General features: G+C 71.9%; 31 protein-coding genes. 20 read left to right on the top strand and 11 right to left on the bottom strand.

Features of this window, described 5'->3' with window-relative positions; translation table 11 throughout:
* The 8 genes from ACFVYL_RS35845 to ACFVYL_RS35810 form a co-directional block, all read left to right on the top strand.
* A partial coding sequence (locus ACFVYL_RS35845) for an alpha-glucosidase C-terminal domain-containing protein (protein ID WP_389723821.1) occupies positions 1 to 333 on the top strand: 333 nt, incomplete at its 5' end.
* A 13-nt stretch (positions 334 to 346) separates the two neighbouring features.
* Positions 347 to 1687 carry a maltokinase gene (locus tag ACFVYL_RS35840; RefSeq protein WP_389723819.1) on the top strand — a complete coding sequence of 447 codons (1341 nt, stop codon included), beginning with the start codon at positions 347 to 349 and terminating at the stop codon, positions 1685 to 1687.
* A gap of 89 nt (positions 1688 to 1776) precedes the next feature.
* Complete coding sequence (gene glgB / locus ACFVYL_RS35835) at positions 1777 to 4089, top strand: 1,4-alpha-glucan branching enzyme (protein WP_389723817.1); 2313 nt, start codon at positions 1777 to 1779, stop codon at positions 4087 to 4089.
* A gap of 73 nt (positions 4090 to 4162) precedes the next feature.
* The gene (locus tag ACFVYL_RS35830) at positions 4163 to 4696 is read left to right on the top strand and encodes a GNAT family N-acetyltransferase (RefSeq protein ID WP_389723814.1); all 534 of its coding nucleotides are present in this window, start codon (positions 4163 to 4165) and stop codon (positions 4694 to 4696) included.
* Positions 4697 to 4808: 112 nt separating this feature from the next.
* Entirely contained in the window at positions 4809 to 5969 is a 1161-nt protein-coding gene (locus ACFVYL_RS35825) for a Vms1/Ankzf1 family peptidyl-tRNA hydrolase (RefSeq protein ID WP_389723811.1), read from the top strand.
* Between the two features lie 388 nt (positions 5970 to 6357).
* On the top strand, positions 6358 to 7824 hold the full coding sequence (locus ACFVYL_RS35820) for an aldehyde dehydrogenase family protein (protein WP_389723808.1): 1467 nt from the start codon (positions 6358 to 6360) through the stop codon (positions 7822 to 7824).
* Between the two features lie 29 nt (positions 7825 to 7853).
* A complete protein-coding gene (locus ACFVYL_RS35815; RefSeq protein WP_389723805.1) occupies positions 7854 to 9422 on the top strand; it encodes a GMC family oxidoreductase in 1569 nt (522 codons plus the stop codon).
* Positions 9419 to 10885, top strand: a complete 1467-nt coding sequence (locus ACFVYL_RS35810) for an APC family permease (RefSeq protein ID WP_389723802.1) — start codon at positions 9419 to 9421, stop codon at positions 10883 to 10885. Before ACFVYL_RS35815 ends, ACFVYL_RS35810 begins: the two co-directional genes overlap by 4 nt.
* Before the next feature lie 91 nt (positions 10886 to 10976).
* Here the strand turns inward: ACFVYL_RS35810 and ACFVYL_RS35805 are convergent, their stop codons facing one another.
* The gene (locus ACFVYL_RS35805) at positions 10977 to 12113 is read right to left on the bottom strand and encodes a PQQ-dependent sugar dehydrogenase (protein ID WP_389723799.1); all 1137 of its coding nucleotides are present in this window, start codon (positions 12111 to 12113) and stop codon (positions 10977 to 10979) included.
* A gap of 306 nt (positions 12114 to 12419) precedes the next feature.
* On the opposite strand from ACFVYL_RS35805, the gene ACFVYL_RS35800 reads away from it, so the two are divergent.
* Positions 12420 to 13541, top strand: coding sequence for a serine hydrolase domain-containing protein (locus tag ACFVYL_RS35800; protein WP_389723796.1), 1122 nt, complete (start codon positions 12420 to 12422; stop codon positions 13539 to 13541).
* Positions 13542 to 13690: 149 nt separating this feature from the next.
* Here ACFVYL_RS35800 and hemL read toward each other — a convergent pair whose 3' ends face one another.
* Positions 13691 to 15031, bottom strand: a complete 1341-nt coding sequence (gene hemL, locus ACFVYL_RS35795; RefSeq protein ID WP_389723793.1) for a glutamate-1-semialdehyde 2,1-aminomutase — start codon at positions 15029 to 15031, stop codon at positions 13691 to 13693.
* A gap of 576 nt (positions 15032 to 15607) precedes the next feature.
* Here hemL and ACFVYL_RS35790 point away from each other — a divergent pair.
* From ACFVYL_RS35790 to ACFVYL_RS35765, 6 genes are all read left to right on the top strand, one after another.
* A complete protein-coding gene (locus ACFVYL_RS35790; protein WP_389723791.1) occupies positions 15608 to 16633 on the top strand; it encodes a zinc-binding dehydrogenase in 1026 nt (341 codons plus the stop codon).
* Positions 16634 to 16827: 194 nt separating this feature from the next.
* On the top strand, positions 16828 to 20127 hold the full coding sequence (locus tag ACFVYL_RS35785) for a type I polyketide synthase (RefSeq protein ID WP_389723787.1): 3300 nt from the start codon (positions 16828 to 16830) through the stop codon (positions 20125 to 20127).
* 49 nt (positions 20128 to 20176) lie between these two features.
* The gene (locus ACFVYL_RS35780) at positions 20177 to 26755 is read left to right on the top strand and encodes a type I polyketide synthase (protein WP_389723784.1); all 6579 of its coding nucleotides are present in this window, start codon (positions 20177 to 20179) and stop codon (positions 26753 to 26755) included.
* Positions 26752 to 27186: a DUF3291 domain-containing protein gene (locus tag ACFVYL_RS35775; protein WP_389723781.1), complete on the top strand. Its 435-nt coding sequence runs from the start codon at positions 26752 to 26754 to the stop codon at positions 27184 to 27186. Before ACFVYL_RS35780 ends, ACFVYL_RS35775 begins: the two co-directional genes overlap by 4 nt.
* Positions 27187 to 27260: 74 nt before the next feature.
* Positions 27261 to 28406: an acyl-CoA dehydrogenase family protein gene (locus ACFVYL_RS35770; RefSeq protein WP_389723778.1), complete on the top strand. Its 1146-nt coding sequence runs from the start codon at positions 27261 to 27263 to the stop codon at positions 28404 to 28406.
* A gap of 10 nt (positions 28407 to 28416) precedes the next feature.
* Positions 28417 to 29193 (top strand): thioesterase II family protein, encoded by a 777-nt coding sequence (locus tag ACFVYL_RS35765; RefSeq protein WP_389723775.1) that lies wholly within the window; start codon positions 28417 to 28419, stop codon positions 29191 to 29193.
* A 4-nt stretch (positions 29194 to 29197) separates the two neighbouring features.
* On the opposite strand, the gene ACFVYL_RS35760 is transcribed toward ACFVYL_RS35765, so the two are convergent.
* Entirely contained in the window at positions 29198 to 30241 is a 1044-nt protein-coding gene (locus ACFVYL_RS35760) for a GlxA family transcriptional regulator (RefSeq protein WP_389723772.1), read from the bottom strand.
* 71 nt (positions 30242 to 30312) lie between these two features.
* On the opposite strand from ACFVYL_RS35760, the gene ACFVYL_RS35755 reads away from it, so the two are divergent.
* Positions 30313 to 31722 (top strand): MFS transporter, encoded by a 1410-nt coding sequence (locus ACFVYL_RS35755; RefSeq protein ID WP_389723769.1) that lies wholly within the window; start codon positions 30313 to 30315, stop codon positions 31720 to 31722.
* The gene (locus ACFVYL_RS35750) at positions 31719 to 32870 is read left to right on the top strand and encodes an epoxide hydrolase family protein (protein ID WP_389723766.1); all 1152 of its coding nucleotides are present in this window, start codon (positions 31719 to 31721) and stop codon (positions 32868 to 32870) included. Before ACFVYL_RS35755 ends, ACFVYL_RS35750 begins: the two co-directional genes overlap by 4 nt.
* A gap of 16 nt (positions 32871 to 32886) precedes the next feature.
* Here the strand turns inward: ACFVYL_RS35750 and ACFVYL_RS35745 are convergent, their stop codons facing one another.
* On the bottom strand, positions 32887 to 33327 hold the full coding sequence (locus ACFVYL_RS35745; protein ID WP_389723764.1) for a DUF2000 family protein: 441 nt from the start codon (positions 33325 to 33327) through the stop codon (positions 32887 to 32889).
* A gap of 49 nt (positions 33328 to 33376) precedes the next feature.
* Between ACFVYL_RS35745 and ACFVYL_RS35740 the strand changes: the two genes are divergently transcribed.
* Both ACFVYL_RS35740 and ACFVYL_RS35735 read left to right on the top strand, forming a co-directional pair.
* Complete coding sequence (locus tag ACFVYL_RS35740; RefSeq protein WP_389723761.1) at positions 33377 to 34240, top strand: AraC family transcriptional regulator; 864 nt, start codon at positions 33377 to 33379, stop codon at positions 34238 to 34240.
* Positions 34241 to 34528: 288 nt separating this feature from the next.
* Entirely contained in the window at positions 34529 to 34990 is a 462-nt protein-coding gene (locus ACFVYL_RS35735; protein WP_389723827.1) for an SPW repeat protein, read from the top strand.
* Positions 34991 to 35037: 47 nt separating this feature from the next.
* Here ACFVYL_RS35735 and ACFVYL_RS35730 read toward each other — a convergent pair whose 3' ends face one another.
* The 7 genes from ACFVYL_RS35730 to cseB form a co-directional block, all read right to left on the bottom strand.
* Positions 35038 to 36093: a sulfotransferase gene (locus ACFVYL_RS35730; RefSeq protein ID WP_389723758.1), complete on the bottom strand. Its 1056-nt coding sequence runs from the start codon at positions 36091 to 36093 to the stop codon at positions 35038 to 35040.
* 110 nt (positions 36094 to 36203) lie between these two features.
* The gene (locus ACFVYL_RS35725) at positions 36204 to 38591 is read right to left on the bottom strand and encodes a SpoIIE family protein phosphatase (protein WP_389723755.1); all 2388 of its coding nucleotides are present in this window, start codon (positions 38589 to 38591) and stop codon (positions 36204 to 36206) included.
* A 115-nt stretch (positions 38592 to 38706) separates the two neighbouring features.
* Positions 38707 to 39045, bottom strand: a complete 339-nt coding sequence (locus ACFVYL_RS35720) for a hypothetical protein (RefSeq protein ID WP_389723753.1) — start codon at positions 39043 to 39045, stop codon at positions 38707 to 38709.
* A 152-nt stretch (positions 39046 to 39197) separates the two neighbouring features.
* Positions 39198 to 41759: an ABC transporter permease gene (locus tag ACFVYL_RS35715; RefSeq protein WP_389723751.1), complete on the bottom strand. Its 2562-nt coding sequence runs from the start codon at positions 41757 to 41759 to the stop codon at positions 39198 to 39200.
* A 159-nt stretch (positions 41760 to 41918) separates the two neighbouring features.
* Positions 41919 to 42719 (bottom strand): ABC transporter ATP-binding protein, encoded by an 801-nt coding sequence (locus ACFVYL_RS35710; RefSeq protein WP_389723748.1) that lies wholly within the window; start codon positions 42717 to 42719, stop codon positions 41919 to 41921.
* A gap of 153 nt (positions 42720 to 42872) precedes the next feature.
* Positions 42873 to 44180, bottom strand: a complete 1308-nt coding sequence (locus ACFVYL_RS35705; RefSeq protein ID WP_389723745.1) for a sensor histidine kinase — start codon at positions 44178 to 44180, stop codon at positions 42873 to 42875.
* 5 nt (positions 44181 to 44185) lie between these two features.
* The gene (cseB, locus tag ACFVYL_RS35700; RefSeq protein ID WP_389723824.1) at positions 44186 to 44866 is read right to left on the bottom strand and encodes a two-component system response regulator CseB; all 681 of its coding nucleotides are present in this window, start codon (positions 44864 to 44866) and stop codon (positions 44186 to 44188) included.
* Between the two features lie 340 nt (positions 44867 to 45206).
* On the opposite strand from cseB, the gene ACFVYL_RS35695 reads away from it, so the two are divergent.
* On the top strand, positions 45207 to 45884 hold the full coding sequence (locus ACFVYL_RS35695; RefSeq protein WP_389723742.1) for a 1,4-alpha-glucan branching protein: 678 nt from the start codon (positions 45207 to 45209) through the stop codon (positions 45882 to 45884).
* Positions 45885 to 45978: the final 94 nt, after the last annotated feature.

The following is a 45978-nucleotide window of genomic DNA, read 5'->3' as shown; positions in this document are numbered from 1 at the left end:
CAGAACCCCGCCTTCGGCCTGGGCTCCTACACCGAACTCCCCTCCACCAACCCCGCCGTCCTCGCCTTCCTGCGCGAGGCCCCCGCGACGGAGGAGGACGGGGACGACCTCGTCCTCTGCGTCCACAACTTCTCCCGCTTCGCCCAGCCCACCGAACTCGACCTCCAGACCTTCAACGGACGCCACCCCGTGGAGCTGATCGGCGGCGTGCGCTTTCCGGCCATCGGGGAACTCCCCTACCTCCTCACCCTCGCGGGCCACGGCTTCTACTGGTTCCGCCTGCGCGACCACCTCCCCCCGCCCCGTCCGGTGGCTCCCGCCGTACGCCTCTGAAGGGATGTGCCGCATGCTCAAGACCGCACCGCTCTCGCACGACAGCCTCAGCCCACCCCTGGTGCTGAGGTCGCTGGCCGGACTGCTTCGGGAGTGGCTCCCGAAGCAGCGGTGGTTCGCGGCCAAGGGGTGGCCCATCACGGACCTCTCCGTCGTGTCGATGACCACGCTGCACCCGGGGTGCCTGCACCTGCTGATCAGCACCCGCCACGCCGGCACCTCGCCGCACTGCTACCAACTCGTGCTCGGCATCCGCGAGGAGCTGCCGCCGCGGCTCCACCACGCGGTCATCGGCAGGCCGACCGTGGGCCCTCTCGCGGGACTCAGCGTGTACGACGCCCTGCTGGACCCCCGGTCGGCGGGGCTGCTCCTGGAGCGGCTGCGGACTCCGGGCGAGGCGGGCCCCCTGCGCTTCGAGTGCGACGCGCGGACCGAGGTGCCCGCCGGGCTCACCCCCCGGCTGCTCGGCGGCGAGCAGTCCAACACCTCGCTGGTGTACGGCAACCGCTTCATCCTGAAGCTCTTCCGCCGCGTCCAGTACGGCACCAACCCGGACCTGGAAGTGCCGTGGGCGCTGTCCGGCGCGGGCTGCGCACGGGTGCCCGCGCCCGTGGCCTGGTTCGGCACCACGCAGCCGCGCAGGACCACGCTGGGCGTCCTGCAGCCCTTCCTGAGCGATGCGACGGACGGCTGGACGCTGGCGCTGCAGTCCCTCGCGGCGGGCCACGACTTCACCGCCGAGTCGTACGAACTCGGGCGTGCCACCGCCGAGGTGCACCTGGCACTCGCCCAGGTCTTCCCGCCCCAGGCACCCGACCGCCGCGCCGGCGCGGAGCTCGCCGCCGCGATGACCGAACGCCTGGAGGCCGCCGCGGGTCAGGTCCCCGCACTCGCTCCGTACGTGCCCAGGCTGCGCGCGGCCTACGACGCCGTCGCCGCGGACGGCCAGGAGCGGCCGGACCAGCGGATCCACGGCGATCTGCACCTGGGCCAGGTGCTGCGGGCCGGGCAGCGGTGGTTCGTCATCGACTTCGAGGGCGAACCGGCCAGGCCGCTCACCGAACGCCGACAGCCGCAGGCTCCGGTACGCGACATCGCGGGCATGCTCCGCTCGTTCGACTACGCGGCGCACTCCGAGCAGCCCTGGCAGCCGCAGTGGGCGCGGAGCTGCCGGGAGGCGTACTGCGCGGGCTATGCCGCCGCGGCGCCATGGGACCCGCGCGCGGAGCCCGCGCTGCTGCGCGCCCACGAGACGGACCGGGCGGTGTACGAAGCGTTGTACGAGGCCAGGCACCGCCCCGAGTGGCTGCCGGTGCCCATGGCGGCGCTCGCCCGGCTCGCGGAGGGCCCTTGACGCCCCGCCCTCGGCCGCCGCTGCTGAAACGTTCCTGCACGGTCTCACCCACCGATTCACCGATCCACTCTTCAGAGGAGAGTTCATCCGTGGCCAGCATCGACACATCCGCTCCCGACCCCGCGGCCGCCCTCCTCGAGCGCCCCCGCTCACGCCCCGCAACAGACAGCGGCCCGCCGCCCGAGGCGCCGCTCGACGCGGAGGACCGCCACCGGCTGCTTTCGGGCACGCACCACGATCCGCACGCCGTCCTCGGCGCCCATCCCGCGCCCGGCGGCATCGCCTTCGTGGTCCTGCGCCCGTACGCCGAAGCGGTGCGGGTCGTCGTCGACGGGCGGAGCGTACGGCTGAACGACGTGGGCGACGGCTTCCACTCCGGAGTCCTGCCCCTCGCCTCGGGCGCCTCCGTGCGCGAGACCTTGCCTGCGTACGAGCTGCGCGTGACGTACGAAGGCCGGGAGAGCGAGCTGCACGACCCCTACCGCTTTTTGCCCGCTCTCGGCGAACTCGACCTGCACCTCATCGGCGAGGGCCGGCACGAGCAGCTGTGGCAGGCGCTCGGGGCGCACCCGATGACCCACCAGGGCACGCGGGGCACCCGTTTCACGGTCTGGGCGCCGAACGCCAGGGGAGTGCGGGTGACCGGCGACTTCTGCCACTGGGACGGGACCGCCCACCCCATGCGCTCCCTCGGCTCGACCGGCGTGTGGGAGCTGTTCGTGCCCGGTCTCGACGAGGGCGCCCTCTACAAGTTCGACATCACGCGCCCCGACGGCACCCACACCGTGCGCGCGGACCCGATGGCCCGCCGTACCGAGGCGCCGCCCGCGACCGCCTCGGTCGTCGAGGTCTCGCGGCACGAGTGGCGGGACGAGGAGTGGATGCGGCGCCGCGGCGACGTACCCGTGCACGAGGCGCCGTTCTCGGTCTACGAGGTGCACCTCGCGTCCTGGCGGCCGGGGCTGACCTACCGTCAGCTCGCTGAGCAACTACCGGCGTACGTATCGGACCTGGGCTTCACCCATGTGGAGCTGATGCCGGTTGCCGAGCACCCCTTCGGCGGTTCCTGGGGCTATCAGGTCACCGGCTTCTACGCCCCGACCGCCCGCCTCGGCACCCCCGACGACTTCAAGCACCTCGTCGACGCGTTCCACCGGGCGGGCATCGGCGTCCTGATGGACTGGGTGCCCGCGCACTTCCCGCGCGACGACTGGGCGCTCGCCACGTTCGACGGGGAGCACCTCTACGAACCGGCGGACCCCCGCCGCGCGGAACACCCCGACTGGGGGACGCTCACCTTCGACTACGGCCGTGCGGAGGTCCGCAACTTCCTCGTCGCCAACGCCACGTACTGGTGCGAGGAGTTCCACGTCGACGGGCTCCGGGTGGACGCCGTCGCCTCGATGCTCTACCTCGACTACTCCCGCGAAGAGGGCCGGTGGGCGCCCAACGCCCACGGCGGGCGGGAGAACGAGGACGCCGTCGCCTTCCTCCAGGAGATGAACGCCACGGTCTACCGCCGCTGCCCCGGGGTGGTCACCATCGCGGAGGAGTCGACCGCGTGGGACGGCGTCACCCGGGCCACCCACGAGACCGGACCCGGCGCCCCCGACAGTCCGGCACGTGGCGGTCTGGGCTTCGGCCTGAAGTGGAACATGGGCTGGTCGCACGACTCCCTGGAGTACATGGGGCACGAGTCCGTGCACCGCCAGTACCACCACTCGGACCTGACCTTCGCCATGGTCTACGCGTACAGCGAGAACTATCTCCTGCCGGTCTCGCACGACGAGGTCGTGCACGGCAAGCGCTCGCTGGTGTCGAAGATGCCCGGCGACTGGTGGCAGCAGCGCGCCGACCACCGCGCCTACCTCGCCTACATGTGGGCCCACCCCGGCAAGCAACTCCTCTTCATGGGGCAGGAGTTCGCGCAGGGCGCCGAGTGGTCGCAGGAGCACGGGCTCGACTGGGGGCTGCTGGACGAGTCCTGGCCGGCGTGGCCCGACCACCACGGGGTGCGGGAGCTGGTGCGGGACCTGAACCACCGCTACCGGGCCACCCCCGCCCTGTGGGAGCAGGACACGACCCCGGCGGGGTTCTCGTGGGTCGTGGTGGACGCGGCGCAGGACAACGTCGTGGCGTTCCTGCGCTGGGCCAAGGACGGCGATCCGCTCCTCGCCGTGTGCAACTTCTCCCCGGTGGTCCGCCACGGCTACGCGTTGGCCGTGCCGGACTCGGTCGGCGCCTGGCAGGAGAGCCTCAACACCGACGCGGCCCGGTACGGCGGCGGTGGCGTCGGCAACCCGGGCCCTCTGAAGCCGGAGCCCGCACCGGACGGAGATGGCCCTTCCCGCCTGAGCGTGACGCTGCCGCCCCTGGCCACCCTGTGGCTGCGCCCGGCCTGACCGGAACGCGATGAGCGCAGGCCACCGCCGGTCTGATTACCACTGAGGCGCCCGCTTTCGGCAGGATGGGCACATGACCGAGATCCGCACGCCCCGCCTCCTCCTGCGTCGCTGGCACGACGACGACCTCACGCCGATGGCGGAGATCAACGCCGACCCGCGCGTCATGCACTGGATCGACGACGGCTCGGTGCACGACCTGGACCGGACGGCGGAGGAGATCGAGCGCTGGGAGGAGGAGTGGGACGACGAGGGCTTCGGCCTCTTCGCCGTCGAACTCCTGGCCTCCGGCGAGCTGGTCGGCTTCACGGGTCTGTCCGTGCCCGAGTTCCTGCCGGAGGTGGCGTCCGAGGTGGCGATCAGCTGGCGGCTCGGCTCCCAGTTCTGGGGCCAGGGGTACGCGTCCGAGGCGGCCCAGGCCACCCTGGAGTTCGCCCTCCAGGACCGCGGCCTCGACCGCGTCATCAGCATCGACCGGCTGGACAACCAGGCCTCCGAGAACGTCATCCGCAAGCTCGGCATGGCGCCGGAACGCGAGACGACGCACCCGGTGTACGGCTATGCGCTGCGCGTCCACGCCATCGACCTCACCGAGTACCAAGCCTGACCGCACACGGCGAAAGGCGGAATCCTCCTCGCGTGTTTGCCGACGGTCATTCGGGTACGCGCCCCTCGAACCGGGGTGAACCCGGATCAACTGGGATGAACGAGGAGGAAGCATGCAGCTGTCGTTCCTGGGACCACTCTTCGACCGTCCCGGCCCGTGGGCCACGGTCTACCTCGATCCTGGCCAGAACGACGAGGCGGGCGCCAAACGCCGCGAACTGTCCGTACGGGAAGTGTGCCGGACGCTGGCGGAGCAGGGCGCGGACACCGCCACCACGGAGGCGGTCGGCGACGTCCTGACCCGCACGCCCGCCGCGGAGTTCCCGGCCGGCCGCGTGGTCTTCGCCACCGCCGGCGAGGTGGTACTCGGCCACCGTCTCTCGCGGCCGCCGCGGGGCCAGATCGCGTCCTGGGCGCCGCTGCCCCACCTGGCGCCCCTGCTGGAGCTTGCGGGACAGGACCCCGCCTGTCTCGTGGCGTACATCGACCGCACCGGCGCGGACTTCGAGCTCCGGTGCGCGGCCGGGCCGCAGGACGCCGGGGGAGTGGAGGGCAGGCAGCGGCCGGTCCACCGCACCGCATCCGGGGACTGGTCCGAGCGGAGCTTCCAGCTCAAGGTGGAGAACACGTGGGAGCACAACGCGGGCGAGATCGCCGAAGCGCTGACCGCGGCGTACGAGAAGTCCGGTGCCGAGCTGGTGGTCCTCGTGGGCGACCCCCGCGAACGGCCCGCGGTGCACGCGAAGCTCCCTGACGCCGTCCGCGACGTGACCGTGGAGACCGAGCACGGCGGCCGGGCCGCCGGATCCGCCTCCCCGGCCCTGGAAGAGGCCATCGCGCGCGCCCGCCACCAGCACGCCGACCGCCGGGCCGAGGAGGCCCTCGCGCGGTTCCGCGCCGGTCGCGTGGGCACCGACAGGCCGACGGACGCGGTCGAGGGCGTCCCGGCCGTGGTGGCGGCCGCCCGCGAGCACCGCATCGACACGCTGCTGGTCCGGCCCGACGGGCCGGACCTGAACCGCGAGGTCTGGGTGGGCCCCGAGCCCGACCAGGCCGCGGTGCGCCGCAACGACGCGCAGACGCTCGGCGAGACCGACCCGGTATCCGTCCGCGCGGACGACGCGCTCCTGCGGTCGGCCGCGGTGACAGGAGCCGACGTACGGATCGTCCCGCGCCCCGGCGAGGCCGCGTCCGACGGCTCGGCCCGACACGAAGCGGCGGACACCGATCTCCCGGCAGGCGGCCTCGGCGCCCTGCTGCGCTGGACGTATTAAGGGGAATCGCTGGACGGTTGAGACCGCCCGCCCGCAGCAACCAGCCCTGTGCCAGGCGTCGTTGGACCGCGTCACGGCTGTTACCGCCCGCCGTGAGCGGTGAGAGAACGGGGAGCGCCGCGCCCGGAGGCGCGGCAGGCCCTGAGCACGTACTCGCCCCGACGGTTCTGTACGGACCGTCGGGGCGCGCGTGTGTGCGAGAACGGGCGCCCGCGGCTCTCGGGAAAGGGCCGGGTCCTAGCCCAACCAGGTCACATCTGCCCCCAACCCTCGCCCGGCCGGTGCGTCCCCATGGCCGGTGCGCGCGGATCGGACGATGTTGGTGCGCGGCGTACGTGCCGGTGGGTGACCTCGGCACCGGACAGGTACGAGAGCGAGGGAGCCCACGATGCCGGAACTGTTCGTCGACGGGGAGTGGACCGGAGCCGTCCGAGGCGCGCGACGGGACGTGATCAATCCGTACGACGCGTCCGTCGTCCAGCCGGTCGACGAGGCCGACGAGGCGGACGTCGACCTCGCCGTACAGGCCGCCCGGCGCGCCTTCGACCGTGGCGAGTGGCCGGGCGCACCCACTCGGGAGCGCGCGGACGTGCTGCTCAGAGTGGCGCGGTTCCTCCTGCGCGACCAGGAGGAGATCGCCCACGTCGAGTCCCTGGACACCGGCAAGACGCTCGCGGAGGCGCGGATCGACGTCGAGGACGTCTCGAACGCCTTCCGTTACTTCGGCGAGATCGCCGACAAGGACGGCGGCCGGGTCGTGGACGTCGGCCCCGACGTGCTCAGCCGGGTCACCTACCATCCCGTCGGGGTCTGCGCGCTCATCGCGCCGTGGAACTACCCGCTGCTGCAGGCCTCCTGGAAGGTCGCCCCGGCCCTGGCCGCGGGCAACACCTTCGTGCTCAAGCCCAGCGAGATCACCCCGCTCTCCACGATCCACATGATGCGGCTCATCGCCGAGGCGGGTGCCCCGGCCGGGGTCGCCAACCTCGTGCTCGGCCCGGGCGGCACGGTGGGCGCGGCCATGTCCGCCCACCCCGAGGTGGACCTGGTCTCCTTCACCGGCGGGCTGGCCACCGGGCGCCGGATCATGGAGGCGGGCGCACCGGGGGTGAAGAACCTCGCCCTGGAGCTCGGCGGCAAGAACCCCAACGTGGTCTTCGCCGACTGCGACTTCGACGCCGCCGTCGACCACGCCCTGGAGGCATCGTTCCTGCACTCGGGCCAGGTCTGCTCGGCGGGCTCCCGGCTCCTCGTCGAGGACTCCCTGCACGACCGGTTCGTGGAGCGCCTCGCCGCCCGCGCGAGCACCATCCGGCTCGGCAACGGGCTCGACGCGGCGACCGAGAGCGGTCCGCTCAGCTCCGCCGAGCACCGGGAGAAGGTCGAGAGCTACCTGGAGATCGCCGCCGAGGAGGGCGCCCGCCTCGTCTGCGGCGGTCGCCGCCCCGAGGACCCGGAACTGTCGCGCGGCTTCTTCCTGCTGCCCACCCTCTACGCCGACTGCGACCGCTCCATGCGCATCGTCCAGGAGGAGGTCTTCGGCCCGGTGGTCACGGTGGAACGTTTCCGTACCGAAGAAGAGGCCGTCGAGCTCGCCAACGACACGCGGTACGGCCTTGCCGGCGGCATCTGGACGAACGACGCGAGCCGCGCCCAGCGCGTCGCGGCCGCGCTGCGCCACGGCACGGTCTGGATCAACGACTTCCACCCCTACGTGCCGCAGGCGGAGTGGGGCGGCTTCGGCCGTTCCGGCTTCGGCCGGGAGCTCGGACCCACCGGCCTGCGCGAGTACCAGGAGGCCAAGCACATCTACCAGAACCTGAAGCCTGCCCCCTCCGGCTGGTTCAAGGGCTGAGCGGGCAGGGCGAGAGAGAGGGCGACGGCATGGCCGACGAGACGACGACCTACGACTATTTGATCATCGGCGGCGGTACGGCGGGCTCCGTACTGGCCGCCCGGCTGAGCGAGGACCCGGCCTGCCGGGTCTGCGTGGTGGAGGGCGGGCCCAGCGACGTCGGCGACGACCGCATCCTGCGCCTGCGCAACTGGATCAACCTGCTCGGCTCCGAATTCGACTACGGCTACACCACCGAGGAGCAGCCGCGCGGCAACTCCCACATCCTGCACTCCCGGGCCCGCGTGCTCGGCGGCTGCTCCTCGCACAACACCCTGATCAGCTTCCTGCCGTTCCCGCAGGACCTCGACGAGTGGGTGGCGAGCGGCTGCGAGGGCTGGGATCCCGAGACGATCCTGCCGTACCGGGCGCGGCTGCAGAACAACATCGTGCCCGTCGGCGCCGCCGACCGTAACGCCATCGCAGAGGACTTCGTGACGGCGGCGGCCACCTGCCTCGGCGTCCCGGTCGTCGAGGACTTCAACGCCCGCCCCTTCACCGACGGCGCCGGTTTCTTCTCCCTCGCGTACGACCCGGAGACCAACAAGCGGTCCTCCGCGTCGGTCGCCTATCTCCACCCCATCATGGACCGGCCCAACCTGACGCTGCGTCTGGAGACCTGGGCCTACCGGCTGTTGCCCGACAGCGAGGGCCGGTTCACCCGCGTGGAGGTCCGCAACCCCGACGGGTCGGTGTCGACGCTGGAGGCCGAGGCGGAGGTGCTGCTGTGCGCCGGGGCCATCGACACGCCGAGGCTGCTCCTGCTCTCCGGCATCGGGCCCGCCGAGCAGCTGCGCGACCTGGGCATCGAGGTCCGCGCCGATCTGCCCGGGGTCGGCGAGAACCTCCTCGACCACCCGGAGTCGGTGATCGTGTGGGAGACCGGCGGTCCGCTGCCGCCCAACTCCGCCATGGACTCCGACGCCGGTCTCTTCCTGCGCCGCGACGCGGCGGGCGGCCCGCGCCCCGACCTGATGTTCCACTTCTACCAAGTGCCGTTCACCGTCAACACGGAACGCCTCGGCTACCCGGTGCCCGAGCACGGCGTCTGCATGACCCCGAACGTGCCGCGCGCCCGCTCCGTCGGCCGCATGTGGCTGCGCAGCGCGGACCCGACCGTCAAACCCGCCCTGGACTTCCGCTACTTCACCGATCCGGAGGGCCACGACGAGCGCACGATCGTCGACGGCCTGCGCATCGCCCGTGAGGTGGCCGCCACCGCCCCGTTCAGCGACTGGCTGCTGCGCGAGGTGGCGCCGGGGCCGGACGTGCAGTCCGACGAGGACCTGTCGGAGTACGGCCGGCGCGCCGCGCACACCGTCTACCACCCGGCGGGCACCTGCCGGATGGGCGCGGAGGACGACCCGATGGCGGTGGTCGACCCGCAGCTGCGGCTGCGCGGCCACGACGGCCTGCGCATCGTGGACGCCTCCATCTTCCCCACCATGCCGTCCATCAACCCGATGGTCACGGTGCTGCTCGCCGCCGAGCGCGCGGCCGATCTCATCACCGCCCGGCCGGGCCCTGGCCCCGTGGGCACGGAAGGGGGCAACCAGTGACCGTTCCCGGCACACCGGACGGCGCCGCGGACACCGCGCCGGGAGAACAGGAATCGGAGTTCCGCAAGGACATGGGGCCCTGGGCGAACTTCGCCCTCGGGTTCACCTACCTCTCGCCGGTGGTGAGCACGTACACCCTCTTCGGCACGGCTCTCGCCGACGGCGGCCCCCCGATGATCTGGGCCTTCGTCATGGCGGGCTGCGGACAGTTCCTCGTCGCACTGGTCTTCGGCGAGGTCGTCGCGCAGTACCCGGTCGCGGGCGGTGTCTACCCGTGGGCCAGGCGGCTCTGGGGCAAGCGCTGGGCGTGGATGACGGGCTGGGTCTACATGTGGGCGCTGCTCGTCACGATCACGAGCGTCGCGTACGGGGCGGGGCCCTACATCGCGATCCTGCTCGGTTTCCGCCCCACCGTGCACACCACCGTGCTGTGCACGGTCGCGTTGATCGTCATCGCCGTGCTCATCAACTACGCGGGCACGAAGGCCCTTTCGTGGGCGGCCCTGATCGGCTTCGGCGCGGAGCTGCTCGGCGCGATCGTCGTCGGCATCATCCTGCTGACCACGCACCGCTTCCACGGCCTCGGCGTCCTCTTCGACGACTACGGCGCGGCCGGTGACAGCTCCTACCTGCCCGTCTTCCTCGGCGCGGCGATCATCGGCTTCTACCAGTACTACGGCTTCGAGGCCTGCGGAGACGTCGCCGAAGAGGTCAAGCACCCCGGCCAGGTGATCCCCAAGGCGATGCGCCGCACCATCTACGTCGGCGGGATCGCGGCGACGTTCACCTGTCTGACGCTGCTCCTCGCCGTCGTCGACTACAAGGCGGTCATCTCCGGCGAGGACGCCGACCCGGTGGTCAGGGTCCTCTTCGACGCCCTCGGCGAAGCGGGCGCGCGGACCGTGATGGCCGTCGTCCTCATCTCCTTCCTGTCCTGCACGATCAGCCTCCAGGCCGCCGCGGGCCGGCTGATCTACTCGTACGCCCGGGACGAGATGGTCATCGGGCACCGGATGCTGCGGAAGTTCTCCGAGGCTCGCGCGGTGCCGCCGTACGCACTCCTTGTCGCCGCGGTCCTGCCGACGCTGATCGCCTTCGGGTCGCTGATCTCGGCGGACGCCCTGACCAAAATCGTCTCCTTTGCGATCCTCGGCATCTACGCCGCCTTCCAGATGGTCGTCCTCGCCGCGCTGCGGGCCCGCCTCAAGGGGTGGAAGCCGAGCGGCGAGTACCGCCTCGGCCGGTGGGGCCTTACGGTCAACATCGGGGCGCTGGCCTACGGGATCTTCGCCATCGTCAACATCGCCTGGCCCCGCACCCCCGAAGCCCCCTGGTACGACAACTGGATCGTGCTGCTCAGCGGCGGCGTCGTGGTGGGCGCGGGCCTCGTGTACATGTTCACCACCCACCACTACGGGCGCGGCGACGCCCCTTCGGGGAACGCGGTGCCCGACGAGGGGTGACCGGGCTCGCCCCGGCGAACGGCCGCGGAGCGTCGTCCGCGGCCGCGATCGGCCAGAGAGAGGAAAACTGCCTCAGGGCATGGCGCAATCGTCACGCCGGGTCGATGCGGGAGACGGCGCCGCCGATGTCGAGCACGTACAGCTCACCGCCGCGGCCCTGCACGAACGAGACGACCTCGCCGCCGTTGACCCCGAGATCGCTCACACCGGTCACCTTGCCGTCCTTCATCCGCAGGGCGCGGACGGTGCCGTCGCAGTAGTCGCTGAACAGATACTGGCCCCTGAGGGCCGGGATCGCCTTGCCCCGGTAGACGTATCCGCCGGTGACCGAGCAGCCGAGGCCGGTGCGGTCGTACTCGTGCACCGGCGGCACGTGGTTCGCGGGCTCGGTGCCCTCGCGGAAGGGGTGGGTGCCCTCCATCCGGGACCAGCCGTAGTTCTCGCCGCCCCGGCTCTTCGCCGGTGCCCAGTCGATCTCCTCCCAGGCGCTCTGGCCGACGTCGCCGATCAGCAGGTCGCCCGTGCCCGCGTCGAAGGAGAACCGCCACGGGTTGCGCAGCCCGTACGCCCAGATCTCGCCCTTCGCCTTCGGGTCGCCCACGAACGGGTTGTCCTTCGGGATCGCGTACGGCTTGCCGCCCCGCGGGTCGATGCGCAGCAGCTTGCCGAGCAGGGTGTCGAGGTTCTGCCCGTTGCCGTGCGGGTCGCCGCCCGAGCCACCGTCGCCGAACGCGATGTAGAGGTAGCCGTCGGGGCCGAACTTGATGTCGCCGCCGTTGTGGTTGGGGTAGGGCTGCGTCTGGGTGAGGACGGTGCGCCGGGTCTTCGGCTGGATCTTGCCGCCCCGCACGGCGAACTCGTCGATGGTGCTGGTGCCTTCGAGGTTCGTGAACGAGATGTAGAAGTGCGCGTACTTCTTGTCGAACGCGATGCCCAGCAGGCCGCGTTCGCCGTCGGTGGTGGTCTCGCCGGATATGTCGAGCACGGGCTCGCTGAGCCCCTGCTTTCCCAACATCCGTACGGTTCCGGCCCGTTCGGCTATCCAGACCGTGCCGCCGGGACCCGTGGTCCCGGCGATCGGATTCTGGGCCATGGCCACCTGACTGAGCGTGACCTTCGGTGTCTGGCGTGGGCCTGCGGGCTCGTCGGCGGACGCCGTGGCCAGGGCGAGGGAGGCGATGAGGCAGATGGAGCCGATGATCGCCGAGCTGCTGGTGCGAAGTTTCACCGTGATCCTCCTGGAGGCGGCGAATGGGGGAGGTCACCCGGCTGCTGGGGGCCGTGGGAAGGGGTGTCGCCCGCGCCGGCGCGCAACCTGGGTGGGGGGATGTGTGCTACTGGCTGCGGATGAGAATACTGGGACAGGCCTGATTGGCGTAGACCAAGGGGCCATGGATCTGCCTCGGTTCAGCCTCGGGCCCGGCTTTCCGTACACTGCCTGGGTCAAATGATCATGTTTTACCGCTTGGGGGTTGGGAAACGCATGTCTTTTCGCGCATCCGGCAGAGAACGTAATGTGCTCCGGAGTCTTGCCGTGGCTCTCGGCGTCGCGGTGGCGCTGACGGGCGCCACCGGTACCGCAACCGCGGCCGAGGCGCCCGGCGGCCACGGCGCCACCCAGCGGGCCCTCGACGCGCTGGAGCGGTCCGGCATACCGGGCGTGGCCGCCGAGGTGAACGGACCGCAGGGCAAGTGGTTCGGATCCGCGGGCTACGCCGACACCGCGACCGGGCGCAAGCGGACCGCGGCGGACCATCTGCGCGCGGGCAGCAACACCAAGTCCCTTGTCTCCGTGGTGCTTCTGCAGCTGGAGGCCGAGAAGAAGCTCAGCCTCGACGACTCCGTCGAGCGCTGGCTGCCCGGCGTGCTGCAGGGGAACGGCTACGACGGCACGAAGGTGACGGTACGTCAACTCCTGAACCACACCAGCGGCGTGCACGACATGGTGTCCACGCCGGAATGGCGCGAGCACATGAACGGGCCGGGCTTCCTGGCCCACCGCTACGACGCCTGGACGCCGCGGCGGATCGTCGACCTGGCGCTCACGTACAAGCCCGACTTCGAGCCCGGCACCAGCTGGAACTACTCCAACACCAACTTCGTGCTCGCGGGCATGATCATCGAGAAGGTCACGGGCAACACCTACGCCCACGAGGCCGAGCGGCGCATCATCAAGCGGCTGAAACTGCGCGAGACCACCTTCCCCGGCACCGACCCGAAAATGCCCGCGCCCCACGCGATCGGCTACTCCAAGCTGTACGCGGCGAACCCCGGCCCCGAGATCTACGACGCCACGGAGTACAACCCGGCGTGGTCCGGCGCGACCGGCGAGGTCATCAGCACCACGGGGGACCTCAACCGCTACTACAGCGCCCTCCTGAAGGGGCAGCTCCTGCCGCCCGCCCAGCAGAAGGAACTCCTGGACACGGTCGAGACGGGGACCACCTTCGCCTACGGAGCCGGGTTGATCGTCCGCACGCTGTCGTGCGGAGTGCGGGTCTACGGTCACGACGGCATCGTCTGGGGCTCGCTGACCAGCACGGCGACCACGGCGGACGGCAAGCACAGCCTGACCTTCCACCTCAACGGCGACTGGCTGGAGGACGGGAAGCTCTACGACGACGTCTTCGAGGCGGAGTTCTGCGGCAAGGGCTGAGCCGCCGCCTGCCGTCGGGCCAGGCGTAGTGGGAGCACTGGCCCCGTCGGGCACACCAGCACCGCTGCACTCCGCCGCGGTGCTGGCTCAGCTCGCCTGCCTCGACGCGGGGGCCGGGTCTCCCGTCATCCCTGGTCCGGCTTCCGCGGTCAGTCCGGGCGAGCCTCGGCCGCGGCGCGGGCGGCGTACGGAAGGGCGTCCATGATCCTCGCCATGGCGCGGTCGTCGTGGGCGGCCGTGACGAACCACGCTTCGTAGACGCTGGGCGGCAGGGCGACGCCGTGTTCGAGCATGGCGTGGAAGAAGGGCGCGAACCGGTGGGTGTCCTGCGCCTGTACGGCTTCGTAGTCCCTGGCGGGCTTTGGGGCGAACAGGACGGAGAACAGGCTGCCGGCGGACTGGATGCGGTGGGCGACGCCGGCCTTCGTGAGGGCGTCGGACACCGCTGCCCGAAGGTCGCTGCTCACCCGGTCGAGTCGGGCGTAGACCGCCTGGTCCGCGAGCCGGAGTGTGGCGATGCCGGCCGCGACGGCGAGCGGGTTACCGGACAGGGTGCCGGCCTGGTACACGGGGCCGTTGGGCGAGAGGTGTCCCATGATGTCGCTCCTGCCGCCGACCGCGGCCACAGGCATGCCACCACCGATCACCTTGCCGAAAGTGACCAGGTCGACGTCGTAGGGCTGGGCCGAGCGCGTCTTCTCCAGCCCCCAGTATCCGTCCGGGGCGACCCTGAAGCCGGTGAGGACTTCGTCGAGGATCAGCAGCGCGTCGTTGTCGTGCGCGATCGAGGCGAGAGCGGCGTTGAACCCGGGATCGGGCGGCACGACCCCCATGTTCGCGGCCGCCGCCTCGACGATGACCGCCGCGATCCGCCCCGAATGGGCTGCGAAGGCGGCGCGCACCGCGTCGAGGTCGTTATAGGGCAGGACGACGGTCTGCGCGGTGATCGGCTCGGGGACACCGGCCGAGGCGGGCAGGCCGAAGGTGGCCACGCCCGAGCCCGCGGCGGCGAGCAGGCCGTCCGAGTGGCCGTGGTAGTGACCGGCGAACTTCACCACCAGCGGCTTGCCGGTGAAGCCGCGCGCGAGGCGGATCGCGGTCATGGTCGCCTCGGTGCCGGTCGATACGAGGCGCAGCTCGTCGATGAGGCCGCCCGCCGCGCGGGCGCCGCCGAGCCGTTCAACGACGAGCTCGGCCAGCTCCGTCTCGGCCGGCGTCGTGGCGCCGAACGAGAGGCCACGGGCCGCTGCGTCCTGAACCGCCGTGACGACGGCCGGGGGAGCGTGACCGAGGATCGCGGGGCCCCAGGAGGCGACGAGGTCGACGTACTCACGTCCCTCGACGTCCGTGACGTACGGACCGGAGGCGGAGACGATGAAGCGCGGCGCCCCACCGACCGACCGGAACGCGCGCACCGGCGAGTTGACCCCGCCAGGGATGACCTTCTGAGCCCGGGCGAACTGGAACTCGTTGTCCGTCGCCGCACTCATCGTCCGACCACCCTCTCGGCGAGCGCGGCGGTCTCGCGGGCGAACACCGCGCGGGTACGGACGACTTGAGTGGATGTAGCAGCCATGTCGGCAGTCTAGGACAGCGGCATTCGCGGGCGCGGCGGGGCAGGGTGCGGGAGGCAGTCGGTGAACGTGTGAGCTCTGGCGGCTGGTTGGGTCATTCTGCGGTCCTACCCGTTCGGTTTCGGACAGCGCCTGATGGTCTCCGGTCCGCTTGCCGCGCGAGATGCACGACCGGTGCCCGGCCGGTCCTCCCCGCCGCGGCACCTGCGTGAATTGCCTTTGCGTCCACGACGGCAAGCGCTTGGCCCTGAAGGAACTTCAGTCGCACAGCGCGTCGGGAATCGGAATCGCAGTTGTGAATCCGTGGATTCCATGAACAATTCAAGGACCGCAGGTGGGCGTGCTTGAGGCGGCAGGACATTGGGCGGGTTTCCCCACGCGTATCGCCGTTGCGGCGTCGCGAATTCCGGCCCGCGCTCTGGCCGCCCCGAGTTGACTCAAATCGCCGGGGTTACGTGGACGGCACACCTACCCGTCGTTATGGTCGGCCGAATGCATATAGCGAGGCTTCACGGGATCGCGGACCTGCGGGTCGAGGACGAGCTCGCGCCGGAGGCCGGTGCGGGCGAAACCCTGGTGCGGGTGACCGCGGTCGGGATCTGCGGGTCCGACCTGCACTGGTACGAGGACGGCGCGATCGGCGACGCGAAACTGGAGCGGCCGCTGGTCCCCGGACACGAGGGGGCCGGCGAGATCGTGTCCGGGCCACGGCGCGGGGAGCGGGTCGCCATCGACCCGGCGATCCCCTGCGAGGCGTGCCCGGCGTGCCGGGAAGGACGGCGGAACCTCTGCCACAACATCCTCTTCTCCGGACACGGGGTCACGGACGGGATGCTGCGCGAGGTCATGCCGTGGCCGGCGGACCGACTGCACCCGCTGCCCGACCGGGTGTCCGACGTGGGCGGCGCGATGCTGGAGCCGTTGGGGGTCGCGCTGTGGGCGCTTGACCTGGGAAGGGTGCCGTTCGGCGGCACGGCGGCGGTCGTGGGCTGCGGCCCGGTCGGCCTGCTCCTCATCCAACTGCTGCGGGCCGCCGGGGTGTCCCGCCTGATCGCGGTCGAACCGCTCGCCCACCGCCGCGAAGCCGCCGCCACCTGCGGCGCCGACGAGGTCCTCGACCCGTCGGCCGCCTCCCCCTCGTCGGTGTCCGTCCCCGCCTCGGCGGCGGACTCCGACTTCTCCTCATGCGGCGTCGACGTCGCGTTCGAGATGGCCGGGAACGACGACGGGGTGCGCATCGCCATGGAGTCCGTGCGGCCGGGAGGCCACGTGGTGCTCGGCGGCATCCCCGGCTCGGACACGACCACGTTCCGCGCCTCGCTCGCACGGGGCAAGGAGCTGACGATGGCGATGGTGCGCCGGATGAACGAGGTCTACCCGCGCGCCATCGACCTGGCGGCGCGCGGCGTGGTCGCACTCGACCCCCTGGTGACGTCCCGGATCCCGCTGGCCGAAGCGCCGGCCGCGTTCGCTGCGGCGCAGCGCCGCGAAGGGCTGAAGGTCGTCATCACGCCGTAGCGGCGTCAGCGCGCCGCAGCGGGGGAGGAGGGGGACGGATCCTCGCATTCACTCAAGGACCGATATCCCAAGAATAGTTAAAACCGCTGATCGGAGCCGCTCACGGAAACGGCTCCGACGCTGGCTCTAAAGGCTGTCTAACCCCTCGCCGGTATCGGGTTGACCCCCGGGATCGGCGCTGCCTAGCCTGAAAAATGGCTGGACCAAGTAAAAAAATCGGCAGGCCTATGGAAGTTGGTCTCCGGTGGGAGGGGACGATGTCCGAGTCAGCGTCAAGCGGTATGACGACCGAACCGATCGCAATCATTGGGATGGCATGCCGGTACCCCGGCGGTCTCGCTTCTCCCGAAGAACTGTGGGAATTCCTCACGGCCGAATCCGAGGCCATCTCCGATTTCCCCGCCGACCGGGGCTGGGACCTTGCCCGGCTCCGTTCGGACCCCACACGGGCGGGCGCCAGTTCGGTGGACCGGGGCGGTTTCCTCGACGCCGCCGAATTCGACGCCGCGTTCTTCGGCATATCGCCCCGCGAGGCAGTCGCCATGCATCCCGAGCAACGCATCCTGCTCGAAGTCTCATGGGAAGCATGCGAACGGGCCATGCTGGACCCGCTGTCGGTGAGCGGCATGAACATGGGCGTGTTCGCGGCCCGGCTCTCGACCGAGTACGGGCCGCCGATGCATCTGGCGCCGGAGGGCTCCGCCGGGCTGATGCTCACCGGCACCATACCCAGCGCGCTCAGCGGGCGGATCGCCTACACGCTGGGGGTCGTCGGACCGGCGATCACGATCGACACCGCCTCTTCCGGCTCGTTGGTCGCGACGCATCTGGCGGTGCAGTCGCTCCGGGCCGGGGAGTGCGATCTCGCACTGGCCGGCGGCGTCTCGGTCATGCCCTCACCGGGGTTCTTCACCGAGTTCACCAGGCAGCAGGGCCTCACGCCGGACGGCAGGGCGAAGCCCTTCTCCGCCGACGCGGACGGCACGGTCTGGTCCGAAGGGGCGGGCATGATCATGCTCACCCGGCTGTCGGACGCCCGGGCGAACGGTCATCAGGTCCTCGCGGTGATCCGCGGTTCCGCCGTCAACTCCGATGGCGCGACGGAGGGTTTGGTCGTGCCGAGCGCTCCCGCGCAGGAACGGCTGATCGTCAGGGCGCTGGCCAACGCGGGTCTCTCGGCCGCCGATGTGGACGCCGTCGAGGCGCACGGATCGGGCACCAAGGCCGGCGACCGGGCAGAAGGCGGAGCTCTGATCGCCGCGTACGGGGTGGATCGTCCGGTGGGTCGGCCTCTATGGGTGGGGAGTGTGAAGTCGAACATCGGTCATGCGCAGGCGGCGGCGGGTGTGGCGGGTGTGATCAAGACGGTGATGGCGTTGCGGCATGGGGTGTTGCCGGGATTGGTGCATCTTTCGTCGCTGACCCCGCACGTGGACTGGGACGGCAGCGGGGTGGTGCCGTTGGCGAAGGCGGTCGAGTGGCCGGAGGGTGATCGGCCGCGGCGGTGTGGTGTGTCGTCGTTCGGGGTGAGTGGGACGAACGCGCACGTGATCGTGGAGGAGGCACCGCCGCTGGAGGCGGATGCGCACCCGGGCGGTGCGACCGGTGCGGCTCAGGTGCCGGTTCCGGTTCTGGCTCCGGCCGCGCAGCTCGATGTCGTGCCCTGGGTGGTCTCCGCGCGGACCGAGGAGGGGCTGCGGGCGCAGGCGGCGGGGCTGCTTCCGGTCGCGGAGGCGGAGCGGCCGCAGGACGTGGGGTTCTCGTTGGCGGTGACGCGGTCGCGGTTCGATCACCGGGCGGTGGTGTTGGGGTCCCGGCGCGACGAACTGGCGTCAGGGCTCGCGTCGTTGTCCCGTGGCGAGCCGACGCCCCACGTGGTGCGGGGAACGGCGTGGGCGGACCCGCGACCGGTGTTCGTCTTCCCCGGACAGGGCGGCCAGTGGCAAGGGATGGCGACAGCCTTGGCCGAATCGTCCCCGGTCTTCGCCGACTCTCTGGCGGAGTGCGGTCGGGCGCTGGAGCGCTATGTGCCGTGGTCGCTGGACGAGGTGTTGAGGGGCGCGGTCGACGCCCCGAGTCTCGATCGGGTCGATGTGGTGCAGCCCGCGCTGTGGGCGGTGATGGTGTCCTTGGCGCGGGTGTGGCGGGCGTACGGAGTCGAACCGGCCGCCGTGGTCGGGCATTCGCAGGGTGAGATCGCCGCGGCGTGTGTGGCGGGCGCGCTGTCGCTGGACGACGGGGCCCGCGTGGTCGCGCGACGCAGTCAACTTGTCGTGCCGCTGGCGGGGAGCGGGGCGATGCTGTCGCTCGGGCTGGGCGCCGCTCAGGCGCGCGAGTGGACCGCCCGTTGGGGACAGCGACTCTCCGTGGCCGCGGTGAACGGCCCGGGGTCGGTGGCGGTGAGCGGTGAGGCGTCGGCGGTCGAGGAGTTGCGGGCCGAGTGCGAGGCCGCCGGGATTCGTGCCCGTACCATCAACGCGGATTACGCATCGCACAGCAGTCATGTCGACCCGATCAAGCGGCAGTTGCTGGATGCGGTGCGGGACGTGCGGCCGCGCGCGGGTTCCGTTCCGATGATCTCGACGGTGACCGGGGAGCCGGTCGGGCACGAGGAGTTGGACGCGGAGTACTGGTGGCGCAATCTGCGCCGCCCGGTCGAGTTCGAGGCCGCTTCACGGCACTTGCTGGCAACAGGGCATCACGTGTTCATCGAGATCAGCCCGCATCCGGTGATGGCGTTCGGCCTGGAGGGCACGATCGAGGCGGCACGGGCCGACGCCGCGGTGGTCGGGACTCTGCGCCGCGACGACGGCGGCCCGGACCGGATGACGACCTCCCTCGCCCAGGCCCACGCTCACGGCGTCACGGTCGACTGGAGCACCCACTTCGCCCCGGCCCGGCCCCGCCGCATCCCCCTGCCCACCTACCCCTTCCAACGCCGGCGCTACTGGCTCACCACACCCGGCCTGGCCTCGGGTGACGGGCAGACCGGGGCGGAAATCGGCGAACAGGGACCGCCGACGGCGAGCGGCGGCCGGACGGTCACCGCCGCGCGCGACGTATGGGATCTGTTGGACGGCGAGATCGCCGCCGTGCTCGGCCTGGACGCGTCGGTCCGGACGGCGGTGAACCTCTCGTTCAAGGCGCTGGGGTTCGAGTCGATGACCGGTGTGGAACTCCGCAACCGGCTGTGCGCCGCGACGGGGCTCCGGCTGCCGACCACTCTCATTTTTGACTACCCGTCACCTCGCGAGCTGGCCCACCACTTGATCGCCGAACTCGGTACGGGTGACGGCCCCGAGACCCCCGGCCACGACAACACCCGCGACAACAACTCTCACGACAACAACTCTCACGACAACAACACCCACGACTCAGGCCCCGACGCCGCCCAGGCGCCCGAGGCCCGCGGCGAGCACGCCTTCGACGACATGAACGGCGATGAGCTCGTACGGATGGCGCTGCGTCGAAAGAGCCCAAGTGACGTCGCCTGACCGGCCTTTGGCCGACTGTTCCGGGACCGCTCATGTTCGAGGAGGCACGTTGAACACGTCCGTCGACGATCTGGTCGAGGCGCTGCGCGAATCGTTGAAGGAGAACGAACGGCTCAAGACGAGGATCGCCGAGCCGATCGCGATCATCGGGATGTCGTGCAGGTTCCCCGGCGGCGTGATGTCGCCCGACGACCTGTGGGACCTCGTGGCGGCCGACGGTGACGCGATAGCGCCGTTCCCCTCCGACCGGGGCTGGGACACCGAGAGCCTCTACCACCCCGACGCGGACCACCCCGGAACGACCTATGTGCGCGAAGGCGGATTCCTGGAGGGCGCCGCCGACTTCGACGCGGGGTTCTTCGGCATCACGCCGCGCGAGGCCGCTGCCATCAACCCGCAGCAGCGGCTGCTGCTCGAATGCGCCTGGGAATCCGTCGAGCGGGCGGGCATCGATCCCGCCTCCCTCGTCGGCAGCCGCACCGGCGTCTTCGCGGGCGTGATCTACCAGGACTACAGCCTCCCGCTGCAGTCCCCGCCCCCCGACGCGGAGGGGTACCTGCTGACCGGCGAGCTCGCGAGCGTGGCCTCCGGCCGGATCGCCTACACCCTGGGCCTGCAGGGTCCGGCGATCACGCTCGACACGGCGTGCTCCTCGTCGCTTGTCGCGCTGCACACGGCGGCCGAATCGCTGCGCCGCGGCGAGTGCTCTCTCGCACTGGCGGGCGGTGCGACCGTGATGTGCCAACCACGGGTGATCACCGAGATGTCCCGGCAGGGCGCGCTGTCGCCCGACGGCCGGTCCAAGCCCTTCTCCGACGGCGCCGACGGGGCGGGCTGGGGCGAGGGCGCCGGAATACTCCTTCTGGAGCGGCTCTCGGACGCCCGGGCCAACGGCCATGAGGTCCTCGCCGTGGTCCGCGGCTCCGCCGTCAACTCCGACGGTGCGAGCAACGGCCTGACCGCGCCGAACGGACCGTCGCAGCAACGGGTCATCCGCGACGCCCTGCGCGCCTGCGACCTCTCGCCCGCCGACATCGACGCGGTGGAGGCGCATGGCACCGGCACCACCCTCGGAGACCCGATCGAGGCCGGAGCTCTGATCGCCACGTACGGGGTGGGTCGTCCGGTCGATCGCCCTCTGTGGGTGGGGAGTGTGAAGTCGAACATCGGTCATGCGCAGGCGGCGGCGGGTGTGGCGGGTGTGATCAAGACGGTGATGGCGTTGCGGCATGGGGCGCTTCCAGGGCTGGTGCATTTCTCGTCGCCGACCCCGCACGTGGACTGGGACGGCAGCGGGGTGGTGCCGTTGGCGAAGGCGGTCGAGTGGCCGAAGGGCGATCGGCCGCGGCGGTGTGGTGTGTCGTCGTTCGGGGTGAGCGGGACGAACGCGCACGTGATCGTGGAGGAGGCACCGCAGGAGGAGGCCGACGCGCTTCCGGACGGTGATCCCCAAGCGACCCCGGCTGCGGCCGTGCAACTCGACGTCGTGCCCTGGGTGGTCTCCGCGCGGACCGAGGCGGGACTTCGGGCGCAGGCGGCGGGGCTGCTTCCGGTCGCGGAGGCGGAGCGGCCGCAGGATGTGGGGTTCTCGTTGGCGGTGACGCGGTCCCGATTCGACCACCGCGCGGTGGTGTTGGGGTCCCGGCGCGACGAACTGGCTTCAGGACTCGCGTCGTTGTCCCGTGGCGAGCAGGCCCCGCACGTGGTGCGCGGGACCGCGTGGGCGGATCCGCGACCGGTGTTCGTCTTCCCCGGGCAGGGCGGCCAGTGGCTGGGCATGGCGACGGCTCTGGCGGAGTCGTCCCCGGTGTTCGCGGAGTCCCTGGCACAGTGCGGTCGGGCGCTGGAGCGCTATGTGCCGTGGTCGCTGGATGAGGTGTTGAGGGGGGCGGCCGGGGCGCCGGATCTCGATCGGGTCGATGTGGTGCAGCCGGCGCTGTGGGCGGTGATGGTTTCTCTGGCCCGGGTGTGGCGGGCGTACGGAGTCGAACCGGCCGCCGTGGTCGGGCATTCGCAGGGTGAGATCGCCGCGGCGTGTGTGGCGGGCGCGCTGTCGCTGGACGACGGGGCCCGCGTGGTCGCGCTGCGCAGCCGGGCGCTGGTGCCGCTGCTGGGCAGTGGGGCGATGCTGTCGCTCGGGCTCGGCGCCGCTCAGGCGCGCGAGCGCGCGGCGCGCTGGGGGACGCGGCTGACCGTGGCCGCGGTGAACGGCCCGGAGTCCGTGGCCGTGAGCGGTGAGGCGGCGGCGGTCGAGGAGTTGCGGGCCGAGTGCGAGGCCGCCGGGATCCTCGCCCGCACGATCAACGTGGGATACGCGTCGCACAGCAGCCACGTCGATCCGACCAGGGGAGAGCTGCTCGACGCCTTGGCGGGGGTGCGACCGCGGACGGGATCGGTCCCGATGATCTCGACGGTGACCGGGGAGCCGGTCGGGCACGAGGAGTTGGACGCGGAGTACTGGTGGCGCAATCTGCGCCGCCCGGTGGAGTTCGAGGCGGCGACGCGCGCCCTCCTCACCGCCGGGCATCACGTGTTCATCGAGATCAGCCCGCATCCGGTGATGGCGTTCGGCCTGGAGGGCACGATCGAGGCGGCACGGGCCGACGCCGTAGTGGTCGGGACTCTGCGCCGCGACGACGGCGGCCCGGACCGGATGACGACCTCCCTCGCCCAGGCCCACGCTCACGGCGTCACGGTCGACTGGGGCACCCACTTCGCCCCGGCCCGGCCCCGCCGCATCCCCCTGCCCACCTACCCCTTCCAACGCCGGCGCTACTGGCTCAGCGAAACGCCGCGCACCGGACCGACCGATCTCGCCGCAGCCGGGCTCGAACGTCCCGCACACCCCCTCATCGGCGCCGGTGTGCAGCTCGCGGAGACGGACGGGCACCTGTTCACCGCCCGGCTGTCCCTCGACAGCCACCCGTGGCTGGCCGACCACGCCGTCGGGGACGAGACGGTCCTCCCCGGCACCGCCATCCTCGAACTCGCCCTGCGGGCAGGGGAGCAGGTGGGTACGGAGTGGGTGGACGAACTCGTCCTGGAGGCGCCGCTGCTGCTGCCCGACGACGACACCGTGCAGGTCCAGCTCACCGTCGACGCCGTGGACGAGGAGGGCAGGCGCCGTGTCACGGTGCACTCCCGGCCGGGCGGCATCGGCGAGTGGACCCGCCACGCGACCGGCGTACTGTCCCCGTCGTGGGAGCCGCCGGGCGACGGATTCGCCGAGTGGCCGCCGCCCGGCGCCGAGCCGATGGACGTGGACGCCGTATACGAGTCGGCCGAGCGGGCCGGGATGGCGTACGGCCCCGTCTTCCGCGGTCTGAAGCGTCTGTGGCGGCGCGGCGACGAATTCTTCGCCGAGGCACGGCTGCCCGCGGAGGTCGGCCCGGATGCCGGACAGTACGGACTGCACCCGGCCCTGACCGACGCGGTACTGCACGGCTGCCTGGCCGCGATGGCCCGCGAGAACGCGCTCAAGTCGGCACCCGTTCTGCCGTTCACCTGGACGGGGACCGGCCTGTACGCGGTGGGGGCCGCCGCGGTCCGGGCACGGATCAGGGCGACCGGCGACACGGAGTTCAGCGTCGATCTCGCCGACGACACGGGTGATGCCGTCGGCCGGATCGCCACGCTGGCCTTCAGGCCCGCCGGGTCCTTGCTGGGCGCGACGGCGCAGCCACTGTCCACGGTCCGGTGGACCTCCTTGGCCGCCCCGGCCGTCACCGTGCCGGGCGAACGGCTCCGGCTGCTCGCCGGGCGCGGCGACGACGGTCTGGGCCGCCTGCTGGCGGACGCCGGAATCGAGTGCGGCACCTGGGAGAGCGCGGCGTCGGCCGCTCACGGGCCGGGCCCGGTGCTGCTCGATGTCCCGCCCGCCCCCGGCCCCACCGGTGCCGAGGGCCGTGACAGCCGTGACAGCCGAGATGCGGCCGTCGGCCTGGCCCGGTCGGCCGTCGACAACGTACGACTGGTGCTGTCCCGTACGAGGGAGTGGCTGGCCGCCACCGGGGATGCGCAGGACCGGCTCGCGGTGATCACGCACCGCGCGGTCGGGACGGCGCCCGACGAGGACGTGGCCGATGTCGCGGGGGCCTCGGTATGGGGTCTGGTGAGGACGGCTCAGGCGGAGTACCCCGGCCGGTTCGTCCTGGTCGACCTCGACGACGACCCGTCGTCCGTGGAGGCGTTGCCGCTGGCCCTGCAGACGGCGGAGGAGCAGATCGCGATCCGCGGGGGGCACCTGAGCACGCCGCGGATCGGTCCGCTGCGCACCGGGACGACGGCTCCGCCACTGGCGGGCCCGGATCAGACCGTACTGATCACGGGGGGAACCGGCGGACTCGGCGGGTTGCTCGCGCGGCATCTGGCCACGGAGCACGGCATCCGGCACCTGGTGCTGGCCGGCCGACGCGGCGAGGACACCCCCGGAGTCCATGAACTCGTCGCGGAGCTTCACGAGTTGGGGGCGTCCGTCCGGATCGCTGCCTGCGATGTCGCCGACTACGACGCCGTGTCCGCGCTCCTGGACTCCCTCCCCGCCGACCGGCCCCTCGGGGCCGTCATCCACGCTGCCGGAGTCCTCGACGACGGGACCATCGAGACGCTCACCGACGCCCAGATCGAGCGCGTCATGCGCGCCAAGGTGGACGGCGCCGTCAACCTGCACCTGCTGACCAGGGATTCCGCGCCAGGCAGTTTCATCATGTACTCGTCGGTGGCGGGCGTCCTCGGCACACCGGGGCAGGCCAACTACGCGGCGGGCAACGCCGTCCTCGACGCCCTGGTGCAGCACCGCAGGGCGTTCGGGCTGCCGGGCGTCTCGATGGCCTGGGGCCCGTGGGAACGCGGCACCGGCATGACCGGGGCCCTCACCGAGGCGGACCACGCCCGGCTCGCACGGTGGGGGCTGCTCCCACTGGACGCCCAGGACGGCTGCGCGTTGTTCGACGCGGCCCGCGCCGCCGACAGCCCCCTCGCCATCCCCTGCCGCATCCAGCCGACCGAGGCCATCGACGCACAACTCGTCCCGGCGATGCTCCGGGACATGGTCCGCAATGCACCACGGCTCCGCCAGGCCAGGAGCACGGCGAAGGGGGACAGCAGCGCCGGCGAACGCGAGCGGCTGCGCGCGTTCCTCACCGGTCTGCCCGCCGAGCGGCGCCATGCCGAACTGGTCGGGATCATCGCCCGGCACGCCGCCGAGGTCGCCAACCTGCCGTCCGCCGACGACGTCGCCGCCGACCTGCCGCTGATGGCGCTCGGCTTCGACTCCCTGGCATCCCTCGAACTCCGCAACCGGCTCGTGCATCTGCTCGGGCTGACCGGGCACCTGTCGGCCAACGCCGTCTTCCAGACCCCGACGCCCGACGGGCTCGCGGCACGCATCGCCGACATCCTGGCCGACGAGGACGAGACGCCCGAGGCGCCGGCCCAGGAGGCGGCTCCGGCGCGGGTGCGGCCGGCCGACGACATCGTTCCCGCCGCGGAGACCGCGCCCGCTTCTCTGGCGGCCGCGAAACATCTCTTCGTCACCGGCGGAGCGGGATTCCTCGGCGCCTTCCTGCTGCGTGAGCTGTACGACCGGACCTCGGCCACCCTGCACTGCCTGGTCGGGGCGGCCGACGCCGGCGAGGGTGCGGCACGGCTGCGGGAGACGCTGCACCGGTACCGGCTCTGGGACGAGAGCATGGCGGACCGCCTGGTCCCGGTGCCCGGCGAGCTCACCAGGCCCCGACTCGGCCTGACCGAGGGCGAGTTCGACGCGCTGGCCAGGACCGTGGACGGCGTCTTCCACTGCGATGCCGTCCTCGACGAGCTGGACCGTTCCGAGGAACTCGAGCCCGCGCACGCGTCGGGGACCGAGGAGGTGCTGCGGCTGGCCGGGCGGCACCGGACGGTTCCGCTGCACCACGTATCGACGCTCGCCGTCTTCGGGCAGCCCGGCCCCGACGGGCGGCCGCTGGCCGAGGACGCGCCCACCGGCCCGCTCTCGGCCCTGTCCCACGGTTACGAGCAGAGCATGTGGGTCGCCGAGGAACTGGTGGCCGGCGCGCGCGAACGCGGGCTGCCCGTCTCGGTGTACCGGCTGTCGCGGGCGTTCGGCGACCACGAGAGCGGGGCGTGCCGGGCGGACGACCTGCTCTGGCGCGTCGTCAAGGGCTGCGTCCAGGCGGGCGCGGCTCCCACCACCGAGCTGACCAGCGACATCGTCCCCGTCGACTACGCGGCGGCCGCCGTTGCCGCCCTGGCCTGCGACGGAGGCAGGCTCGGCGGGACCTTCCACCTGTCCGGTCCGGAACGGGTGCCCTTCGCCTCGGTCATCGCCGCCCTCACCGCACGCGGCTACCCCTTGGCGGAGCTTCCACCGGGGCTGTGGGCCGACATGGTGCGCAGCGACCCGGACAACGCCGCCCACCCGGTACTCGACACCTTCTCCGAGATGGCCCTGAACCCCGCCCCCGACGGACACGGCTCGCCGGCCTTTGCGTGCGACGCCACACGCGACGCGCTCGCGTCGGTCGGCGTCGCCGGTCTCCCGGTGACCGCCGGGACGCTTGCCGCGACCATCGACTACTTCGTCGAGACGGGCTACCTGCCGACCCCTCAGGAGGCTTCCAGCCGATGAGCGCCCGCTACCACATCGCCCAGGCGAACATCCTTTACGCGGTCGACTCGCTGAAGTCGGAGAAACTCGCCGACTTCCACGAGCTGGCACTCACCATCGACGCTCTTGCCCGAAAGGCACCAGGCTTCGTCTTCCGGCTCGAATCCCTCTTCGACCTCCCCGAAGACCCGTACATGCTGAACGTCTCGGTATGGGAGAGCCTGGCGGAACTTCAGGACTTCACCTACCGGGGTGAGCACGCGGACTCCCTGCGGATACGCCGGAACTGGTTCAAGCCGCCGCGCGGCGCCCCGTCGGTCCTGTGGTGGATGCCGTCGGGCAGCCTCCCCGATGTCGACGAGAGCATGGCCCGGCTCGGGATGCTCAACGCCAAGGGGCCGACCCCGGAAGCCTTCACGTTCCGGCGCTCCTTCCCGCCGCCCCAGTCCTGAAAGGCGAAACTGTGCACTCTGAGAACCACGCGCCGGCCGATGCGCCGATATCGTCGCCACAAGAGGCGCTGGCGGTGATCCGTGATTTCGCGCAGACCACTCTTCTCGGGCGCGACGCGGAGTTCGACTCGGGCGCGGAGCCGCCCTTGGAGCTCTACCGGCCGCTGCACGAAAGGGGCTTGCTGAACTGGTGGCTCGCCCCGGAGTACGGCGGCGCGGGCTTCGGTCTGGCCGACAGTGTCGACATCGTCTCGGAACTCGCCTACGCCGACGCGGGCTCGGCCTTCACGCTCCTGATCTCCGTCCTCAGCAGCTCGATGGTTTCGCTGTACGGGTCACGGGAGCTGCGGGAGAAGTTCCTCACGGCGATGGCGCGCGACGGAGGGTACTCGGCGGCCCTGGGCAGCGAGCGGGAGGCCGGAAGCGAGCTGATCAACCTCACGACCACGCTGACCCGGCGAGGCGATGAGGTGGTGCTCGACGGCGAGAAGATGTTCTCGACCAACTCCGGCTTCGCCGACTACCTCATCGTCTTCGCCAAGTCCGCGGGAGAGAGGGGAGAGGCGGCCTCCTACCGGGCGGTCCTGGTGCCCCGGGGGACGCCGGGTGCCCGCGTGGTCAAACGCTGGGACATGATCGGTCTGCGGTCGGCGGGCACCTATCAGGTGTCCTTCGACGACTGTGCCGTGCCGAAGGGCAACGTCCTTGACGGCCCCGGGCTCAAGATAATCGAGGTGGGCCTCAATTCCAGCAGGATCCTGATCGGGGCCATCGCGCTGGGCGTGGCCAGGAGAATCCGCGACCTCTGCCTCGACTACGCGATCACGAAACCGCTGGGCGGTCACAAGCTCATCGAGAACTCCGTCTTCGCGAGCAAGATCGGGCAGATGGAGATGCAGATCGATGTCATGCGCAACCAGTGCCTCGCGGCCGCGCGCGAGTACGACGCCATCATGGCGACGGCCGATCCGTCGGCGGAATTCCTCCGACGCGGCGCGCTGCGTTCGGCGTTGACGGCCAAGATGTTCTGCGGCCAGGCCGGTTGGCAGATCGCCACCGTGGGGTCGGAGATGTTCGGCGGCCTCGGCTATACGACGGAGCTGCCCCTCTCCAAATACCTGCGGGACATCAGGGCGGTGACCATCGTCGAGGCCGGGGACGACGTGCTGCGCGAACTCGTGTTCCGGCGGTTCGTGCTCCCTCCCAACCGTCGGATCTGAGGTGGCGAAAATGGGTCAGAGGTCGCTGAAGAAGCCGTCGCCCTGGTTGCAGCACGTCGTCTCCGGCACCCAGCCGGGCGAGGTCTGCCTGGTGTGCGTTCCGCCTGCGGGCGGCGCCGCAGGTGCGTACTGGACCTGGACACAGTGGCTGCCACCGCGCATGGACCTGCTCCTCGTCCAGCCGCCCGGCCGCGAGGACCTCTGCGCCGAGCCGCCGGAGTGGACGCTCGGTCAACTGCGCCGGCAGTTCGAGCAGGCGATGGCCGCCCTGCCGGAAGTGCCCTTCGTCGTCCTCGGCCACAGCATGGGCAGCCTGATCGGCACGCACATCGCGACCTGGCTGGCTCCGGTGAGGGACGTGCGGCGGCTGATCGTCAGTTCGTACCGGCCGGATCCGGGCGAGAGCCGGTTCACCCGCGTGTTCCCGGGCGGCACGGTCGACAGCATCGACTTGGTGCAGTTCGCCGAACTGAGCGGCATCGGCCGTGCGGAATGGGAGGCCCTCCCCGCGGATTTCCGCGAGCCGCTCACCCGGCGCTGGTACGCGGACCTCGCGCTGTCCGCGGAGCTGCCCGTCCCGACGGAACCGGTCCTGGACTGCCCGGTGACCGCATGGCTCGGCGACCGCGACCTCATGGCCGCCGACGAGATGAAGGCCTGGTCGGAACTGACCTCGGCCACCTGCGAGGTGCAGTCGTGGCCGGGGGGCCACGACTACCTCTTCGCCCGTCCTTCGCCGGTGGCCAAGCGCCTGGTCGAGATCATCGACCTCGACACGCTGGGGTGAGGCTCTACGGCTCCGAGACCGCCAACCGGCTCTCCGGCGCGTTGCTCACCGGGCTGAACCGAGCATGCCCGCGCCGGTACTCGGTGGGGGAGATCCCGAACTCGCGGGCGAAGTGGGCGCGGAGGTTGGGGGCCGTGCCCAGGCCGCTCCGCTCGGCGACGAGGTCGACCGGCAGACCGGTCCGCTCCAGGAGCTCGCGCGCCCGGGACAAGCGCTGGTCGAGGAGCCAGCGGCTGGGAGTGGTGCCCAGCTCCGCCTGGAACCGGCGGATCAGGGTGCGCCCGGAGACTCCGGCCCGTGCGGCGATGGAGCGGACCCCGATCGGCTGGTCCAGCCGGGCCATGACCCATTCGAGGACTTCCCCGAGACCGGCGCCGCTCCGTGCGGCCGGTATCGGCGATTCCACGTACTGGGCCTGGCCGCCCGCCCTGTGCGGCGGGACGATCATCCGCCGCGCGACGGCGTTCGCGGCCTCGGCGCCGAGATCCTCGCGGATGAGGTGGAGGCAGAGGTCGATCCCGGCCATGAGACCGGCGCTGGTGAGCACGTCGGGATCGTTGGTGTAGAGGATGTTCGGGTCCACCTTCACGTCGGGGAACCGGCTGGCCAGGGTCGGCGTGTGCGTCCAATGGCTGGTGGCCGTACGGCCGTCGAGGACCCCGGCCGCGGCGAGCACGAAGGCGCCCGAGCAGAGCGAGACCATCCTGGCGCCCCGCGCACGGGCGGCGCGGACCGCGTCGAGGACCTCGGCCGGCGGATCGGCGTGCACGTCCCCGGTCCCGGGGACGACGACCGTGTCCGCGGTCGTCAGGGCGTCGAGTCCATGGGTGGCGCGCAACCCGAACGTGCCGGCCGGCCCCCCGTGATCGAACCAGGCGCGCAGCGCCACCGACGCCCCGGCGCCGCCCACGCCGCACAGCTGCACGTCGTACCAGTCTCCCCAGTGGCCGTCCGGTGGGGTGCCGAAGGTCTGGCACGCGAGCGCGACCTCGATCGCGGCCTGCTGATCAAGGAGCAGCACCGCCAGGGTGCCCGGAACTCTGGTCATGTCGCGAAACTATCGGATGATGGCAAAGGCGCCGCTCGAGATGACCTTGGCCGCTCTGTACGGTGCGGAAGGTGACAGTCCACAACACCGAATCCCCTGCGCCCACCCGAGTCGGCGTCCGGCGGTGGCGGATCCTGGCGATCGCCTCGGCCGCCCAATTCCTCGCCATCCTGGACCTGTTCGCGGTGAGCGTCGCCTTCCCGGCGCTGGAGAGAACGTTCGACGGCGCCGGTCTCGCCGAGGTCTCGTGGGTGCTCAACGCCTACACGATCGTGCTCGCGGCGATGCTGGTGCCGGCGGGCAGACTGGCCGACGACATCGGCCGCAAGCGCGCGTTCCTGCTGGGGATGACCTTGTTCGGGGTGGCCTCGGTGGGCTGTGCCGTCGCCCCGGTGCTGCCCGCGCTGGTGGTGGCGCGGATCGTGCAGGCCGCGGCGGCCGCGATTCTCATCCCGACCTCTCTCGGCCTCGCGCTCCCCGCCTTCCCGCAGCACGAACACGCGAAGGTGATGGGCATCTGGACCGCGGTCGCCGCGGCGGGCGCCGGATCCGGCCCCGTGGCAGGGGGGTTGCTGCTGGCCGCCGGATGGCGGTGGATCTTCCTGATCAACATTCCCGTCGTGGTGGTCGCCGTCCTGGCCGGACGCCGTGAACTCCCGGCCTCCCCGCGCGGCGCCCGCAAGCGCCTGGACCTCCTTGGGGCGGTTCTGGTCCTGGCCACCGTGGCCGGCCTGACGACCGTGTTCACCCAGGCCTCCGTCTGGGGCTACGGCTCCGCGGCCATCCTCGGGTGCGCCGCGGCGACCGTTCTGCTGGGGGTGCTGACGGTGCGTCACCTGCGCCGGGCCCCGGATCCGGTGATCAGCTTCGACCTGTTCCGGCACCGGCTGTTCACGGTCGCCGTCAGCGGCGTGTTCCTCTACTACCTGGCGTTCGCCGCGATGATCCTGGCTGCCACGCTCTTCCTCACCGGCCGCTGGCACTACTCGGTCGTGGCCGCGGCGCTTGCCATCGCGCCGATGCCGGCCAGCACCATGGCGACGGCGCCGCTGTCCGGCCGTATCGTCGCGCGGTTCGGCGCGCGAGCCTCGGCGGTGCTTGGCGGGCTGACCCTCGCGGCAGGGTGCGGCTGGTGGGCGCTGACGGCGACGGACCGGCCGCAGTACCTCGTCGTGTTCCTGCCCGGCGCGGTGCTCGCCGGCATCAGCACCGCACTCCTGCAGCCGCCGCTGTTCGGCTCGGCGGCCACCTTGCCGCCGGACCGGATCTCGCTGGCCACCGCCGTGCTCATGATGTCCCGTCAGATCGCGTCGGCCCTCGGCGTCGCGGTCCTCACCGCGATCCTCGGTCACCAGGCACTGCACGGCTTCCGCGTCGCCTGGCTGGCCATGTGCGGGGCCGCGCTGGCATCCGCGGTCGCCGGCCTCCGCTTCCACGCCCGCCCCGCCACCCGGCCCGCCCGAAGGAGCAGTGTGCGATGAACGGACCGTCCGCAGACACAGTCCCGTTCCGGATCAGCATCCCGGAGTCCGCCGCGGCCGATCTGCGGGACCGGCTGCGCCGGACCCGGTGGCCCGAACCCGAGACCGTCGACGACTGGTCGCAGGGCACCCGCCTGAGTTACGTACGGGAGCTGTGCCGGTACTGGACGCAGGAGTACGACTGGGCCGCGGCAGAGGCCCGGCTGAACCGGTTCGCGCAGTTCACCACCGAGATCGACGGGCTGCGGATCCACTTCCTCCACGTCCGCTCACCACACCCGGACGCGGTCCCGCTCCTGATCACGCACGGCTGGCCCAGCTCGGTCGCCGAGTTCCACAAGGTCATCGATCCGCTGGTGGATCCCGTCGCGTTCGGCGGCGACGCGGCCGACGCCTTCCACGTCGTGTGCCCGTCCCTGCCGGGCTTCGGGTTCAGCGGCAAACCGTCCGGGACCGGCTGGGGCACGGAACGGATCGCTGACGCGTGGGACCGGCTGATGAGCAGGCTCGGCTACGCGCGCTACGGGGCCCAGGGCGGTGACTGGGGCGCCCGGATCACGATGGCCCTCGGCAGAAGGCATCCCGAGAACGTCGTCGGCATCCACCTGAGCATGGTTCCGTTCCACGAGCCGGAGAACACCGCCGACCTCACCGGGAGGGAGCGCTCGGCTCTGGAGTCGCTCGCCCGGCACCGGGCCCAGGGGACGGCCTACGCCACCGTGATGGCCACCCGCCCGCAGAGCATCGGCTACGGCCTCACCGATTCGCCCGCCGCGCTCGCCGCGTGGATCGTCGAGAAGTTCCAGGCGTGGGGCGACTGCGACGGCGATCCCGGTACTGCCTTCACCCACGACGAGCTCCTCGACAACCTCACGCTGTACTGGATACCCGCCACCGGGGCGTCGGCGGCCCGCATCTACTGGGAGAGCTTCGCCGCCGCCACCGGCGACGACGGTCCCGTCCCGGTGCCGGCCGGCTGCTCCGTCTTCCCCGCGGACTACTACCGGCCGTCCCGGCGCCTCGCCGAGCCGCAGTTCCCCGACCTGCGGCACTGGAACGAACTCGACAAGGGCGGGCACTTCGCGGCCCTCGAACAGCCGTCGACGCTGGTGAGCGAGGTCCGGGCCGCCTTCAGGCTGTTCCGCTGACTCTCGGGGGGATGCCTCAGGGGTGCATGCGGGCGCCCTTCATCACCTTGTCGACCGCGTTGCGCGGCCCGTACACGGCGACGCCGACCAGATCCAGCTGATCGCCCGGCACGGCCCGTACCGCCGCCCGGTTGTCACGGTCGTTGCCGGTGGCGAAGAGGTCGGAGGTGAAGACCGCCCGGGGCAGTGCGCGGCTCAGCGCACGGCCGTGCGCCGCCGTCACCGCCTCCTTCGTCCCCTCGAAGACCATCACCGGCTGGCGGAACATCGGCAGGTACGGGGTGCCGTCGGCGTCGGCGTACGGCTCGCCGATCACCTCGGGGTCCTGCGTGCCGAGGCCGCTGACCAGGAACGCGGTGACGTTCAGCCGCTGCCAGGTCTCCAGGTCCTCCCGCAGGATCACTGCGATCTTGGTGTCGAAACGTACGGGCGCGCTCTGCGTGGTGTCGGTCGTCATGCGACAAGGCTGCCGACCGCCCGGCCGCCCGGTCTTGTACGTTCTTGGCATGTCGTCCCCGCAGGAGGTCTCCGCGTGGCGCCCGCAGGTGCCGGGCGTCGTGGAGGTCTTCCACGCGCACTTCACCGAGCACGCGTACCCGATGCACGTGCACGACGTGTGGACGCTGCTCATCGTCGACGACGGCGCCGTCCGCTACGACCTGGACCGCCGCGAACGCGGCACCCCGCGGGACACCGTGTCGCTGCTGCCGCCCCAGGTGCCGCACAACGGCTCCCCGGCCACCGCGCACGGCTTCCGCAAGCGGGTGCTGTATCTGGACGCGCCCCTCCTCGACGACAGCCTCATCGGCCCGGCGGTGGACGACCCCGACATCACCGACCCGCTGCTGCGCCGGCGCATCGGACAGCTGCACGCGGCCCTTGCGCGGCGCGGCGACGAGTTGGAGGCCGAGAGCCGCCTCGCCCTGGTCGGCGAGCGGCTCCGTGGCCACCTCAGGCCCCGGCTCGCCGCGGCCCGTCCGGAGCAGGTCCGCGGGGTGGCGCACAGCTTGCGGGAGCTCCTCGACGAGCGGCTGCTGAGCGGTGTGACCCTGGACGAGGCGGCACAGCGGGTGCACGCCCACCCCACCCACCTGGTCCGGGCGTTCAGTGCCGCCTTCGGCATCGCCCCGCACCAGTACCTGATGGCCCGCAGGGTCGAGCGCGCCCGGCGACTGCTCCTCGACGGCAGGCCGCCCACCGAGGTGGCGGCGGAGGTCGGCTTCTACGACCAGGCCCATCTGACCCGGCACTTCAAACGGGTCGTGGGCATTCCCCCCGGCCGCTACGCAGGCAAGCGTGCCGGACCGGCCGGGACCAGGCGTGCCGGACCGGCCGGAACGGCCCCCTCCGCCGTACGACAAGACGGGTGAGGGCGAGTATTCTCGGGGTAGGTAGGAGCCGACGCCGCAGCGGGCTCCGAAGAGCAGTGCCCTCTCAAGGCCCGTCGCCCGGCACGGACGACGCGAGCCCCCTCCGGCCGAGCGGGACGGACCGCCCCGGATCGGCCCGGAAACCCGGCAGCCACCTGTCTGCTGCCACCGCCCCGAGTCCTGGTTCGGCCGCGTGACGACGTTCGGTGCGCGCGGCCCTGTCCGCACCCAAGAACCACCTAACTGGAGGTGGACGCAGTGGCAACGTCTCCCATGTCCCCGTCCTCCATGGAAACGCACCCGGACATCGCCGACATACGCGCGCGTCACGAGAGCGCCGAACGTGCGGCGAGCTCTCCGAAAGTGCAGGCCATCGACACGCTGGCCTTCCTGACGGGGCTCTACCTGGCCGCCTCGCCCTGGATAGCGGGGTTCAACGGCCTGACCCGCCTCACGGTCACCAACCTGATCGTCGGCATCGCCTACGCCCTCCTGATGAGCGGCGGCTTCGGCCGTGCCTACGACCGCACGCACAGCATGGCGTGGGCCGCCTGCGCGCTGGGCGTGTGGACGATCGTGGCCCCGTGGGTCGTGGCGGGTGACGTCAGCACCACGAGGACCGTGGTCAGCAACGTCATCACCGGTTGTGTCGCTCTCCTGCTCGCCCTGGCCGCCAGCGCGGCCGCCCGGCAGGGAGAGCCCGGCGCGAGCCGAGGCAAGGGAGGGATGTACCGAGCGGGTCCCGGCTGACCGGCCGAACCGGAACGGGTCCCGCGGGCGCCGCGGGACCCGTTCTCTCATGGCGCCCGGTGCCCGTCGTGCGGCGTCCTTGCCAGCGCGCGGGTGCCCGCGGCGCAGCTCTCCCGCAGTTCGGCGAGTTCGGCGGCGGTCAGCTGCCCCGCCGCGGAGCCGCGGCGGCCGCCGTCGAGCAGGGCGCACGCGCCGTCCAGCCACCGCGGGGACGGCTCGACCCCGACGAACGCGGCGAGGCGGATGAGCTCATCGCGGGGCGCGTCGAGGAGGTCCTCGTAGCCGAGCGTCATGCGCTGAGCGGCGGGCAGCCCGTCGATGAACCGCGTGCCCTGGACGACGAGTTCGGACCAGAGGGTGCCGAAGCGCCGCAGGGGGAGCTCCCGGTCCCGTACGAGGGCGGGATCGAAGCGCTCGCCGAGCAGGAGGGCCAACTCCGGCGGGAGCGAACGGACCTGGTCGGCCGTCATGTCCGCGAAGTCCTCGACACCCGTCCGTTCCCTGATCTCGCGCATCAACGTGATCACCCGGTACCCGGGGTGACGGCTCATGGAGAGGGCACAGTCCGGCCCGTCACGGAAGAGGTGCACGAACTTCGCGTACGGGAAGGCGGCCCGCAGCCCCGGCGCCCACCCCGTCGAGTATCCGGAGCGCTCCACGACGGCGGTGCGCCCGAACCACGTGCCGAGCAGCTCGAAGAGGGCTTCGTGATGGCGGGCGGCGGTCCGGACGGGCCAGTCGACGACCGCGGCGCGGATCTCGTCGAGCAGGCCGTCGGGGTCGTCGGTGAGGTGGGGCAGCACCATGAGGGAGAGCGCGGGGATGCCGGTCTCCGCCGCGTACCGTCCGGGACTGCGGGTGTAGAGGAACTCGGGCATCGGCAGCCCGCTGCGGAGCATGCCCGCGAAGTACGACGTGGGCCGGTAGAGGGCGTCCCAGAACTCCGCACCCGACAACTGGCCTTCGGGGAAGGCCACTTCGCCGACGGAGGCCATGTACTCGTTGAGGCTGAGTACGTCGGGGTGCGTGTTGAGGATGCGGGACAGCGCCGTGGAGCCGCTGCGGCCCGTACCGATGACGAAGGTCAAGCTGCGCAAGGTCACTCTCCGGGAGCACGGGCGGGAATTCCAGGGCTCCGGGCACCTCAGCACACTCGGGCGGAGGGCGCCAGACGGCAGGGGGAGTTACGGCCGCGGCCTCGGCCGCCCGGCCGTCACCGGCCGTCCCGTGCCGTCGTGGGGAAGGCCTGCTCGGTCCAGATGGTCTTGCCGGAGCGCATATAGCGTGTGCCCCACCTCTGGACGAGCTGCGCCACGATGAAGAGGCCGCGGCCGCCCTCGTCGTCCTCGCCGCTGTGCCGCAGGTGCGGTGAGGTGTGGCCCGTGTCGGCGACCTCGCACAGCAGGGTGCGGTCACGGATCAGACGCACCTGGACCGGCCCTTCCGCGTACCTGACCGCGTTGGTCACCAGCTCGCTGACGACGAGCTCGGTCGTGAACGACAGCTCTTCGAGGCCCCAGCGGCACAACTGGCCGGTGGTCAGGTCCCGGGCCCGGCCCACGGCGACGGGCTCCGCGGGCAGCTCCCACTCGGCGACCTGCGACGTGTCGAGCTCACGGGTGCGGACGAGCAGCAGGGCCGTGTCGTCGGCCGTCGAACCGCCCGGCACGAGCTCCGCCACTGCCCGGTCGCACAGTTCTTCCAGGGACGCGTGCCGGTCGCCCAGCACGCGTCCCAAGGTGTCGAGTCCGTGGTCGATGTCGCGGTCGCGCGCTTCGACCAGACCGTCCGTGAAGAGGGCCAGCAGGCTGCCCACCGGCAGCTCGATCTCCATGGACTCGAAGGGCAGACCGCCGAGGCCCAGCGGCGGGCCGGCCGGCAGGTCGGGGAAGGACACCTGCCCGTCCGGATCGACGACCGCCGGAGGCAGGTGCCCGGCCCTGGCCATGACGCAGCGCCGCGAGACCGGGTCGTAGACCGCGTAGAGGCAGGTCGCTCCGGTGGTCACATCGGCGTACGCGCCGTCGGGCGCCCCCTGTTCGTTCCACTGTTCGTCCCCCGTCTGCGCCACCAGATCGTCGAGCCGCGAAAGCAGCTCGACGGGGTCCAGGTCCATCTGGGCGAACGCGCGTACGGTCGTCCGCAGCCGGCCCATCGTGGCGGCGGCCTGCAGACCGTGGCCGACCACGTCGCCGACCACGAGCCCGACCCGGGTCCCGGACAGCGGGATGACGTCGAACCAGTCACCGCCCACCCCTGTCACGTCGTCCGTGGGCAGATAGCGGTGGGCCACGTCGACCGCCGACTGCTCCGGCACCTGCCGGGGCAGCAACTGGCGCTGGAGGACCAGGGAGGCGGTGCGTTCACGCGTGAAGCGGCGTGCGTTGTCGACCGACACGGCGGTCCGGGCGGCCAACTCGTCGGCCAGCGCCACTTCGCCGCTGTCGAAGGTGGCCGCGGGCCCGCGCAGGAACGTGACGAGTCCCAGGACGCTGTTCCCGGCCCGCAGCGGAACGACCAGGGTGGCGTCCTGGAGGACGAGCCCGCCCGAGGAGAGACAGCGGTCCTGCGGAGAACCGGGCGGGTACCGTACCGGCGGGTGGTCCCGGCCTCTTTCCTCATGGGTGTCCTCGGCCGGGCTGCGGGCGACCCGCACCAGGGACATCGACGCCGACCCGCCGGTGGCCGGAACTTCGCCCTCCAGCACCGCCCGCGCGAGGTCGACCGTGACGGTGGCGGCGAAATCCGGCACGGCCACCTCGGTGATCTTCTCGGCCGTGGCGAGGACGTCGAGGGCGGTCCCGATGCCGCGGCCCGCCTCGACGAGCAGGGCAAGGCGCCGCTGGGCCCGGTAGCGGTCGGTGATGTCGAAGGCGTCCTCGCACACGCCGAAGACGTGACCGTCGGCGTCCTGGAGCCGGTAGTAGGCGCAGGACCAGAGGTGGTCCGTGTCCGGGTCGCTGGGCGGCCGCCCCTCGAAGTGCAGGTCCAGGAACGGCTCGCCGGTGTCGAGGACGTGGCGCATGACCGCGTCGAGGGTGGGCGGGTGCCCCCTGGTCACGAACCTCCCCGCCGAGTACAGCTCATCGGCCCGGGAGCCGCGGAACTCGGCGAGAGGGCGTCCCATGTCCTGCTCGTACGCCGCGTTGCACCAGGTCAGACGCAGATCGGTGTCGTAGATGGCGAGGCCGACGGGTGACTGGGTGGTCAGCCCGTGCAACAGCGCCTGCCGGGCTTCCCACCAGCGCAGATCCGTCAGCTCCGTCGCGACGAGGACGCGCAGCGGAGCACCGGCGCCCGCCAGCGGGCAGACCGCGACGGCCACGATCAGCTCGCGCCCGTCCCGGTGCCGGACCACGCGGATCTCGTCGCCCCGGAACCCGGGAGGGAGAGGGGGAACGGTGGGCGCCGTGCCGGGCGGTGACAGGAGCGTGGACAGGGGCCGGCCGACGATCTCCTGCTGCGGGTAGCCGAGGAGCTGTGTCGCGGCGGCACTCCACCCGACGACCGTGTCCCGGGCGTCGACGATCGCCGTGGCCGCCCTGGTGATGTCGAGGGGGCCACGAAAGTCGACACTCCGCTCCGCGTTCCAGGCCGTCATGGCGCCACACCAGCCGCGTTCATTGCCTACAGAATCCGCCGTCCTCGGTGCGGGCACAACCGCGGCACGCCCAATCGCCGCCGCCCGGGGCGACAGGACGCCGCGTCCGGGCACGCTACCGCCCGGCGGGCCCGCTGAGTGAGGTGCCCCGTTCCTCCTCCAGCTGTCGCAGGCAGTCGTCCCACCGCCTGCGTCGCTCGGCGAGCTCCTGTTCCCACCACGCGGTGCCGCGTTCCCCCAGCCCTGTCTTCGCCAGCTGCACGCGGGCCCGCGCGGCCTTGCGGGCCGCTTCGTCGTCGCCCGCGGCGGCCACGGCCCTGCGGGCCGCCATCAGGTGGTGGACGAGGCGCTCCTTCACGTCGTCGGGCACGCGGGGGTCGGTCGCCCGCCAACGGCGGCCCTTGACGATGATGAAGTGGCCGTCCTCGGTGTATTCACGGTTCTCTGCCGCCATGAGGTCATCATGGCCACCGCGCACGGTGTCATCACGATCGCCACGTCGGCGAGCACTCCCGATGGGACAGACACCGCGGGCATTCCCTGTCCGGCAGTCGTCGGCCGTCGGACGAAGCCGAGGTCTGACAGCCGACGACTGCCGCCCGCCCCTCAGACCTCCGCCACAGCCTCCAGCGGGCTCAGCCCCGCCGCCCGGCGGGCCGGAAGCGTGGCCGCGAGTGCGCCGGTCGCCAGGGATGCCAGGCATACGAGTACCAGCGTTCCCCACGGGACCGACAGCGCGTACTGCTCCATCGCGCCGTTGGCCAGTGCGCCGACCGCCCACGCCCCGAACACCCCGCCCACCAGGCCGAGGAGCGTGCCGAACGCGGCCACGGTGACTGCCTCCAGGCGGATCATCCGCCGGATTGCGGAGCGGTCCATGCCGATGGCGCGCAGCACACCGATCTCGCGGGTGCGCTCCGCGACCGACATGGCCAGGGTGTTGACGATGCCGAGCGCGGAGATCACGACACCGATGACAAGGAGGCCGTACATCAGCGTCAGCAGGTTGCCCACGGCACCGGCCGCCTCGCGCACGAGTTCCTCGCGGTCCTGCACCTTCAGGAGCGGGCTGGCGCCCACGGCGGTACGCAGCCGGTCCTGGGTCCGTGCGGTCGCGCCGTCGTCGGTGCGCACGAGGATCCGCTGCACGGAGCCGGGCTTGAAGCTGTGGTGCCGCACCTCGCTACGGGCGCCCAGCGCGTCCTGCGCCGTGGGGTTGTCCCGGTAGACGCCGACGACGGTGTAGTGCGTGACCTGCTGGTCGCGGCCCATCGACGCGGTGAGCCTGTCGCCCGCGCCCACGCCTTCTTCCCGCGCGAGGCCGCTGGAGAGGGCGATCCGGCCCGGCCCGAGGTCGTCGAGCGAGCCGTCGACGAAGTCGAGCTTCATGGTGGCGGCGGCCGACCGCGGGTCGACGCCGGAGACCGCTCGGACGCGGCCGCCGACGAACAGGGTGGAGTCCGAGACCGCGGCGGCGGTCCGCACCCCGGGGGTGTCGGCCACCCGCCGGACGGCGGCCTTGTCGATGCCGCTCGTGGGGGTGCGGGTACCGATCACGTAGTCGGCGCCGAGCCCTGCCGCGCTCTGGCGGTCGAGGGCCTGGGCGGTGGAGTTCCCGATGACGGCGAGCCCGGCGACCAGCGCCGTACTGATCATCAAGGTGGCGGCGGTGGCTGCGGTGCGCCGCGGGTCGCGCAGCGCGTTCTCCCGCGCGAGATGGCCGACGGCGCCGAAGCGTCCGGTGAGGCGTCCGGCAAGCCGGATCACGGGAGCGGCGAACAGCGGCGAAAGGACGATCATGGCGACGACCAGGACGGCGCAGCCGAGCATCGCGCTCCGCAGGTTCTCCTCCGAAGCGTCTTCGGCCCCGGTGAGCGACACCAGGAGACCGGCACCGACGACGAGGAGCGCGAGCCCCAGTACACCGCGGCGGCGGGATCGCGCGGCGGAGGGCGGCTGTTCGGCCACCCGCAGCGCCTCGACGGGAGCGATCCCGGCCGCCCTGCGCGCGGGCAGCCACGCGGCGAGAACGGTGACGCCCACCCCCACGCCAAGAGCCGCGAGAACGGGCCGCGCGCCGATCACCAGCGGCCCGTCGGGCAGGGTGTCGCCGGTGGTGCCCAGGACGTCGGGCAGTACGGCGGCGAAGCCCAGACCGAGCAGGAAACCGGCCGCCGACGCGACGAGACCGATCAGCAGGGCCTCCAGGAGGACCGAGCGCACCACCTGGCGGCGCCCCGCGCCGATCGCCCGCAGCAGCGCGATCTCCCGGGTACGCCGGGACACCAGCATGGTGAAGGTGTTGACGACGAGGAACGAGCCGATGAAGAGCGACACCCCGGCGAAGATCATGGGCATCTTCCGGTAGCCGCGGGTCATGGTGTCGACGTTCGTCGCCTGCTGCTCGGCCTGCGCGCCGCCCGTGATCGCCTGGGCCCGGTCGGTCGGCAGGACGTCCTCGACGCGGCGGGAGAGTGCGAACTGGTCGGTGCCGCCCGCGGCGGATACGTCGATGCCGGTGTAGTGGTCGGGGGACGCGAACAGCCGCTGGGCGCTGGCCTTGTCGAACAGGACGAGGGTGCCGCCGGCCGTCACCCGCGTGTCGTGGGTGGTCACGGTGCCGACAAGTCGCTTCTTCATGACGGGGCCGTCGGTGGCCACCGTGACCATGTCACCGATGCGGAGGTGCCCGGCGGACGCGGTCCCGCTGTCCACGGCCAACTCCGCGCCGTTGCGCGGGGCGTGGCCCTCGGCCAGGGGGTACCGGCTGTCCTTGCCGTCCTTGCCCGGTACGTAGGCGGAGCCCAGGTTGGCCCACGCCTTGCCGGCCCGCAGCGGCGTGCCGTCCGCCGCGTTCAGGACGGCCGAACCGTCGGCCGTGGGGCGCACGGCGGTGACACCGGGGAGGCCCGCCAGCTTCCTCACCAGGGCGTCGTCCAGTGCGGGGGAGTGCTCGTCGACGGGGGTGCCCGGAGGCGGGTCCTGCGGGGTCACGCTGACGGCGATCCCGGCGATATTCTGCGAGGCGGCGGCGCGGTAGGCCGCGGCCGAGGAGTCGGCGAAGACGAGGGTGCCGCTGACGAACGCGACACCCAGGCAGACCGCGAGGACGGTCATGGCCAGACGGGCCTTGTGCGCGAAGACGTTGCGCAGAGCGGTACGGAACATACGAGGCGGATCCTGGGGGAGGGCTTGCCGGGAGAGAGCCAGCGAGCGGTTGGCTGGTGCAGTGCAGTGCAGTGCAGTGCGGGGGCGGTTGCCCTGGGGCGCCGATGGGGCCGGGTGTGCCGCGCCGGTGCGGCGGCCGCGGCGGAGAGGCGCGGCCCGTCAGCTGGTGCGAGGGCCGGTGTCGAGCGTCTTCATCAGGTCAAGGACCCGCTCCGGCGTCGGCTGCTCCATCTCGTCGACGAGCCGGCCGTCGGCCAGGAAGACCACGCGGTCCGCGTAGCCGGCGGCGACGGGGTCGTGGGTGACCACGACCACGGTCCGGCCCAGCTCGCGCACCGAATCGCGCAGGAAGCCGAGCACCTCGGCCCCGGCACGCGAGTCGAGATTGCCGGTGGGCTCGTCGCCGAAGACGATGCCCGGCCGGGAGGCCAGCGCGCGGGCCACCGCCACGCGCTGCTGCTGCCCGCCGGACAGCTGCCCGGGGCGGTGGTCGAGACGCTCGGCGAGACCGACCATGGACACCACGCGCCGCAGCCACTCCTCGTCGGGGCGGCGGCCCGCGATGCTCAGCGGCAGCGTGATGTTCTCGATCGCGGTCAGGGTCGGCAGCAGATTGAACGCCTGGAAGATGAAGCCGATCCGGTCACGGCGCAGCTCCGTCAGCTGCCGGTCGTTCAGCGTGCTGAGCTCGGTCGTGCCGATGCGTACGGAGCCGGAGCTGACCGAATCGAGTCCGGCGGCGCAGTGCATCAGGGTGGACTTGCCGGAGCCCGAGGGACCCATGATCGCGGTGAACTCGCCCTCCCGGAAGGAGATGCTGACCCGGTCCAGGGCGACGACGCGGGTGTCGCCGCTGCCGTAGACCTTCGACAGGTCGGTGGTGGCGGCCGCGATTCCGGTGCTCGCGTGCAGATGATGCGGGGCATGCCGCTGGTGCGGGGCGAAGGGGCCGGGATTCACAGGGTGACTCCTCGTCGGTGCGGAAGGTGCACGTCGAAGGGTGCCCGGGGAACGTATCGGCGCCTGGGCCGTGATGTATCGGTCACGGCTTTGCTGCGCGGCGGTTGTGTAGCGGGCGTAGCGCAGCGGGAGGGGGTGGGTGCGCCGCGCGGGTCAGTCCGGCAGGCGCAGAGTGGCGACCGCGCCGCCGTCCGGGGCGTTGTCCAGGCGCAGTTCGGCGCCGAGCAGCCGTGCCTGGCCCAGCGCGATGGTCAGACCGAGGCCGTGTCCCGAGCCGCGCTCCGCCGCGCCCGTGTGGAAGCGCCGCGGCCCGTCGCGGAGTACCTCAGGGGGAAAGCCGGGGCCGTGGTCGCGTACGACGACGGTGTGTCCCCCGACGGTCACCCGCACCGGCGCCGCACCGTGCCGGTGGGCGTTGACGACGAGGTTGCTGACGATGCGTTCGAGGCGACGTGGGTCCGTCTCGACGGTCTGCGCCGACCGCACCCGCGCAGCCTCGTCCTCCGGCCCTTCGCCGACCGCGGCCTCGCCGACCGCGACCTCGGCGACCGCGACCTCGGTGTCCAGGCCGGTGCGCACCACCGCTTCGGAGACGACCGCCCCGAGTGGGACATGGGCACGGACCGGCTGTTCGGCCCCCGCGTCGAGGCGGGAGATCTCGAGGAGGTCCTCGACCAGTCCGCGCAGATCACGCACCCGGGCCCGCAGCAGGTCCTCCGTCTCACCCGCGGGCAGCAGGTCCGCGGCGGCCAGCAGACCGCCGACCGGGGTACGCAGTTCGTGGGCCACGTCCGCGGTGAAACGGCGCTCGGAGCGGAGCTGCCGGGCGAGGTTGTCGGCCATGAGGTCGACGGTGGCGGCGATGTCGTCCACCTCGTCGCGGCCCTTGGCGGGCCCGGTCCTGGCGTCCAGGTCCCCCGCGGAGATCCGGCTGGCCGTCTCGGAGACCCGTCGCAGCCGCCGGCCGAGCAGCCCGGCACCGTACACCGCCACGGGAACGGCCGCCGCGAGCGCCACCAGCGAGGCCACCACCATGACCACGTCGAGCCGGCGCAGCTCGTGCAGTTCCGGGCTCATGTTGATCCGGACGGCAAGGACCCGGCTGCCCGGCCCGCCGACCCGCTGGGCGCCCCAGTAGCTGGGCCCGAGGTTGTCCTCGACGCGTCCGTCGAAGGCCGTGTGCCGCTCGCCGTCGGCCGGGTGGCGCAGTGCGGCGGGCAGGTCGTCCGGATCCAGCTCGGCCCCGTCGGCCAGCGTTCCGGTGCGCCGGTAGGTGTCCATCGCGGAGTAGACGGTGTTGAAGGCGTTCGCGTCCGCCCGGCCGCGGATGTCCCGCGCGGTCCACGCATGCACCAGCACGCCCACGACCGCCGCGACGAGACAGGCCGTGGCCGCGGCCAGCGCCGCGATCTTCCAGCGCAGGGCCACCCGGACCGGCCGCGGCCGGCGGAACGACGGCACGGGGCTCAGCGCCTGAGCTTGTAGCCGAAACCGCGGACCGTCTCGATGCGGTCCCGTCCCAGCTTGCCGCGCAGCCGCTGCACACACAGGTCCACGACCCGGCTGTCGCCGTCCCAGCCGTAGTCCCAGACGTTGCGCAGCAGCGTGTGCCGTTCCAGCACGATCCCCGGGTGGGCAGCGAACTCGAGGAGCAGCTTCAGTTCGGTGGGGGTGAGGGCCACCGGACGCCCGGACACAGTCACCTCCAGGCCTCCCGTGTCGATGCTCAGATCCCCGAAGACCAGCACCCTCTCCTCGGGCGGCGGCGTCCCCTCGCCCGCGGTCGGGCCGGGCCCCGGGCCGAGCCCCGGGGCGGGGGCGTACGTCGCCCGGCGCAGCAGCGAGCGGATGCGGGCCACCAGGACGTAGGTGTCCACGGGCTTGACCACGTAGTCGTCCGCCCCGGCCTCCAGACCGGCGACGACATCGAGTCCGTCGCCGCGCGCGGACATCATCAGGACCGGCACCAGGCTGGTCTCGCGGACCCTGCGGCACAGCCCGATCCCGTCGAGGCCGGGCAGCATGACGTCCAGAATGAGCAGGTCGAACCGCTCGTCCCGGAAGAGTTCGAGCCCCGCGAGGCCGTCCGCCGCGACCTCGACCCCGTACCCGTAGCGCTCCAGGGCGACGGCGAAGGACCGGCGCATCAGATCGTCGTCCTCCACCAGCAGCACACGGACGGGCTGCGGGGAGGCCGGAGCCGGGGCGGACGACGACACGGGTGGATCACTCCTGCGCGGAAGGGGTGGAAGAGGCGGGTGGGCCGGACGACCTGAAAGGAACGATGACGACCTCAAAGGAACGATATGGCAGACAACGGGCTCGGCAACTTCCATCGGGGCCGGAGCGCCCGATCGATGGGGGACCAAGCGCTGCGTGATACCCACTGGATACAAACCCGCCCCAAGTACCTCACCGCTCTGCCCCCGCCACTCAGGTGGCAAGGTAGGGGCGCCCGCACCCGCTCGACGGAAGAGAGCCCCCGGCATGGCCGTCATCCACCGCACCTCCGTTGAACCGAGCAAGCTGGAACTGCTCGGCTCCTGGCTCCCCGCACGCCCGTGGTACCGCGGCGCGGGCGAACCGCAGCTGGTCACGTCCGGCGGCTTCCGTCTCGATGACCCGGAGGGGGCGGTGGGCATGGAGTTCATCGTGGTCACCGATACGTCCGGCGCCGAGGCGACCGCGTATCTAGTGCCGCTCACCTATCGCGGCGCCCCGCTCGACGGCGCGGAGCACGCCCTCGTGGGCACGATGGAGCACGGGGTGCTGGGCCGGCGCTGGGCCTACGACGGCTGCCACGACCCGGTGCTGGTCGCCCAGTTGCTCGCGCTGGTCGAGGGCCGGGTACAGGCCCAGGACCAGAACATCAGTGACGCCCCCGACCGGGAGGTCACCTCCTCATACACCGGTGAGGGCCCGGCCGCCCCGGTCCCGCCTCTTCCCGCGACTCCCGCAACCGACGACCAGGAAGGCACGACGCTGCCCCTCCCGCACGGCGCGCTCCTCCACCTGTGCCGGGTCCTGCAACCCGCCGGGAACGGCAACCCCCTGCCTCCCCAGGGAGCAGCCGGGCACATCGCCGGTTCCTGGCAAGGGCTCGACGGCGCCCGCGCGCGGGGACTGTTCGCCACCCTGCGCACGGGCACCCCGAACCCCGGCTAGGCCCTGTCGTCAAACTCGCGTCTGCCTCGTGACGCCTGGCACGCACGCTCGCCGCGTTGTCGGGCTCATCCCGGTACGCCCAGTACCGGGACTG

Origin of the sequence: Streptomyces sp. NPDC058308 (genome assembly GCF_042880275.1) — a bacterium.
In the GTDB taxonomy this organism is placed as follows: Bacteria; Actinomycetota; Actinomycetes; order Streptomycetales; family Streptomycetaceae; genus Streptomyces.
This window is presented reverse-complemented; position numbering and strand designations above follow the sequence as displayed.

What these genes read in the sequence shown, in the direction of transcription:
- ACFVYL_RS35840 (WP_389723819.1), top strand. Translation starts at nt 347, where the DNA reads ATGCTCAAGACCGCACCGCTCTCGCACGACAGCCTCAGCCCACCCCTG.
- ACFVYL_RS35830 (WP_389723814.1), top strand. Translation starts at nt 4,163, where the DNA reads ATGACCGAGATCCGCACGCCCCGCCTCCTCCTGCGTCGCTGGCACGAC.
- ACFVYL_RS35825 (WP_389723811.1), top strand. Translation starts at nt 4,809, where the DNA reads ATGCAGCTGTCGTTCCTGGGACCACTCTTCGACCGTCCCGGCCCGTGG.
- ACFVYL_RS35820 (WP_389723808.1), top strand. Translation starts at nt 6,358, where the DNA reads ATGCCGGAACTGTTCGTCGACGGGGAGTGGACCGGAGCCGTCCGAGGC.
- ACFVYL_RS35815 (WP_389723805.1), top strand. Translation starts at nt 7,854, where the DNA reads ATGGCCGACGAGACGACGACCTACGACTATTTGATCATCGGCGGCGGT.
- hemL (WP_389723793.1), bottom strand. Translation starts at nt 15,031, where the DNA reads ATGAGTGCGGCGACGGACAACGAGTTCCAGTTCGCCCGGGCTCAGAAG.
- ACFVYL_RS35790 (WP_389723791.1), top strand. Translation starts at nt 15,608, where the DNA reads ATGCATATAGCGAGGCTTCACGGGATCGCGGACCTGCGGGTCGAGGAC.
- ACFVYL_RS35785 (WP_389723787.1), top strand. Translation starts at nt 16,828, where the DNA reads ATGGCTGGACCAAGTAAAAAAATCGGCAGGCCTATGGAAGTTGGTCTC.
- ACFVYL_RS35775 (WP_389723781.1), top strand. Translation starts at nt 26,752, where the DNA reads ATGAGCGCCCGCTACCACATCGCCCAGGCGAACATCCTTTACGCGGTC.
- ACFVYL_RS35765 (WP_389723775.1), top strand. Translation starts at nt 28,417, where the DNA reads ATGGGTCAGAGGTCGCTGAAGAAGCCGTCGCCCTGGTTGCAGCACGTC.
- ACFVYL_RS35760 (WP_389723772.1), bottom strand. Translation starts at nt 30,241, where the DNA reads ATGACCAGAGTTCCGGGCACCCTGGCGGTGCTGCTCCTTGATCAGCAG.
- ACFVYL_RS35750 (WP_389723766.1), top strand. Translation starts at nt 31,719, where the DNA reads ATGAACGGACCGTCCGCAGACACAGTCCCGTTCCGGATCAGCATCCCG.
- ACFVYL_RS35745 (WP_389723764.1), bottom strand. Translation starts at nt 33,327, where the DNA reads ATGACGACCGACACCACGCAGAGCGCGCCCGTACGTTTCGACACCAAG.
- ACFVYL_RS35740 (WP_389723761.1), top strand. Translation starts at nt 33,377, where the DNA reads ATGTCGTCCCCGCAGGAGGTCTCCGCGTGGCGCCCGCAGGTGCCGGGC.
- ACFVYL_RS35735 (WP_389723827.1), top strand. Translation starts at nt 34,529, where the DNA reads ATGGAAACGCACCCGGACATCGCCGACATACGCGCGCGTCACGAGAGC.
- ACFVYL_RS35725 (WP_389723755.1), bottom strand. Translation starts at nt 38,591, where the DNA reads ATGACGGCCTGGAACGCGGAGCGGAGTGTCGACTTTCGTGGCCCCCTC.
- ACFVYL_RS35720 (WP_389723753.1), bottom strand. Translation starts at nt 39,045, where the DNA reads ATGGCGGCAGAGAACCGTGAATACACCGAGGACGGCCACTTCATCATC.
- ACFVYL_RS35715 (WP_389723751.1), bottom strand. Translation starts at nt 41,759, where the DNA reads ATGTTCCGTACCGCTCTGCGCAACGTCTTCGCGCACAAGGCCCGTCTG.
- cseB (WP_389723824.1), bottom strand. Translation starts at nt 44,866, where the DNA reads ATGCGCCGGTCCTTCGCCGTCGCCCTGGAGCGCTACGGGTACGGGGTC.
- ACFVYL_RS35695 (WP_389723742.1), top strand. Translation starts at nt 45,207, where the DNA reads ATGGCCGTCATCCACCGCACCTCCGTTGAACCGAGCAAGCTGGAACTG.